The organism is Ideonella alba (assembly GCF_018069875.1).
Taxonomy (GTDB): domain Bacteria; phylum Pseudomonadota; class Gammaproteobacteria; order Burkholderiales; family Burkholderiaceae_C; genus Ideonella; species Ideonella alba.
This window is the reverse complement of sequence record NZ_JAGQDF010000015.1, coordinates 113,311-160,782: the sequence shown is the minus strand read 5'-3', so window position 1 is coordinate 160,782 and position 47,472 is coordinate 113,311. Positions and strand designations below refer to the sequence as shown.

Genomic DNA, 47,472 nt, shown 5'->3' with positions numbered 1-47,472 from the left:
GGCGCTGAACATGAGGACCCCCGCTGAGGCTTATGCAATAGCGGCTTGAGCTGAGCAGGTTCTGCTGGGTCGATACAGTGTCTGGTGACCCATGTCCCGCGAAAGCGTCCGTACGACGATCGTGAATCCGCTCGACGATGGCGGGCCCAGCCCGGCGCGGCCCGGTTTGCCCCGGCGCGCCTGCGCCTGCCTCATCCCTTCGACCTGCCGCGCCACCTGCATGCCGCTGCCATCCGTGTCGGCCTGCGACCGCGCTCGATGATCGAGTCCGGCCTCTTCGAGCAGTGGCTGCATGCCCTGGAGTCCTTCCTGCTGGGCCCGCTGGCGCGTCGCCGATGAACGCATGCGCGGGCGCCGGTGCTCCGGTGTGAGGGTCCAGATTGGTGTTCAAGGACTACTACGCCGCCCTGGGCGTGCCTGCGACCGCCACGCAGGACGAGATCAAGCGCGCCTACCGCCGGGCTGCGCGTCGATTCCATCCGGATGTGAGCCAGGAACCCGACGCCGAGGCCCGCTTCAAGGAGGTGGCCGAGGCCCATGCGGCGCTGATCGACGCGGAGCGCCGGGCGGCCTATGACGAGGTCGTGCGGCGCCATGCCAGCGGCCAGGCTGTCGATGCCGGCAACGGCCGGGACGGCGGCTTCGAGTTCAGCGGCCGGGGCGGGCCGGCCGGCAGCCCGGATCACGACGCGGCCTTCAGCGACTTCTTCGAATCGCTGTTCGGCCGGCGTGGATCCAGCCGCATGCCCCCCGACTCGGGCGCGCCGGGCCGTGACCACCATGCGCGCCTGGACATCGACCTGATGGAGGCGTTCGCAGGCGCGCGCCGCACCGTGTCGCTGCTGCGGCCGACGGTGGACGCCCAGGGTCACACCCGGCTGCAGCCGCACCTGCTGGAAGTCGACATCCCCCGCGGCGTGCGCGATGGCCAACTGCTCCGGCTGGCCGGGCAGGGTGCCGCGGGCTTGGGGGATGCACCCGCGGGCGATCTGTTCCTGGACATCCACATCCGGCCGCATGCCGAGTTCCGGCTCGACGGCCGCGACCTGTATGTCGACCTGCCGGTGGCCCCCTGGGAGGCCGCGCTCGGCGCCGAGATCACGCTGTCCACACCCGGTGGCCCGTTGCTGCTGAGCGTGCCTCCCGGATCGGGGCAGGGGCGACGGCTGCGCCTCAAGGGGCGCGGTCTGCCCGGCCCGGTGCCGGGCGACCTGTATGTCGTGCTGACGCTGGTGCTGCCCGCCGCCGCCTCAGAGGCCCAGCAGCAGGCCTACCGGGCGCTCGCGCAGGCCTGTCCCGGCTTCCATCCACGTCCACCCAGCGAGGCCTGAGTTCCATGTCCCCACGCATCCCGTCTCCGCTCCCAGGCACCGTCGTGTCTGTCGAGGAGCAGTACATCTTCTCGGCCACCGCCTTGTGCCGGGCCACCGGCGCCCGGGCCGACCAGCTGAGTGCGCTGGTGGGCGAAGGCGTGCTGCACCCGATCGGCGGGCCGGACGAAGACTGGCAGTTCGCCGATCAGGCCCTGCCACGCACCCTCACCGCCCTGCGGCTGGCACGCGACTTCGACCTGGCGCCCGCCGGCGTGGCCCTGGTGATGGACCTGCTCGACGAGATCGAGCGGCTGCGTGCCCGGCAGCGTCGTGGCTGAGTCAGGCGATCGCTGCCCGGCGAGGTCGGTGCGACGATGAATGCGGTGTTCTGGGCCGCTGGCGTCGCGGGCGGGCTGGTCGGCGCGCTGTGGGTGCTGAACCGCCTGGGCGAGCGGCGCTGGACAAGCACCGTCGTGGCACTGACCGAGCGGCTTGGCCGCCGGGTGATCGCGGGGCCCTGCCCGCGCTACGACCCCGCCGAGCTCGACGGGCTGCCGGCACCGGTCCAGCGCTACTTCCGCACCGTTCTGCAGGCCGGGCAGCCGATCATCGCGTCCGTCAGCATCGACATGACCGGCCGCTTCAAGTGGTCGATGACGGGGCAGCGCTGGGTGGCCTTCACGGCACACCAGCGGGTGCAGGTGCGCCGGCCGGGCTTTGTGTGGGATGCCCGCATGGTCATCGGGCCAGGCCTGCCGGTCCGGGTCATGGACAGCTACGTGGGCGGCGAGGGTCGCCTGAGCGTCGCGGTCATGGGCTTGCTGACCGTCGCCAGCGCGGGTGGACGCGCCGACATGGACCGAGCGGAGTTCATCCGCTGGCTGGCTGAAGCAGCCTGGTATCCGACGGCGCTGCTGCCCAGCCAGGGCGTGCGCTGGCAGGCCGTGGACGACAGCTCGGCCAACGCCACCGTGAAGGACGGCCCGCTCACGGTGACCCTGCGCTGCCACTTTGACGCGGCTGGCCTGATCAGCGTCATCCGCTTCGAGGCCCGCGGTGCCCTCGTGCGTGGACATCTGCGGCTGCTGCCCTGGGAGGCGCGCTGGACCGACTATCAGCGCTGCCACGGCATGACGCTGCCGATGTGCGGCGAGGTGGCCTGGGTGCTGCCGCAGGGGCCTCAGACCTGCTTCGAGGGCAGGGTCAGCGCGATCCGCCACGAAGACACAGCCTGATCGTGGTGGCTGACCTGCCACGGGTGTGTTGTGTCGCACAGACCTCCGGGCTGCAGGCGCCTACAAACCCATCAGCCGCCCGCCAGACCGTCGCGATGACCGTCGTGGCAGGTGCGGCGGACCGCTGACAGACGAGGCACTGCACCATGATCCCCATCGACCACACACCCGTGACCCTGCCTACCGCCTGGGCCCTGCCGGCCCTGGTGGCCGCACTGCTTGTCCCTGGCCTGAGCGCTGCCCAGGTCGCGGGTGAATCCCGGCGGGTCGATACCCTGGTCACCGAGTCCACGCTCACCGCCACCGGCTGGAGCGTCAAGCGCACGCTGATGGGCCAGTCCATCTACAACGAAGCGGGCCAGAAGGTGGGCGAGGTGGAAGACCTGATCATCTCGCCGGAGCGCAACCTGTCCTTCGTGATCATCGAGGCGGGCGGGTTCCTGGGCATGGGGCGACATGACGTGGCCATTCCGATGGCCTCGATCCAGCAACGCGCCAACCGCCTGGTGATGGTGGGGGCGACACGCGACGCGATCAATGCGATGCCGGTGTTCTCCTACGCCACCGATGACAGCCGGCGCGACGCCTTCGTGGCAGCGGCCGATCGGGACATCGCGTCGGGTCGCGTGCGCGCATCAAGCCTGCAGGCGCAGCTCAGCGTCGCGCCCCCTGAGCAGCAGGATGCCGTTTCGAAGCGGCTGCTGACGCTGCAGGGTGACCTGAGGGCGGCCGAGTCGCGCCTCGATGAACTGAAACGCGCCGACGCCGGGCAGTGGCAGGCGCTCGAAGCGGGGGTGAGTGCCGCGCTGAGCCGCTTGCGCGCCACGACGGCCGCCACGGCGGGCTGAGGGGCCGCCACAAGGTCTTCCGGCCGCGGCCACCCACCTTTCTCAAGGGGAACTGACACCATGCTCTACACCTTCGTTGCCGTCTTGCTGATTCTCTGGCTGCTGGGGCTTGTGACATCGACCACCCTGGGCGGGCTGATCCATGTGCTGCTGGTCGTGGCCCTGGTGATCTTGCTGTTCAACCTGATCTCCGGGCGCCGAAGCCCGTGAACGCCTGACGCCGATGGCCGGCCTCGGCCGTCCACCAGCGCCTGATGCGCACCTGCGCGCCATGATTGCGGTCAACCCGCAACCCGTGCCAGCGCACCGATCCGCGCCCTCAGGCCCGCCCGAGCTGGCGGATCAGTGCGTCGATCAGGTTCTCGCCGGGCGGTGCCGCTCGCCGCCTGCTGCGCAGGGTCTGCGCCAGCTCGGCCGGCCCCAGGCTGCGCAGGTCGGCGCGGATCAGGATCCCGGCCACCGCCGTCTGCACCCGCCATGACGGGGTGCTGGCATAGAGCCGGATCAACCGGGCCAGGATCTCGCGGTCGGCCAGGTGGTGCCGCCCCAGCGCCTCCAGTGCACCGACCTGGGTCTCCGAGGCCGGCATGTCGGCGACGGCGGCGGACACCCTGCGCAGCTCAGCCGTGTCGGTGATCGGCCGCTGCCGCAGGTAGGTGCGGGCCACCTCGACCTCCGCGGTCTGCGCGCTCACCAGGCCCAGCACGGTGCGCTCCCGGGCCGCCGGATCGCCCAGGCAGGCCCTGAGTGCCGCATGCGACAGGCTGTCGGCCGGCATCACCGGCGCCAGGTCCGGCCCCGGCAGCCCGTCGAGCTCTCCACCCTGGTTCAGGGTGCAGGCCAGTTCCACCTCGGCCTGGCCGACCGGACCGCGCGCCAGCACGTCGCCCAGCATGCGGGCCGTCTCGCGCAGGCGTTCGTCCTCGTTCAGCCAGCCCAGGGTCTGCGCCAGCCGCAGCAGGCGCGCGCGGACCGCCGGGTGGTCGGCATCGCGGGCAAAGGCCAGGAACCGATCGCGGGCGTGGTGGTCCTGGGCGATGCGGTCCAGTGCCAGCGCCAGCTCGGGGGCGGGCGTCGTGCTGTCCGCCAGGCCGGACAGGAGGCGCTGGATGCGGTCGAGATGAACCCGCATCTGCGACATGTCCCGCTGCAGCAACTCGTGCACGAAGTCCACCCGCTGCGCCTGGGTCAGGCGCGTATCGGTGAACTGGCAGATGTCATGGCGCACATGCGCATGTGGATCCAGGTCGGTCATGCCACGTGTTGATGTCATGGCGTAGGCGGCAAACTGGCCCAGCAGAAGAGGGCTGCTGCGGCCCGTGCCGATCTCGCCGGAGCCGCGACTGCGGAAGTAGGCGTCCAGCGCCAAGGCCGCCACCGGCCCCAGCGGCGCCACCGACGAGAAGCCATAGATCACCGGCACGTCCTTGAACACCAGCCGCATGCGGTCACGGCTGCTCTGGCCATGCTCGGCGTTGAGGGCCCGCAGGCGCTGCTCGGTGTCGCGGATGGAGTGTCCTTCGCGCACCAGCCCGCGGACGATCTCGGCGGTGGCGGTGCTCAGTGCCGACGCATTGAGCGTGTTGCAGCCGAACAGGTGCACTTCCTTCAGCAACGCGAAGAGGACGGGACAGGTGTTGCTGCAGGCCACGCGCTCCAGCTCGTCGACCGGCAGAAACTCGCTGCCCTCCAGCCGATCCGAGAAGAACTCGTTGCCGCCGTCGTAATGGCCGGAGATCACCAGCACGTCGCAGCGGGTCTGCGCCTGGCAGGCCGAGGCCAGCCAGTCCGGCCGGCCGCGCTCGACCAGTTCGACGAAACGCGACCCCGCCGCCGGCAGGTGGCGCTGGAAGGCGTTCTTTTCGTCTGGGGAGTTGACCGTGATCGTGCACACGGTCTGGCGGGGTGCCACGGGTGCGGCCCCGCTGTTCGTCGCGACCGGGGGCACGGCGCACACGGCGCCGGCCAGCAGGGCCGCGACGGGTGGCCTCATCAGCGCTTGATGCGGCTGATCTTGGTGCCCTCGATGCTGAGACTGGCCATCAGCCCCTGCTGGTCGGTGATGAAGGCGTAGGCATCGTCCTTCAGCGTGGAGGTGCTCAGGTTCTTCGCGACGCCTTCGTTGACCACCACGATCGACGGGCCGACACCGAACTCCCAGCCCTGGGTGCGTGCCAGGTAGCTGACGGCCTTGTCGCTCATCAGGAAGACGATGTAGGTGTAGGTCTCCGCGCCGGCCTGCCAGCCCCAGGAGGCCGAGACCGAGTTGTAGTACTCGCTGGCCTTGCCGCGCTGCGTCAGCACACCCTCGCCGTAGCTGCCGCCGAACACCAGCCCGGCCTTGACGATCTTGGGGAACACCAGCGTGGCCTTGGCGCGCCGCGAGATCAGCTCGGCCGTGGGATTGGCCTGGTAGATCGCCTGCAGCGCCTGCTGCGCATCGCGGTCCAGGTCGTCGGCGCCCGCGGCCAGGGCCGCGAACGGGCAGCCCGCCGTCAGCAGCACCAGGGCCGCCGCGGCGAGGTGGCGGTGTACATCGCGTCGTGACGTGGTCATGGAGCGCTCCGGTAGGTTGTGCAGGCGCTCACCTTAGGTGGCTGCGGCGGGCTGGTCTGTGCGGCGTCGAACCCACCGGGCCTTGCTGGCGCGGCTTGTCCTGCCGCGCCGCGGGGCCTCCCGGGGGCGCGGCGGCAGCGCCGCGCGGTTTGCGGCAAGCTGGCGGTCATGCCCTATCGCACCGGCCCATGACCGCAGGCGCTGCCCGATCTCCGACCACCCTGCACGACGCCCTCTGGCAGGCCCGCTTTGCCGCTGCCGTGCCGGCCATGGCCGAGCCCTGGTCGCCGGCCGCCGTGCCGACGCCGGCCGCACTGGCGCTCAACGGGCCGCTGGCGGCCGAGCTGGGCCTGGACCCCGAGGCGCTGGCCACGCCGCAGGATCTGGCGGTGCTGGCCGGCAACGCGGTGCCGGCGGCGGCCCGGCCGGTGGCGCAGGCCTATGCTGGCCACCAGTTCGGCGGTTTCTCGCCGCGGCTGGGCGATGGCCGGGCACTGCTGATCGGTGAGCTGGTCGACCGCCAGGGGCGCCTGCGCGATGTGGCCCTCAAGGGCAGCGGGCGCACGCCGTTCTCGCGCGGTGGCGATGGCAAGGCGGCGCAGGGGCCGGTGCTGCGCGAGTTCCTGGTGTCCGAGGCGATGCATGCGCTGGGCATTCCCACCACGCGCTCGCTGGCTGCGGTCGCCACCGGCGAAACCGTCTGGCGCGAGCGGCCCTTGCCCGGCGCGGTCCTCACCCGCGTGGCGGCCAGCCATCTGCGCGTGGGCAGCTTCCAGTTTGCCGCCGCCTGGGGCGAGGGCGAATCATTGCGGGCACTGGCCGAGCATGCGATCGAGCGCCACCAGCCCGACGCCGCCGGCCGCCCCGAGCGCTTTCTGGCGCTGCTGCAGGGGGTGGCGCGGCGCCAGGCGGCGCTGGTCGCCCGCTGGATGGGCGTGGGCTTCATCCACGGCGTGATGAACACCGACAACATGACCATCTCGGGCGAGACGATCGACTACGGCCCCTGTGCCTTCATGGAGGCCTACGGTCCTCGCACGGTGTTCAGCTCGATCGATGTGGCGGGCCGCTACGCCTATGCCAACCAGCCGCTGATCGCGCGCTGGAACCTGGCCCGCCTGGCCGAGTGCCTGCTGCCACTGCTGTCGGATGACGAGCAGCAGGCGCTGCACCTGGCTACCGGCGTGGTCGACGCCTTCCCGGCGCTCTACCGCGCCGAATGGCTGGCGGTGATGCGCGACAAGCTGGGCCTGCCATGGTCCGACGACGAGGTCGACGAGGCGCTGGCCCAGGCCTTCCTGGCCCTGCTGCAGCCGCGCCAGATCGACTTCACGCAGGCCTTCCGCGCGCTCAACAGCGCGGCCGATGGCGACGAGGCGGCGCTGCGCGCGCTGTTCGCGCCCGAGGCCGACGAGGCGCTGGCCGCGTGGCTGCAACGCTGGCGCGCCCGGCGCGCCGGCGCGGGCGATGCCGAGCGCGCGGCCATGCGGCGCGCCAACCCCGCCTACATCGCCCGCAACCACCAGGTGGAGGCTGCATTGGACGCCGCGCAGGAGCGCGGCGATCTGGCGCCCTTTGAGCGCCTGCTGGCGGTGGTGCGCTCGCCCTTTGACGAACGCGCCGAGGATGCCGTCTTTGCCGAGCCCGCGCCGGTGGCGGTGACCGCGGGCTACCAGACCTTCTGCGGCACCTGATCAGGTGCCCGTGGGCCGCGCCAGCTTCAGCGCGGCACTCAGCACGGCGCGGTCGCCGATGTGGTTGGCAAGGATCAGCACCAGCTTGGCGTTCATCAGCTCGACCTGCTCGTCGCTGAGTTCGCGCTGGCTGTCGATCAGTTCCTCGTAGAAGCCGTCCGGGTCGGCGATGCGGGGTTCGGTGTGGAGCGTGCTCATCGCGGGGTCCTTGGTCAGGCGGCCAGGCAGCGGCGCAGCGCGTCGGTGGCGCGCTCGGCCTCAAAAGTGCGCCAGCGGGCGGCCACATGCTGGTCGGGGCGGATCAGGTAGACCGTGCCGGGCTGGGCGTCATAGCGTTCGGCCACCAGGCCGTCGATGTCGTGCAGGTCGCGGCCCACATGCAGCACGCGGGTCAATACGCCATTGACCTCGATCGACTCGGCCGGTGCATCGCCAAAGGCCAGCAGCACGAAGCTGCCGCCCAGGTGCTTGAGCAGCCAGCTGCGCTGGCCCTTGACCTCGACGGGCGCGTCGGCGCAGTTGGTGCCGGGTCGCATCTGGCCGGCGAAGGCATCGGTGTCGGGCGTGTTCAGCGGCGACGCCAGGTAGGGCGTCGGCATGGAGAGGCGGCCGCTGTTGACCAGCGGGCGGGCGAAGGCCTCGGTCTTGGCCAGCTCCAGCACGGCGTCACGGTAGCGCAGGCTGCCGCGGCTCTTGGGCGTGATGAAGTCGGTCGAGCGGGTGGAGTTCTTCAGGTTGTCGTCGGCCGCGTAGGCACGCTCGGCGTGGTAGCTGTCGATCAGCGCCTCGGGTGCGCGGCCGGCCAGCACCAGCTTGAGCTTCCAGGTCAGGTTGTCGACGTCCTGCACGCCGGTGTTGGCGCCGCGCGCGCCAAAGGGCGAGACCTGGTGCGCGGCGTCGCCGGTGAACAGCACGCGGCCGTAGCGGAAGTTGTCAATGCGCCGGCAGGCGAACTGGTAGACCGAGACCCACTCCAGCTCGAACTGCGCGTCGGGGCCCAGCATCGCCTGGATCCGCGGGATCACGTTCTCGGGCTTCTTCTCCTCGTCGGGGTCGCTGTCCCAGCCGAGCTGGAAGTCGATGCGCCAGACGTTGTCGCTCTGCTTGTGCAGCAGCACGCTGGTGGGCTTGCCCTGGCGGCTGTAGAAGGGCGGGTCGAACCAGAACCAGCGCTCGGTCGGGAAGTCGGCCTTCATCACCACATCGGCGATCAGGAAGCGGTCCTGGAAGAACTGGCCGGTGAACTGGCCGTCGACCATCTTGCGGGTGTCGCTGTTGGCGCCGTCGGCGGCGATGACCCAGGTGGCTTCCATCGTGAAGACGCCGTCGGGCGTCTGCACCGTCAGCACGGCGTGGTCGTCCTTCTGCTGGATCGCCAGCAGCTTGTGCTTCCAGCGCAGGTCCACCAGCGGCGAGGCGTTGCAGGCCTCGACCATGTATTCCTCGAGGTAGTACTGCTGCAGGTTGATCATCGCCGGCATCTTGTGTGCCGGCTCGGGCAGCAGGTCGAAGCTGTAGGCCAGCTCGTCCTTGAAGAAGACCTTGCCCACCTTCCAGCTCACGCCCTTCTCGACCATGCGCTCGGCCACGCCCAGGCGGTCCCAGATCTCCAGCGGGCGCTTGGCGTAGCAGACCGCGCGCGAACCGATGCTGACGGTGTTGTTGTCGTCCAGCACCACCACCGGGATGCCGTAGGCTGCGCAGTCCAGCGCCTGGGTCAGGCCGATCGGGCCGGCGCCGATCACCACCACCGGGTGGCGCTTGACGGTGCCCAGGTGCTGCTCGTCCGAGCAGCGGTAGGCGAACTCGGGATAGGTGTAGGTCTTCTGCATGACGGGCTGCCGATCGGTGCTGGACATCAGTGCTTGAACTCGGACTCGTGCATCCAGGCGGCGTGCTTGGGCGCGCGCTTGGTCTGGGCCCACTCGTTGAGCATGGCCCACTTCACCTCGTCCAGGTCCTTGGCCATCTTGGGCGTGGCGGTGTCGGCAGCCAGCTCCAGCCGGTGGCCGTTGGGGTCGAAGAAGTAGATCGACTTGAAGATGGTGTGGTCGGTCAGTCCCACCACCTCGATGCCGTCGGCCTGCAGCCGGGCCTTGATCTGCTCGAGCTCGTCCACGCTGCCCACCTTGAAGGCGATGTGCTGCACCCACTCGGGCGTGTTCTGGTCGCGGCCCATGGCGGGCGAGTTGGGCAGCTCGAAGAAGGCCAGCACGTTGCCGGCGCCGGCGTCCAGGAAGACGTGCATGTACGGGTCCGGCGCCTTGGTCGAGGGTACCTGGTCCTCGGCGATGGCCAGGATGAAGTTCATGCCCAGGTACTTGCCGTACCACTCGACGGTCTGCTTGGCGTCCTTGCAGCGGTAGGCAACGTGGTGGATGCGTTCGATGGGCATGGCGGTCTCCGGCGGTGTGATGGGCGATATAGTAACCAGCGTTACTATTCGAGGTCAAGGCCGATTCGTCACTCCTGAGCCCATACAAGGGTAAGCCCTGATCGCTCGCTGCGCCACATCGTCATGCTTGTTACCATCAGACCCGTGATGAAGCTCGATGAGTTCTTCCCCTACCGCCTGGCGGTGCTGGCCGAAGCGGTCAGCCGCTCGATGGCGCAGGTCTACGCCGAGCGCTTCGACCTCAGCCGCGACGAGTGGCGCGTGCTGGCCGCGCTGGCCGAGCAGAGCCCGATGAAGACCACCGCGCTGATCGAGCACACGACGATGGACAAGATGCGCACCAGCCGCGCCGTGGCCCGCATGCTCAAGGCCGGCTGGATCGCGCGCGAGGACGACCCCGACGACGGCCGCGGCTACCTGCTCAGCCTGCTGCCCGCCGGACAGGCGCTCTACCGCAAGATCGTGCCGATGGTGCAGGCCCGCGAGGCCTATCTCTTCGAGGGGCTCAGCGACGACGAGAAGGCGCTGCTGCAGCGCGCGCTGGACCAGGTGCTGGAGCGTGCCCGCCAGCTGGCACGCCAGGGCTGATCAGTTCCCGGCCAGCGACATCGACGGCAGCGCCAGTGCCTCGGCCTGGCCGATCACCCGCCCACGCAGCGTGTTGCGTCCGGCGGCCTTGGCCGCGTAGAGCTGGCTGTCGGCCAGCGCCAGCAGGTCCTGGAAGCCGCCGTGGCGCGGATCGAAGTCGGCCGGCTTGCAGGCCACGCCCACGCTGACGGTCGACGGATGGTCGGGGTGGAGCTGCCCGATGTCCTCACGCACGCGCTCGACGATCATCCGGCCCAGCAGCATCACCGCATCGGGCTCGCTGTCGGGCAGCACGCAGGCGAATTCCTCACCGCCGTAGCGGGCCACCACGTCACTGGTGCGCCGGATGCAGCGGCGCAGCACCTCGGCCACCTGGCGCAAGCGCTGGTCGCCGGCCTGGTGGCCGAGCTGGTCGTTCAGGCGCTTGAAGTGGTCGATGTCCACCATCAGCAGGCTCAGTGGCGTGCGGTTGCGCATCGCGCGGCCCCACTCGGCGTCCAGCCGCTCGTCGAAGAAGCGTCGGTTGTGCACGCCGGTCAGGCCATCGATGAACACCATCTGGCGCAGCAGGTCGCTCTGCAGCTTGAGCGTGAGGTGGGTGCGCACCCGCGCCCGCACGATGGCCGGGTGGATGGGCTTGACGATGAAGTCCACCGCGCCGCAGGACAGGCCCTGGGTCTCGGCGTCGGCATCATCGCGGGCGGTGACGAAGATCACCGGCACGCCGCGCGTGGACGGGTGCGCCTGCAGGCGGCGGCAGACCTCGAAGCCGTCGATGCCCGGCATGCCGATGTCCAGCAGCACCAGGTCGGGCTGGCGGCGGGCACACAGCGCCAGCGCCGATTCGCCGTCGGTGGCCACCAGCACCTGGCAGTCCTTGGCAAAGACGGTGTAGAGCGCCTGCACATTGAGCGGCTCGTCGTCCACCACCAGCAGGCAAGGTCGCTGGCCGCCCAGCAGCTCGGGGGGCAGGAAGTCGGTGGTGCCGCTCATGGCGCGGTCTCCAGCAGTGCGGACTCGGCAGCAGCGCAGGGCGCCGCCAGCGCGCTGAGAATCGCCTCCAGCGCCTGCGCGGCCTGGGCGAAGTCCAGCCGGGCCATGGCCAGTGCCAGCGGCTTGGCGAGCGCAGCGGGCATGCCCGGCGCCAGCGTCTGCAGCTGCTGGTGCAGCTCGGTGGCCGCCATGTCGTGCTCGGCCAGGTGTGTCTGCAGGCGCGTCAGCAGCGCCTGCAGCGGCAGCAGGTCGGTCGGCGGCCAGCAGGACGACGCATCGGACGCGGGCCTGGCCCGATCCAGCTGGTCCGCCAGGGTGCGCAGCGCCTGGGCCGTGGGCATCAGCCGCGACAGCAGGGCGGCAGGCGCGATCGGCGCGGCGCTGTCCTGCTGGCGCTCGGCCACGGCGGCCGCCTCGGCCAGGGCGGTCGCGCCCAGCATGCCGGCCAGTCCCTTGAGCGAATGCAGCTCGCGCGCCAGGCCCGCGTGGTCGGCCGCCTGCCACAGGTGGTCCAGCCGCTCAGCCAGCTCGGGCACGTCGTCAGCGAACTGGCGGGCCATGCGGGCCCAGACCTCGGTGCGGTGCAGCACGCGCTCCAGCGCGCGGCTCAGGTCGATGTCGGCGGCGCGGGCCTGGCTCAGCATCGCTGGCGAGAGTGGGGCCGCGGGGTGGGCCGGGACGCTGTCGTCCTCATCCTCTTCCCAGCCGGTCCAGCGCTGCAGGCAGCGCACCAGGGCATCGAGGTCGAAGGGCTTGCCGACATGGTCGTCCATGCCGGCGGCCAGGGCCTCGGCACGGTCAGCCTCGGCGACGTTGGCGGACATCGCGATGATCGGACGGTGGGCGTGCGCCGGGCGCTGGCGCAGCGCGCGCGTGGCCTCCAGGCCGTCCATCACCGGCATGCGCACATCCATCAGCACCGCGTGGTAATCGGCGCGGTCGGCGAAGTCCAGGGCCTGCTGGCCATCCTCGGCGCAATCGACCAGCGCGCCCTCGTCCTCCAGCAGCTCGCAGGCCACCTGGCGGTTGTTCGCGTTGTCCTCCACCAGCAGGATGCGCATGCCCTTCAGGCGGCGCGGGCCGCCGGCGCGGTCGGGCGCCGGGCGGGCGCCCTCGGTGAGGGTGCGCCAGGCGACCTGGTCGCTGCCGGGCTCGGCCGGCGGCAGCACCAGCTCGAAGTGGAAGCGGCTGCCCTGGCCCGGCGTGCTGTCGAGCTGCAGCGTGCCGCCCATCATCTGGACCAGCTGGCTGCTGATGGCCAGGCCCAGGCCGGTGCCGCCGTAGCGGCGGGTGGTGGAGGTCTCGGCCTGACCGAAGCTGCTGAAGATGCGGGACTGGTGCTCGGGGGCGATGCCGATGCCGGTGTCGGTGACCTCGAAGGCCACGCGCAGCCCGGCGCTGTCCTCACCCACCGCGGTCATGCGCACCGCCACCTCGCCCCGTTCGGTGAACTTGATCGCGTTGCCGCCCAGGTTCATCAGCACCTGCATCAGGCGCATCGCGTCGCCCAGCAGCCAGGCGGGCAGGGTGTCGGCGCCCTCCAGGCGCAGGCGCACCGGGCGTTCGTCGTGCAGCTGTGCGTTCAGCAGCAGCGACAGGTCCTGCAGCAGTTGCTCGGGCCGGAAGGGCTGAGGATCCAGCACCATGCGGCCAGCCTCGATCTTCGAGGCGTCCAGGATGTCATTGAGCAGCGCCAGCAGGGTGCGTGCCGCGCCTTCCGACTTGTCCACGTAATCCAGCTGACGCGTGTTCAGCGCGGTGCGGCGCAGCAGGCGCAGCATGCCCAGCACGGCGTTCAGCGGTGTGCGCACCTCGTGGCTCATGTTGGCCAGGAACTCGCCCTTGACACGGCTGCCGGCCTCGGCGCGCTCACGTGCCTCGACCAGCTCGGTGATGTCGATGCGGAAGCCCACGGTGTGCCCGTCGGGCATGCGCCGCTCGATCACGCGCAGCCAGCGGCCGTCGTCGAGCTTCATGACGATCTCGTGGCCGGCCGAGCGGTGGGCGCGCATGCGCTCGGCCACCCACTCGTCCTCGCGACCGATGGCCGCCGCATACTGGCCGCGCTGGGCGCCGCCGCGGATGATCTCCTCGAAGGTCGCGCCCTCGACGATCAGGTCGGACGAGGTGCTGAACATGCGGCGGTAGGGCTCGTTGCACAGCACCAGCCGGTCCTCGGGGTCGTAGAGCACGAAGCCCTCGTCCAGGGTGTCCATCGCGGTGCGCAGCAGGGCCTCGGCGCGCAGCACCTGGGCCTCGCGCTGGCGGCGCTCGGTGATGTCGGCGTAGATCAGCACCAGTCCGCCGTCGGGCATCGGCGCACTGGTCACCTCGTAGCTGCGGCCGCCGCGGTCCAGCTCGAAGGTCTCGCGACGGCGCTCCCGGTGGCGCTGGCAGGCCTGCGCCACACGGGCTTCGATGCGCTCGGCGGTGATGCCGTCGCGCTGACCGGCGTGTCGCACCACGTCCTCCAGCGATCGTCCGGGCTGTTCCAGCCACAGCGGATCGGTCAGCACGGCATCGGCGAAGGCCTGGTTGTGGGTACGCAGCAATCGCTCGGCGTCGAACAGCGCCAGGCCCAGCGGCAGGTGTTCGATCAGGCCGCGCAAGAGCTCGTGGCTGCGCCGCAGGCCGTGCTGCAGTTCGCGCTGGCGGGTGACGTCCTGCACCGCGCCCACCCAGCGCCGGACCTGGCCGTCGTCGTCGGCCATGGCCTCGCCCACGATGCGCAGCCAGCGGGCCTCGCCCGGCGTGTGGTGCAGCGGCAGTTCCAGGTCCCAGCCTGCACCGGTGTCCAGGCCGCGGCGCGCTGCCTGCAGCAGCGCATAGCGCGCCCAGGGCGCGAGGCGGCGCAGCGCCTGGCGCAGGTTCACCGGCTCGTCCAGCGGCAGACCGGCCAGCGCGCGCAGACGATCGGACAGTTCCAGTGCCAGCGGCTGCAGCGTCAGACTCCATCCGCCGACGCCGGCCACGCGGCCCACCTGGTCCAGGAAGCGCCGGCTGTCGCGCAGCGATTGCTCCAGCCGCTTGGCGGCGGTGATGTCGGTGCGGATCGATACCAGCCGCTCCAGCCGCCCATCGGCCCCCATGAAGGGCGCGATGATGCTGTCGACCCAGTACAGGGAGCCGTCCTTGGCGCGGTTGCACACCTCGCCGCGCCAGGGGCGCCCGGCGGTCACCGTGGTCCACAGCGCGCGCCAGAAGGCGGGCGGATGGTGGCCGGCGTTGAGCAGGCGATGGCTCTGGCCCAGCAGTTCCTCGCGCGAGTAGCCGCTGATGCGGCAGAAGGCCTCGTTGACGTCGACCAGCAGGCCCTCGGGGTCGCTGACCGAGACGATCGCGTGTTCGCGGATGGTGTTGAGCAGGCCCTGGTGCTCGCGCATCGCCGCGGCCAGCTGGCGGGCGCTGTCCTTCTGGGCGCTGAGGTCCAGCGTGATCTCGACGAAGCCGTCGACCCGGCCGTCGTCCAGGGTCATCGGCATCAGTTCGGTGTGCACCCACACCAGCCGGCCATCCCGGGTGCGGTTGACCAGCTCCACCTTGCAGGCCACATGGTGGGCGTAGGCGTCCTCCAGTTGGGCCAGCGCCTCGGGTGAACTCTGGCCGCTGCCCAGCAGTTCGGCCGGCGTGCGGCCCAGCGCCTCGGCGGCGCTGTGGCCATACAGGGTCGTGAAGGCCTCATTGACCCAGCGGATGCGGCGGGCGTTGTCGGTCATCATGACCGCGTTGGTGGTGCGTTGCGCCACCATCGACAGGCGGGCGCGCTCCCGGGCGCGCTGCTGCTGTCCGGCGCGTCGCGTCGCATGCATCTGGGTCAGTGCGGCGCCGATCAGCGCCAGCGCCAGGCTGACCAGGCCGCCGCTGAGCGCCAGCTGGCGCAGGCTGCGGTCGGTTTCGGGCGGCAGCGCGGCCGACGCGCGCAGGTCCAGGCGGAAGTCGCGTCCGGCCAGGTTCACGGTGCGGTTGGCGCGCCGCTGGTCGGGATCGGTCCAGGGCGGGCTGCCCCAGCGCAGGCCGTCGCGGCCGGCCAGCAGCTCGCTGAGGGCCACCTGCTGCGGGCCGGGCTCGACCGCCTCCAGCAGTGCGCGAGGATCGATCAGCGCCAGCGCCCATCCCACGGCCTCGACGCGCCGACGTTGCGGATCGGCGCGCGCCTCGGCGCTGGCATACACCGGCAGGCTCAGCCACCAGGCGTGGCGCTGGGGGCCGGCCTGCCAGGTGGGCCCCAGCACCGGCCGGTCCGTGGCCGCGGCACGCTGCAGCGCGTCGTGCTGGGCCGCATCGGCGGCCAGGTCCTGGCCCACCAGCTGGCGTGAGGTGGCCCAGCGGATGGGGTGCGGGCGCCCGGTGTTGGCGGGGCGCGGCGCATAGGCCAGGCCCAGCACGCCGGTGCCGGGCTGGTCGAAACCGCTGAGCGCGACAAAGCGGTCGAACTCGACGTCGCTGACATCGTCGCTGCCCGCCACCAGGCCGCGCAGGGCCTGCAAGGCCGGCAAGGCCTGGTCCAGCTGATGGCGCAAGGCCTGGGGCAGGCGGTCGGCCTCGGCCTGGAACGCGGCCTCGGCCTGCTGGTTCAGCGCGTCGCTGCGCTGGTGCACCACTACCTGCGTGACCCAGCCGCCGGCAGCCAGCAAGGCGCCGGCGACGGCCAGGGCGAGTGGTGAGAGGAACTTCATGGGCGTGACGACAGGGCGCCCGGGCGGACCTCGGCGCCTGAACGATTGTTTCGACTGCCCGACACCGTTACTGAGCCAATAAACCACCCGAAACCGGGGTTTCTCGGTCGCCAGGGTCTTCCCGGGGGGCGTCGCCCAAGCGACATCGGCGCTCGCGGCGGCGCCGCCACAATCGCCGGCCATGGGACGCCTTTACCTCGTGCGCCATGGGCAGGCCTCATTCGGCGCCGACGACTACGACCAACTCAGCGCGCTGGGCGCGGTGCAGTGCCGGCTGCTGGGCGAGCACCTGGCCCGCCACGGTCTGGTCTTCGACCGGGTGCTGACCGGGCGGCTCAAGCGCCACCGCCAGAGCCTGCAGGCCCTGATGGAGGGCTACGCCCGGCCGCTGCCCGAGGCCGACGTGCTGGCCGGCCTGGACGAGTACGACAGCGACGCCGTGGTGCGCGCCATCCACCCGGGCGAGCTGCCGCGGGCCCGCACGCCCGAGCAGGCGCGCCAGCACTTCCGGCTGCTGCGCGAGGGACTGCTGGCCTGGATGGACGGCCGGTCGCAGCCGCAGGGCATGCCCAGCCATGCCGAGTTCCGGGCCGGCGTGGCCGATGCGCTGGCGCGCGCCCGCGAACACCACCAGGGGCACGTGCTGGTGGTGTCCAGCGGCGGGCCGATCTCCACCGCCGTGGGACTGGTGCTGGACGCGCCGCCGGCCAGCGTGGTGGACCTGAACATGCGCCTGCGCAACAGCGCGCTGTGCGAGATGGTGGCGTCGGCCAGTCGCCACAGCCTGTTGAGCTTCAACACCCTGCCTCATCTGGACACGCCGGCGCTGGCCAGCCACATCACCTACGCCTGAGCCACCCGGTGGGCCAGCGGCCGCGGCACCGGCGCGCGGCTGGCGATGTAGCCGCCGGTCTCCAGCGCCCAGCCTTCGGTGGCCTGGGCGGTGGGATGCAACTGCACCACGGTGCCGCCCGGGCCGCCGCCCAGGCCGCTGCGCGCCGCGCGCGCCACCAGCGCTTCGGCCTGGGCGGCGTCCAGGTGGCGGGCAAAGCGCTGCCAGCGGCGCAGCAGGGCGCCGTCGCGCCAGGCGTCTTCCAGGCGCTGGCGCAGACGCAGCGGGTCGCGCTCACGCACAGCGTCCCAGGCGCGCGGCAGCAGGCTGTGGAAGACCAGCTGGAAATCGCGCCGCACTTCGCCGGCCGGCAGCAACTCGGCCAGACGCTGGCTGGCGGCGGCGTAGCCCGGCTGCAGCAGCAGCCGCGTGACCAGCGCCTGCAAGCCCTGGATCGGGTTGAGCAGGCGCAGCCGGTTGGGCGGCAGCATCAGCAGTGGCAGGCTGGCGGCCACCTCGTGCGGCAGCGGCGTGACAAAGCTCATCAGCACCGCCATCCGGGCCCACTCGGCCGCCGTCAGGCCGTCGGCCATGCCGCCCGGGCGCTGCTCGGCCAGCACGGCCATCAGCCGGGCCTCGTCCCAGCGCAGGTCGGCCTTGGCCTGGTTGGCACGCAGGCTGATCACCGCCAGGTTGCCAGCCGCGTAGCCGGCACCGTTGTGCACGCGGTCGACCGAGGCGTCGGTGTCGGCGCCGCTGGCGTGGGTGAACGCGGTGCGGGTGACCGGGCAGACGGCCGTGTCGATCTGTGCCAGGTAGTGGGGCGTGACCTGCACACCCTCGAAACTGCGGCCGCGGCGCCAGGCCTGCACGCGCAGTTGCAGCCACTTGCGCACATGGCGGCTGGCGGGGCGGCTGGCGCGCGGCGCGCGCTGCCCGGTGCTGGCGAGGCCGGCCTCCCAGCCCTGGCGCAGCGGGCAGCCACCCCCCAGGTGTTCAGCCGGCGGCACCAGGCCGTGGCGGGCGAAGTCCCAGCCCAGCTCGAAGCCGGTGCGCTCCGGGCTGTCCGGCTCGGGCAGGGGCAGGGCGCCGCCGCGGGGCAGCTCGGGCTCGTCGTCGAAGGCGAGGGCAAGGGCAACCTGGGCCATGGGAAACTCCGTGTGTCGGGTGGGGCACCCGGCGCCACGCCCGGTGCATGGAACGCAGTCTGGGTTGCGACAGGCTCAGGACGTGAGCCAGTGGATCCTGGGCCCCCGCGGATTTCTCCGGTGTGGCGGTTATGCTCCAGGCTCACGCCATGAGCTTCACACCTGCTACGGAGGCCCTCTGGACCGCACCGAACGCTTCTACCGGATCGAGCTGCTGATCAAGTCGCGCGGCGGCGTCAGCTTCGACGACCTGCTGACCGAGCTGGAGGTCTCGCCCGCCACGCTCAAGCGCGACCTGCAGTACCTGCGCGAACGCATGGACGCGCCCATCGTCTACGACCGCTTCGACAACCGCTACCGCTTCGAGGCCGGCGGCAGCGCGGCCGCCCCAGCGCCGGCGCACCAGCTGCCCGGCGTGTGGTTCAGCGAGGCCGAGATCCACGCGCTGCTGACCATGCACCAGCTGATCGAGGGCCTGGACGCCGGTGGCGTGCTGGGCCGCCACCTGCAGCCCTTGCTGGACAAGCTGCACGGCATGCTGGGCGCAAGCGAGGGCGAGGCGCGCGAGCTGATGCGCCGGGTGCGCATCGCCAGCCCGGCGCGCCGGCCGGTGCCCAGCCGCTGGTTCGAGCGGGTGGGCAGCGCGCTGCTCAAGCGCCAGCGCATCGACATGCGCTACTTCACCCGCGGCAAGGGCAGCGAGTCGCAGCGGGTGGTGTCGCCGCAACGCCTGATCCACTACCGCAACACCTGGTACCTGGACGCCTGGTGCCACCGCAGCGAGGGCCTGCGCCGCTTCGCGCTGGACGCGGTGCGCGAACTGCATGTGCTCGAGGACCAGCGCGCCCGCGACGTGGCGATGAAGACGGTGGAGGCCGAGCTGGATGGCGGCTACGGCATCTTCAGCGGCAAGGCCACGCAGACCGCCACGCTGCGCTTTGACGCCGAGGCCGCGCAGTGGGTGGCGCACGAGGAGTGGCACCCCGAGCAGCAGCTCAAACCGCTGCCCGATGGCGGCCTGGAGATGCGCCTGCCCTATGCCGACGCCACCGAGCTGGCGATGGACATCCTGCGCCACGGCCCGCATGTGCGGGTACTGGCGCCGGCCGCGCTGGCACGCCAGGTGGCTGATCAACTGCGCGGCGCCGCGCAGCAGTACGCATGAGCCCGCCGAGCCGCCTCCAGGGCGAATTCCGGAGTGCGCAGCACGAAGGTGCTCCAGTGAGCGCGCTGGCGCAGATGCTGCTGCGGGTGGACGCGCTGCTGGTGCAGGGCGGGCGCCGGCTGCTGGGCCTGGCGGCCCCACCGGGCGCCGGCAAATCCACGCTGGCGGCGTCGGTGGCCGCCGCACGCCCGGGGCAGGTGCAGGTGCTGCCGATGGACGGCTTCCACCTGGCGCAAGCCGAGCTGCAGCGCCTGGGCCGCGCTGACCGCAAGGGCGCACCGGACACCTTCGATGTGGGCGGCTTCGTCGCCCTGCTGCAGCGCCTGCGCACCCAGCGACCGGGTGATGCCACCGTGTGGGCGCCGGCCTTCCGACGCGAGATCGAGGAGCCGGTGGCCGGCGCGATCGCGGTGGAGGCCGCCACGCCGCTGCTGCTGGTCGAGGGCAACTACCTGCTGCACGACGCCGATGGCTGGTCCGCGGTGGCGCCGCTGCTGGATGAGTGTGGCTACCTCCATGTCGACGACGCGCTGCGTGTGCCACGGCTGATCGCCCGCCACGTGGCCCATGGCCGCTCGCCCGAGGCGGCAGGTGAGTGGGTGGGGCGCAGCGACGAGGCCAATGCCGCACTGGTCCAGGCGTCGCGCCCGCGCGCCCACTGGGTGCTGGAGGGCGACTGATGGGCGACGACCTGCTGCGCGTGCGCGCCGAGTTCGCGCGCCTGCAGAGCCAACTGGCCCGCCGTGGTCTCACGCTGCGGCCACCACCCCCGGAGCCGACCAGCTGCTGCGGGCGGGGCTGCAACGGCTGTGTGTGGGAAGGCTTCTATGCCGCGGCGGGGTACTGGGTCGAGCAGGCCCAGGCCTGCCTGGGTGAGGCCGCTTCGCCCTAAGATCCTGTGACAAATCCGGGGAGTCTCAACATGCGTCGTTTCGCGCAATCCGCGCCCGCACTGATCCTTGTCGCCGCCCTGATGTCGGGCTGTGCCAGCCATTACCTGGCGGCCGCCGAGTCCGAACAGCAGGCCGCCGATGACCTGCGTCGCGCTGGCGCCGGCGCCACCACTGCCGCCAGCGACGCCCAGTCCCGCGCCAACCGCAGCCGCCAGGCGGCGCGGTGCCAGGATGCCCTGGCATGTACGCTCGACGTGATCGGCCAGGTCGTGTTGAGCGTGTTCCTCGGGGATGTGGACGGGCGTTGAGCGGCCATCGGCCCGGGCACGGCGCAAGGGTCCAATGCACGACGTGAAGGCATGAAGGTCACGGTCATCAGCGACACCCATGGCGACCACGCCGCTCTGGGCGCCTTGTCGGGCGACGTCCTGATCCACTGCGGTGATGTCTGCCTGGGAAGCCACCGTGCGCCGCAGGTGCTGGATGACCTGGACGCCTGGTTCGGGCGCCAGGCCTTCCGGCACATCCTGTTCACCGGCGGCAACCATGATGATCTGGTCGAGCAACGGCGCCTGCGAGGGCAACGCGTCTTCCGGCACGCCACCTGCCTCGAGGACGAGGGCGTGGAGATCGACGGCTTCAGGTTCTACGGCGCGCCCTGGGTGCCCGAACTGACCGAGTGGGCCCACTACCTGACCGATGACGAACTGGACCGCGCGTGGCGCAGGATCCCGGCGGACGTGGACGTGCTGATCACCCATACACCGCCGCGGGGCGTGCTCGACACCAACTCGCGCGGCAAGGCCTGTGGCTGCCCGTCGCTGGCCAGGCGGGTGGCGGAGGTTCGACCCCAGGTGCATTGCTTCGGCCATGTCCACGCCAGCGCGGGCACGCAATTGCTGGATGGGACGCTGTACATCAACGCGTCGGTGGTCAACAGCCGCTACCGGGTGGTGCGTTCCCCTGTCAGCATCGAGCTCCAGCGCCCTCGACCGCGCACCTGATCCCGGCCAGCCGAGGCGGCGCCTCAGGCTCAGCCGGCCGCCTCGACCACCATCTGCACCCGCTGCTGGCCCTGGAACTCGTCCAGGCTGAGGCGGTAGGCCAGGCGCACCGTGTCGCCCACCGGTTCGGCGTGGCCAAACCAGATCGCGTCGCGCAGCTGGCCGCCGTGGCGCACCCGCAGCTTCAGGTGCTTCTCGCCCACCAGGCGCTGGTTGACCACCTGCACCTGGTCGCAGAACAGCGGCGCCTCGAAGCCCTGGCCCCAGACCGCGGCGTCCAGGCGCTGCACCGTCTCGGCGTTGAAGTACTCCAGCGGCAGCGGGCCGTCGGTGGTGATGGTGCGGGTCAGCGCGTCGGGCGGCAGCCACTCGGCGGCGATGGCGCGCAGCGCGGCGTCGAAGCGGGCCACCGCGGCTTCATCCGCCAGCGTGCAGCCGGCGGCCATGGCGTGGCCGCCGAAGCGCAGCAGCAGGCCGGCCTCGCGTTTGCTGACCAGGTCCAGCGCGTCACGCAGGTGAAAGCCCGGGATCGAGCGCCCCGAGCCCTTGAGTGCGCCGTCCTGACCACGCGCGAAGACAAAGGTGGGGCGGTGCAGCCGGTCCTTCAGGCGACCGGCGACGATGCCCACCACGCCCTCGTGGAAGCCGGGGTCGAACAGCACCATCGCCGCGGGCGGCGTGCCCTGCGGCATGCGGTCCTCCAACAGCAGCTCGGCCTGTTCGCGCATACCGGACTCCACCTCGCGCCGCTCGCGGTTGATCGCGTCGAGCTGGCGCGCCAGCTCGTCGGCGCGGCCGGGGTCGTCGGTCAGCAGGCACTCGATGCCCAGGGTCATGTCGGACAGGCGTCCGGCGGCGTTGATGCGCGGGCCCAGCGCAAAACCGAAGTCGAAGGCGCTGGCACGCTCGGGGCGGCGGGCCGCGGCGCTGAACAACGCGGCCACGCCGGGCTGCATCTGGCCGCGGCGGATGCGTTTGAGGCCCTGGGCCACCAGGCGGCGGTTGTTGTCGTCCAGGCGCACCACGTCGGCCACCGTGCCCAGGGCCACCAGGTCGAGCAGGCTGTCCAGGCGCGGCTGGTTCGCGGCGTCAAAGGCGCCGCGCGCGCGCCGCTCGGCGCGCAGCGCCAGCAGCACGTAGAACATCACGCCCACACCCGCCAGCGCCTTGCTGGCAAACGCACAGCCCGGCTGGTTGGGGTTGACCACGGCCTCGGCGGGCGGCACCACCGGCTGGCCGTCGACCACCGCGGGCAGGTGGTGGTCGGTCACCAGCACCCTCAGGCCGCGCGCCTGCGCATGGGCCACGCCGGCCAGGCTGGCGATGCCGTTGTCCACGGTCAGCAGCCAGTCCGGCCGGTGCTGCTCGATCGCTAGGTCGACGATGGCCGGGGTCAGGCCGTAGCCGTGCACCGCGCGGTCGGGCACCACGTAGCGCAGTTGCGCGGGCTGGGCGCCCAGCAGCGCCAGGCCGCGCAGCGCCACGGCGCAGGCGGTGGCGCCGTCGCAGTCGTAGTCGGCCACCACGCACAGGCGCTGGCCCTGCTCGATTGCGTCGGCCAGCAGGCGGGCGGCGTCGGTGGTGCCCTTCATCGTGGCGGGTGGCAGCAGCTGGGTCAGGGTGTCGTCCAGCGCGGCGGCGTCGCGGATGCCACGGCCGGCGAACAGGCGCGCCAGCAGCGGATGCTGGCCCTGCTGCTCCAGGGCCCAGGCGGCGCGCGGGTCGACCTCGCGGGTGACGATGCGGGGGCCGTGCATCACAGCGCCCCCAGCAGCTCGGCCAGGTCCAGCGGACCGGCCGGCCACAGGCGCCACCAGGGGCGCGGCGGCGCGGCGCTGCCATCGAGCTGCAGCGCGCAGCGCTCGCCGCACAGCCACAGCTGCAGGGGCTCGCCGGCACGCACACGGCGCTCCGCCTCGGCCAGCGGGCCGGCGTCCAGCGTCCGCCAGGCGTCGGCCCAGGCGGTCCAGTCCTCGGCCAGCGCGGGGCCGCGCAGGCGATCGTCGACCTGCAGGTTCGCTGCGGCCGGGGGCGTTGGTGCGGCGCCGGTGCCGCTCAACCAGAAGGAGTTGACCGGCCGCTGGCGGCGCGCCTCGCGGGCCTCGTTCAGCGGGTGGCGGTGCAGCAACATCTGCACCTCGGCCTGCAGGCGGCGCAGCGGACGGTCCAGCGGATGCGTGTTCAGCCACAGGTCGACGTTGCGTCCCACCACGCGGTCCAGCGACGCGCTGGGCAGCTGGGCCAGGCTGGGGTGGGTCACGTACCAGCGGCTGGGGGCGCCCCAGTGCAGGCGCCAGCCGTCGTCCTCGAACAGGGGACGCACGGCGTCGAACAGCGTGCGCGAGTCGGCCTCGTCCAGGCCCAGCTCGGCCGGGTCGGTCAGCGAGACCTGCTCGGTGCCCACATGCCAGTGCGTGGGGCTGAGCAGCGCCCAGCCGCTGCCGGTGTCGGCAGGCAGGCCATCGGCCCGCGCGCCGTGGGCGGCCAGCGGCAGCAGGCCATCGGCCACCGCGGGCCAACCCAGGGCCTGGGCGATGGCGCGTTCGTGGGGCGTGTTCAGGCTCAGCTCGTCGCCATCATGGCGCGTGCGGCGGCAGCGCGACAGCAGGGACTGCAGGTGGGGGAGGGTGAGGGCACCGGCCGCCTGATGGGCGGCGGGAGACAGCGAGGAGGCGAAGGGAAGCACGAGGTGCATCGCCGGATTATCCGGTCACGGTAGCATGCGCGGATGTTCTCGCCCGGGTCTGCCCCGTTCGAGTGGCAGGTCGGCTGGCGCTACACCCGCGCCGGACGGGCCGGCCGCCGCAACGGCTTCATCTCCTTCATCTCCTTCGTCTCGGTCGTCGGCATCGCGCTGGGCGTGGCGGCGCTGATCATCGTGCTGTCGGTGATGAACGGCTTCCAGAAGGAGGTGCGCGACCGCATGCTGGCCGCGATCGCCCACATCGAGGTGCACTCGGCCGATGGCGCCGCGCTGCCCGACTGGCCCGCGCTGGCCGCGCAGGCCACGGCCGAGCCGGGCGTGCGGGCCGCGGCGCCCTTCGTGGCGGTGCAGTCGCTGCTGGCGCGTGGCGAGCTGATGCGCGGCGCCGTGGTGCGCGGCGTGCTGCCCGAGCAGGAAGCGCGGATCACCGAGCTGGCCGCCGGCCTGGCGCGCGATGGCACGCTGGCCCAACTGCAGCCGGGCGCCTGGCGCATCATGCTGGGCGGCGAGCTGGCGCGTGCGCTGGGCGTGCGGGTGGGGGACCCGGTCACGCTGATCGCGCCGGGCGGGCAGGTCACGCCGGCGGGCGTCACGCCGCGGCTGAAGCAGTTCACCGTGGCGGGCATCTTCAGCGTCGGCCACTACGAGTACGACAGCGCGCTGGCCCTGATCCACCTGGACGACGCCGCGCGCCTGTACCGCACCGACGGCGCCACCGGCCTGCAGCTGCGCCTGGACGACGTGCAGCAGGCGCGGCGCATCGGCGCGGCGCTGGCCGAACGCCTGGGCCCCGGCGTGCTGGTGCGCGACTGGACCCGCACCAACGCCGCCTGGTACGACGCGGTGCAGATCGAGAAGCGCATGATGGGCATCATCCTGACGCTGATCGTCGCGGTGGCTGCCTTCAACCTGGTGTCCACGCTGGTGATGACGGTGACCGACAAGCGCGCCGACATCGCCATCCTGCGCACGCTGGGCGCCAGCCCGCGCTCGGTGATGGGCATCTTCGTGGTGCAGGGCGCCACGGCCGGCGTGATCGGCACGCTCAGCGGCGTGCTGCTGGGCCTGCTGGTGGCCTTCAACGTGGGGTCGATCGTCGGCGCCATCGAGCGGCTGCTGGGCGTGGCCTTCCTGCCGGGCAGCATCTACGTGATCACGCGCATGCCCAGCCAGCCGCTGGCGTCCGACATCGTGCCGATCGCGCTGATCTCGCTGGCGCTGGCCTTCCTGGCCACGCTCTACCCCAGCTGGCGCGCCAGCCGCATCAACCCCGCCGAGGCGCTGCGCTATGAGTGAGTGGGTGCTGGAAGCCCGCGGCCTGGGCAAGCGTTTCACCGAAGGCCCGCTGGACGTGAGCGTGCTGCGCGCCGTGGACCTGAGCCTGCGCGCGGGCGAGACCGTGGCCATCGTTGGCGCCTCGGGCTCGGGCAAGAGCACGCTGCTGCACCTGCTGGGCGGGCTGGACGCGCCCAGCAGCGGCCAGGTGCGGCTGATGGGCCAGGACCTGGGCGCGATGGGCGCCGCGGCGCAGGGCGCGTGGCGCAACCGCCACCTGGGCTTCGTCTACCAGTTCCACCACCTGCTGCCGGAATTCACCGCGCTGGAGAACGTGGCGATGCCGCTGCGCATCCGCCGCGAGCCGGCCGAGCAGGCCCTGGCCCGCGCCCGCGAGGCGCTGGCCGAGGTGGGCCTTTCCGAGCGCGTGGCGCACCGGCCATCGGAGCTGTCGGGCGGCGAGCGCCAGCGCGTGGCGCTGGCCCGCGCGCTGGTCAGCCAGCCGGCCTGCGTGCTGGCCGACGAGCCCACCGGCAACCTCGACCGCGACACCGCCGAGCGCGTCTTCACGCTGATGCTCGACCGCGCCCGCGAGCGCGGCATCGCCTTCGTGCTGGTCACCCACGACCCGGCGCTGGCCGCGCGCTGCCAGCGTCAGCTGCGCCTGCAGGACGGCGTGCTGGCCTGAGGGCGCTGACGTCGATGTGGATCGACACCCACTGCCACCTCGACGCGCCGGAGTTCGACGCCGATCGCGAGGCGGTGGTGGCGCGGGCCCTGGCCGCGGGTGTGTCGATGCAGGTGCTGCCCGCGGTGGAGGTGGCGAACTTCGAGGCCGTGCGCCGCCTGGCGCACCAGCATGGCCTGGTCTACGCGCTGGGGATCCATCCGCTCTATGTGGACCGCGCCGCGGACGAGGACCTGGACCGCCTGCAACAGGCCCTGCTCACCCACCGCGACGACCCGCGGCTGGTGGCGGTGGGCGAGATCGGCCTGGACCACTTCGTGCCCGGGCTGGACCGCGACCGGCAGCAGCGCTTCTACACGGCGCAGCTGAAGCTGGCGCGCGAGGCCGGCCTGCCGGTGATCCTGCATGTGCGGCGCAGCGCCGATGGCCTGCTGGCGGGCCTGCGGCGCATCGCAGTGAGCGGCGGCATCGCGCATGCGTTCAACGGCAGCCACCAGCAGGCCGCGGTGTTCGCCAGCCTGGGCTTCGCGCTGGGCTTTGGCGGGGCGATGAGCTTCGAGCGCGCGCTCAACATCCGTGCCATCGCCGCGGCCGTCGACGCGCACGTGCCGGTGCTGGAGACCGACGCGCCGGACATTCCCCCGCAGTGGCTCTACCGCACGGCGGCCCAGCGCGCGGCCGGCCTGACCAGCCGGAACGAGCCGGCCGAGCTGCCGCGCATCGCTGCCGAGCTGGCCGCGTTGCGCGGCTGGACGCTGGCCGAGACTGCCGAGCGGTGTGCCGCCAATGCCCGCCGGGTGATACCCCGGCTGGCGCCAGGGTGACAGGTTCGGGATGGGCAGGCACCGACCTCGCGGGGACACTGCCGGCCATCCATCCGTCTTGAAGGGCACGATCATGCTGTTTCGCTCGCTCCTCGCCGCTGCTGCGGCCTGCCTGATGGCCACCACGGCCGCCACGGCCGCCGCTGCCGGCCCTGGCGACCTGCGTTATGAGCTGCGCACGCACGCGGTGGATGCCAGTGTCGCGGCAGCCGCCCGGGGCGGCCAGGTGATCAGTGCCGACGGGGCGCCCTGGGTGCGCCTGCTGTTCAAGCGGCTGGATCTGCAACCCGGCGTGACGCTGCGCATCACCTCGCTGCAGGACGGCGCGCAGCAGAACCTCACGGCCCGCAGCGCGCGTGACTGGCGGCAGACCTCGGCCTACTTCAATGGCGCCGCGGTGCGGGTGGAGCTGATCGGCACCCGGCCGGGCCAGCGCAACCGTGTCGAGATCGCGCAGATCATGGTCGGACAGGCGCAGCCTGAAAGCCAGTGTGGTCCCACCGACGACCGCGTGGCGTCGAATGCCGCCAACCGGGCGCGGCTGCTGAACGTGGGCTGCACCGCCAACATGATGGCCAATGGCTGCTTCATCACCGCGGGGCATTGCCTCAGCACCGCGTCGCTGGTGAACGTGGTCGAGTTCAACGTGCCGCCGTCCAACAGCAACGGCTCGCTGAACCATCCGCCGCCGTCCAGCCAGTACGTGCCCACCGCCAACCGCCAGTTCACCAATGGCGGCATCGGCAACGACTGGGGCGTGTTCACCGTCAGCCCCAACAGCGAGACCGGCCTGACCCCGCTGCAGGCCCAGGGTCCCGGCCTGCCGCTGGCCACCACCGTACCCAGCGTCGGTCAGTCCGTCGAGATCACCGGCTACGGCGTGGACACCGGGGCCGCCAACCAGACCCAGCAGGTGCACAGCGGCGCGATCACCTCGGTCAGCACCACGCTCAACCGGCTGCAGTACAAGGTGGACACCACCGGCGGCAACAGTGGCTCGGCGGTGCTGCAAGGGGGTGAGGTCGTCGCCATCCACACCCACGCCGGTTGCAACACCGACGGCACCGGTGCCAACCAGGGCACGCTGTTCACCCACCCGGGCTTCCAGGCTGGCTACGCCGCGGTCTGTGGCGGCACCACGCCGCCCACCTGTGGCGATGTCGTCAAGCTCAAGGCCAGCTGCACCGCCGGCAAGCTGGTGGCCACGCTGCTGCTGGCCGATGACACGCACGCGGGCCAGACCGTGACGATGACGGTCGATGGCGCGGCCTTTGACGTGCCGATCTCGGCCAACAAGGCCAAGCTGGTGCGCAAGGGCCAGGCCAGCGGCAACCATGTGGTGACCCTGACCGAGCCGGCCAGCTGCGGCATCAGCAAGACCGTCGCCTGCCCCTGAGGCCCGGCCACCGCCCCGGGCGCCTGGGGCGCTGAGGGCGGCGGGCTTCACGCACCAGACATCGGGGTCGCCGCGCCTGCGGCGAGAATCGGCGGGTGCTGGTCGGTCTGCCCCCTGTCGTGTCCCCCGCCACCCGCTTGCTGCTGCTGGGCAGCTTTCCGGGGCAGGCGTCGCTGCGTGCGGGCCAGTACTACGCGCATCCGCGCAACCAGTTCTGGCCGCTGCTCAGTGCGCTGCTGGGCGAAGACCTGACGGCGCTGGACTACCCGCTGCGGCTGGAGCGCCTGCGCCAGCGCGGCCTCGGCCTGTGGGATGTCTATGCGGCCTGCGAGCGCGAAGGCAGCCTGGACAGCGCCATTCGCCAGCCCCGACCCAACGACCTGGCCGCGCTGGTGGCCGGTCTGCCCGCCTTGCGCGGCATCGCCCACAATGGCAGCGAGTCCGCCCGCAGCATGCGCGTGACCGGGGCGCTGGGCGTGCCGGTGTGGCGGCTGCCGTCCACCAGCCCGGCCCATGCCAGCTGGTCCTTTGAACGCAAGCGCGACGCCTGGGCCGACGCCCTGACCGCCTGCCAGGTGATCCCATGAGCCGCAAGACAAGCTCCCAGCCGATGGTCGGCGCCACGATGTCCGAAAGCGACGGTGTGCGCTACCTGCACCTCGACTCGATCTGGATCCAGGGGGCCATGCGCATCGCCCGGCCCAACCAGCCCGAGCTGGAGTACATCCAGCGCATGCTGGCCTGGCTGCTCTGGCGGCCCAGCGAGGAGGCCACCGAGGGCCACGCCGTGCAACTGGGCCTGGGGGCCGCGGCGCTGACCAAGTTCAGCCACAAGGTGCTGCGCATGCGCACCACCGCGGTGGAGCTGAACCCCACGGTCATCCACGCCTGCCGGATGTGGTTCCGGCTGGGGGACGACGACCGCCTGCTGCAGGTGGTGCAGGACGATGCAGCCCGCTGGGTGCACGACCCGGCCCATCGCCACTGCGCCCAGGTGCTCAATGTCGACCTCTATGACCACGAGGCCGCGGCGCCGGTGCTGGATGACGAGGCCTTCTACAACGCCTGCCGCGATGTGCTGGACGAGGGCGGGCTGATGACCGTCAACCTGTTCGGTCGCGACAGCAGCTTTGCCCGCAGCGCCGGCCTGGTGGCCCGGGCCTTTGGTCTGGACCAGGTCTGGAGCCTGCGGCCCACCCGCGAGGGCAACACCGTGCTGGTCGCCGCCCGCGGCGTGCAGGTGCCCGACCGCGAGACGCTGACCCGCCGCGCCGAGCAGATCGAGGAACGCTTCGGCCTGCCGGCGCGCAAATGGCTGCGCATGGTGCGCCCGCTGGATCCCGCCCAACTGCTAAGCTGAAACCCATGAGCACCGCTCCCCGCGTCCCCCGCGCTGCGACCTTCCACGGCCGCCTGGACCTGCGCCACCTGCTGCGCTGGCTGCGCGACGACGGCCTGCTGCCCGACGACGAGGCCGAACGCCTGGCGCGGCGCTTCGGCTCCACCGACTCCAGCCTGCACCCGCTGACCCGCCTGGCCGGCGCCGGCCTGGCCGACCGGCGCGACGGGCGTGCGCTCGATGGCGAGGCGCTGGCCCATTGGCTGGCGCGGCGCGCCGGCCTGCCCTTCCTGAAGATCGATCCGCTGCGGGTGGACGCCGGCCGGGTGGCCGAGGTGATGTCCCAGGCCTATGCCGAGAGCCGGCGAGCGCTGCCGGTGGCCGTGGGCCCGGCCGAGGTGACCGTGGCCACCTGCGAGCCCTTCGACCGCAGCTGGGTGAGCGAGATCGAGGCCCACACCCGCCGCCGCCTGAAGCTGGTGGTGAGCACGCCCGAAGACCTGTCGCGCTACACCACCGAGTTCTACCGCGTGGCGCAGAACGTGCACGTGGCGCGCAAGAGCGGCGAGGGCGTCGGCGCCACGCACAGCTTCGAGCAACTGGTCGACCTGAAGGCCCGGGACAACCTGGACGCCAATGACCAGGGGGTGATCCAGCTGGTCGACTGGCTGTGGCAGTACGCCTTCGAGCAGCGTGCCAGCGACATCCACCTCGAGCCGCGGCGCGACCTGGGCGTGGTGCGCTTTCGCATTGACGGCGTGCTGCACCCGGTGCACCAGGTGCCGGCCGCGGTGATGGCGGCGATGACCGCGCGCATCAAGCTGCTGGGCCGCATGGACGTGATCGAGCGCCGCCGCCCGCAGGACGGCCGCATCAAGACGCGCCGCCCCGACGGCGCCGGCGGCGGCGAGGTGGAGATGCGCCTGTCCACGCTGCCCACCGCCTTCGGCGAGAAGGTGGTGATGCGCATCTTCGACCCCGGCACGGTGGACAAGCCGTTTGATGCACTGGGCTTCAGCGCCGATGAGGCGCGGCGCTGGAACGCGCTGATCGCGCGGCCGCACGGCATCGTGCTGGTCACCGGCCCCACCGGCTCGGGCAAGACCACCACGCTCTATTCCACGCTGAAGAAGCTGGCCACCGAGGAGGTCAACGTCTGCACGGTGGAAGACCCGATCGAGATGATCGAGCCCAGCTTCAACCAGACCCAGGTGCAGCCGGTGGTCGAGCTGGGCTTTGCCGAGGGCCTGCGCGCGCTGATGCGCCAGGACCCGGACATCATCATGGTGGGCGAGATCCGCGACCTGGAAACCGCCGAGATGGCGATCCAGGCGGCGCTGACCGGCCACCTGGTGTTCAGCACGCTGCACACCAACGACGCGCCCTCAGCCATCACCCGGCTGGTGGACCTGGGCGTGCCGCCCTACCTGATCTCGGCCACCGTGATCGGCGTGCTGGCGCAGCGCCTGACACGCTCGCTGTGCCTGCAGTGCCGGCAGCCCGATCCGGTGGTCAGCGCCGAGCTGGCCCAGGAATACGCTGCGCCCTGGCGCCCGCTGACCGAGCCCCAGGCCTGGAAGCCGGTGGGCTGCCCGGCCTGCCGCCAGACCGGCTACCGCGGCCGCACCGCGCTGTATGAGCTGATGGAGCTGTCCGAATCACTGCGCAGCACCATGCACCCGCAACTGGACGAGCCGGCGCTGCGCCGTGCCGCGGTGCAGGCGGGCCTGCGGCCGCTGCGCATGGTGGGACTGGACCAGGTCGGCCGCGGCCGCACCACGCTGGAAGAGGTGCTGCGCAGCACGCCGCGCTGGGAATGCTGAGGCCATAGGCGGGTTTTCCCCAGGGGGTGGGCTACGTGTTGCCCGCAGGCGGTCGCGCGGCGGGCGTTCCTAGAATGCCGCGAACCCAATTGAGAGGAGAGTGTCCCCATGCATATCAAGAGCCAGAAGGATTTCTGGTCGGGGCTGATGTTCGTGGCTGTCGGCGTCGGTTTCGCCTGGGGCGCCACCGAATACAGCTTCGGCAGCTCGGCCCGACCCGGCCCCGGCTACTTCCCCTTCGGTCTGGGGGTGCTGCTGGCCATCCTGGGCGGCATGGTGCTGTTCAAGGCCCTGACGATCGAAACCAGCGACGGCGAGCCGGTGGGCGCCTTCGCCTGGCGGCCGCTGTTCATCATCCTGGGGGCCGTGGCCCTGTTCGGCCTGATGCTGCCGCGGGCCGGCATGCTGATCTCGCTGCCGGTGCTGGTCGTGCTGTCCAGCCTGGCCTCGGACGAGTTCAGCTGGAAGGGCTCGATCATCAACGCCGTGGTGCTGACCGCCCTGTCCTGGGTGGTGTTCATCAAGGGCCTGTCGCTGACCATCCCGCTGCTGCCGGGCGCCTGAGGACATCGCTGCCATGGATCTGTTGAACAACCTGGGCATTGGCTTCGCCACGGCCTTCACCCTCACCAACCTGCTGTACGCCTTCGGCGGCGCCGTGCTGGGCACCCTGATCGGCGTGCTGCCGGGCCTGGGCCCGGTGGCCACGATCGCGATGCTGCTGCCCAGCATCTATGCGCTGGACGCCACGCCGGCGCTGATCATGCTGGCCGGCATCTACTACGGCGCGCAGTACGGTGGCTCGACCACCGCCATCCTGATCAACGTGCCGGGTGAATCCAGCTCGGTGGTCACCGCGATCGATGGCTACCAGATGGCCCGCAAGGGCCGCGCCGGTGCCGCGCTGGCGGCGGCTGGTCTGGGCTCGTTCTTTGCGGGCTGCGTGGGCACGATCATCATCGCCGCCTTTGCGCCGCCGCTGACCGAGCTGGCCTTCCAGTTCGGCCCGGCCGAGTACTTCAGCCTGATGACCCTGGGCCTGATCGGCGCGGTGGTGCTGGCCTCGGGCTCGCTGGTCAAGGCGATCGCGATGATCCTGCTGGGCCTGCTGCTGGGCCAGATCAACACCGACGTCATCTCGGGCACGCCGCGCTACAGCTTCGACATCCCCGAGCTGACCGACGGCATCGGCTTCGTCACCATCGCCATGGGCGTGTTCGGCTTTGGCGAGATCATCGCCAACCTGGGCCGGCCGTCCGAGCACCGCGAGGTCTTCACCAAGAACGTCTCCGGCCTGTGGCCGACCAAGCAGGACTTCGCCGACGCCTTCCCGGCGGTGCTGCGCGGCACCGCACTGGGCTCGATCCTGGGTGTGCTGCCGGGCGGCGGTGCGCTGCTGGCCTCGTTCGCGGCCTACACCGTCGAGAAGAAGACCCGGGGCCGCAAGGACGAGGTGCCCTTCGGTCAGGGCAACATCCGCGGTGTGGCTGGCCCTGAATCGGCCAACAACGCCGGTGCGCAGACCAGCTTCATCCCGATGCTGACGCTGGGCATCCCGCCCAACGCGGTGATGGCGCTGATGGTGGGCGCGATGACCATCAAGGGCATCCAGCCTGGTCCGCAGGTGATGAGCAGCAACCCCGAGCTGTTCTGGGGCCTGATCGCCTCGATGTGGATCGGCAACCTGATGCTGGTGATCCTGAACCTGCCGCTGATCGGCATCTGGATCAAGCTGCTGACCGTGCCCTACAAGCACCTGTTCCCGGCCATCCTGGTGTTCTGCTCGATCGGCCTGTTCACGCTGAACAACAACACCTTCGACGTCTACATGGCGGTGCTGTTCGGCTTTGCCGGCTACCTGTTCTTCAAGCTGGGCTGCGAGCCGGCGCCGCTGCTGCTCGGCTTCATCCTGGGCCCGATGATGGAGGAGAACCTGCGCCGCGCGCTGCTGCTCTCGCGAGGCGACTGGGCCACCTTCCTGACCCGTCCCTTGTCGGCCGGCCTGCTGATCGCCGCGGCCCTGCTGATCGTGGTGGTGATGCTGCCCTCGATCAAGAGCAAGCGCGAGGAAGCGTTCCAAGAGGACTGAGCCCGGACCGAGGACGTCCCTGCGGACGTCCGAGTGCCTGGCGAAGCCGGGACGGCTTGCAAGCCGTCCCGGAGCCGGCGGACCAGGGCGGCAAGCTCGAGTGCCTGGCGAAGCCGGGACGGCTTGCAAGCCGTCCCGGTGCCGGTCGATCAGGGCGCTGAGCTCCCATGACACTCGCCCCGCCTCGTGCGGGGCTTTTCGTTTCCAGGCGACACTGTTCCGCTGCCGATGAGTGACTCCAGCGCTTCCGCCCTGGCCCCCTTGCAGGGCCGCGTCTTCCGCATGCTGTGGCTGGCCTGGCTGGCTGCCAACATCACCATGTGGACGAACGACGCGGCGGCGGCCTGGCTGATGACCACGCTGACCGACAGCACCACGATGGTGGCGCTGGTGGCGGCGGCCTCCACCTTGCCGGTGTTCCTGCTGGGCCTGCCCAGCGGCGCCTTGGCCGACCTGCTGGACAGGCGCCTGTATTTCGCCAGCACCCAGCTGTGGGTGGCGGTGGTGGCCTGCGTGCTGGCGGCGGTGTCGCTGTCGGGGGCGATGACCGCGCCCCTGCTGCTGGCGCTGACCTTTGCCAATGGCATTGGCCTGGCGCTGCGCTGGCCGGTGTTCGCGGCCATCGTGCCCGACATCGTGCCCAAGGTGCACCTGTCGCAGGCGCTGGCGCTCAACGGTGTGGCGATGAACCTCTCGCGCATCGTCGGTCCGGTGCTGGCGGGGGTGGTGCTGGCCAGCGCGGGGCCGGGCTGGGTGTTCGTGCTCAACGCGCTGCTGTCGCTGGTGGCCTTCGTGATCATCCTGCGCTGGCGCTCGCAGCAGCGGCGCACCAGTGCGCTGCCGGGCGAGCGATTCGTCGGTGCGATGCGGGTGGGGCTGCAGCATGTGCGGCAGTCGCCACCGATGCGGCGGGTGCTGGCGCGCATCTTCCTGTTCTTCCTGCAGACCGCGGCGCTGACCGCGCTGCTGCCGCTGATCGCCCGCGGCCTGGCCGGCCCGCAGCAGGGCGCCCACCTGTTCACACTGCTGCTGGCCTGCCAGGGCGCGGGCGCGGTGACCGCGGTGATGTTCTTCCCGCGCTGGCGTGAGCGCTTCCCGCCCACACTGTTCGTCACCGTGGGGCCGCTGGTGCATGCGGGCCTGACGCTGCTGATCGCGTTTGCGCCGCACCCGGCGGTGGCGGCGCTGGCCATGGTGCTGGCGGGCATGGCCTGGATCTCGGCGGCCAACACGCTGACGGTGTCGGCGCAGATGGTGCTGCCCGGCTGGGTGCGGGCGCGCGGCATGTCGATCTACCAGATGTGCCTGATGGGTGGCACGGCGGCCGGCGCGGCGCTGTGGGGCCAGGTGGCCGGGCACAGCAGCGTGCGCAGCGCGCTGGTGGCCTCGGTGGTGGCCGGCGTGGCCGTGCAGTTGCTGCTGCGCCGCTGGCCGCTGATCAGCGACAGCGCGCCCGACCCCAGCCCGGCCCAGCCCGCCGGCGGCCTGCCCGAACCGGCGTCGCCGGTCGACCCCGAGGCCGGGCCGGTCATGGTGACCGTGGAATACCAGATCGACCCCGCGCGCGAGGCCGCGTTCAAGGCCGTGATGCAGCAGACCCGCCAGGCCCGGCTGCGCCAGGGTGCGCTGTCCTGGGGCCTGTTCCAGGATGCCGCGGCACCCGGTCGCTACATCGAGTACTTCGTCGACGAAAGCTGGGTGGAGCACCTGCGTCGCCACGAACGCTTCACTGCCGGTGACATCGGCCTGCGCGAGCAGCGCCTGGCTTTCCATCTGGGCGACGAGCCGCCCCGCGTGCGCCGCTACATCGACGCCCAGGTCGAGCCCTGACCCTATGATGCCGCGCATGCATGGCACGCTTCGACCCCTCGCGCTGGTGGCAGTCGCCGCCGCCCTGGCCGCCTGCGGGGGCGGCGACGACGGCCTGGCCGTCGGCTTCGCGGCCGAGGCCTCGCAGTGGCAGCTGGGCTCGGCCGACTACAGCGACGACACCGCGCCCTCCGAGCTGTCGCAGACGGTGGTGGCCCTGCCCGCGCCGCTGGCCGGCCAGGGCCTGCGCCTGGCCGGCCACAACCACAGCGATGACCTGTTCGTCTTCACCGCCCGCCGCATCGACGGCCTGCAGCCCGGGGCGCGCTACCGCGTGCGCTGGGCGCTGCGCATGGTGGCCACGGTGCCCGGTGGCTGCATCGGCGTGGGCGGCGCGCCCGGCGAGGGCGTCACCGTCAAGGCCGGTGCGGCCGGCCGTGCGCCGGCGCGTGTGCGGGAGGGCGCCGAGTGGCGCTTCAACCTGGACAAGGGCGATCAGACCCAGGGTGGCAGTGAGTCCATGGTGCTGGGCAATCTCAGCAGCAGCGGCCGCGACTGCGTGGCCGTGCCGCCCGAACTCAAGCCCCTGTCCGGCGTGCAGCCCACCCCGCTGGTGGCCGCGGCCGATGGATCGGCCTGGGCCTGGGTGGGTTTCGACTCGGGCTACGAGGCCGCGTCCGAGCTGATCCTGGTCGATGGCCGACTGACCCTGGAGCCGCTGTGAACCATTCCTTCAACTACCACTGCCACTACCCCAGCGCGCGCCTGCCGGTGTTCGCGCGCAACATGGTGGCCACCTCGCACCCGCTGGCCGCGCAGGCCGGTTTGCGCATGCTGGCCGAGGGCGGCAGTGCCGCGGATGCCGTGGTCGCCGCAGCCGCGGTCATGACCCTGGTCGAACCCTGCAGCAACGGCCTGGGCTCGGACGCCTTCGGCATCGTCTGGGACGGCCAGCGTCTGCAGGGCCTGAACGCCTCGGGGCGCGCACCGGCCGCCTGGACGCCGGCCTATTTCCGGCAGCGCCACGGCGAGGCGGTGGCTCCCCCGGCGCGCGGCTGGGACGCAGTGACCGTGCCCGGCATGGTGGCCGGCTGGATGGCGCTGCACCAGCGCCTGGGCCGGCTGCCCTTGGAGCGCCTGTTGGCGCCGGCGATCGAGATCGCCGAGCGCGGCTATGCGGTGCCGGTGGTGGTGCAGCAGAAATGGGCGGCGGCGGCGCAGGTCGAGTCGCTGGTGCGCCAGCCGGGCTTTGCCGAGCTGTTCCTGCCCCGTGGGCGCGCGCCGGACGTGGGCGAGCGCTTTGCGATGCCCGGCGCTGCGCGAACGCTGCGCGCGATCGCCCGCAGCGGTGGCGAGGCCTTCTACCGCGGTGAGGTGGCTGCCGCGCTGGCCGCCGCCTCGGCGGCGCAGGGCGGCTCGATGCGCACCGCCGACCTGGCCGGCATGGCGGCGCAGTGGGTCGAGCCGATCGCTGTCGACGCGCTGGGCCACCGCCTGCACGAGATCCCGCCGAACGGGCAGGGCATCACCGCGCTGATCGCGCTGGGCATCCTGCGCCGCTTCGACCTGGCCGCGATGGACCCCGATGGCCCCGAGGCCGCGCACCTGCAGATCGAGGCGATCAAGCTGGCCTTTGCCGATGTCTACCGCTTCGTCGCCGAGCCCTCGGCCATGACGGTGGGCGTGCAGGACCTGCTGGACGAGGACTACCTGGCCGCACGCGCGCGCCTGATCGACCCACGCCGCGCGCAGGTCTTCCAGGCCGGCACGCCCGGGGACGTGCACCGCCGCGGCGGCACGATCTACCTGTGCGCCGCCGACGAGCAGGGGATGATGGTCAGCTGGATCCAGAGCAACTACATGGGCTTTGGCTCCGGCGTGTGTCTGCCGGACTGGGGCATCAGCCTGCAGAACCGCGGCCACGGCTTCAGCCTGGTCGATGGCCATCCCAACCAGGTGGCACCGGGCCACCGGCCCTTCCACACCATCATCCCCGGCTTCCTCACCGATGCCGATGGTGCGCCGCGCATGGCCTTCGGTGTGATGGGCGCCAACATGCAGCCGCAGGGCCATGTGCAGACCTTGGTGCGCATGCTGGCGCACCGCCAGCAGCCGCAGGCCGCCTGCGATGCGCCGCGCTGGCGCTTCAACCAGGGCCTGTCGATCAACACCGAGGCGCACTGGCCAGCCGCCACCGTGGCCGGCCTGGCCGAGCGCGGCCACCAGGTCGAGCCGATCAGCGACAGCTACCAGGACTTCGGCGCCGGCCAGTTCATCTGGCGCCTGGGCGATCCGGCGGTCGAGGGTTATGTGGCCGCCAGCGACCCGCGGCGCGACGGCGCGGCGGTGGGCTGCTGAATGACCGGCGGCGCGCGCGTCTCGGCCTTTGCCTCGGCCCGCGGCGATCAGCTGTGGCCGGGCATCGTGCTGGCCGCGGCCGGCGCCGTGGCCTTCTCGGGCAAGGCCATCCTGGCCAAGCTGATGTACCGCCACGGCGTGGACGCGGTGACGGTGGTGGCCTGGCGCATGGCGCTGGCGCTGCCGATGTTCCTGTCCCTGGCGGTGTGGGCCAGCCGCGGCCAGGCCGCGCTGACGCGGCGCGACTGGCTGGCGGTCTGGGGCCTGGGCTTCTCGGGCTACTACGCGGCCAGCATGCTGGACTTCGCCGGCCTGCAGTACATCAGCGCCAGCCTGGAGCGGCTGATCCTGTACCTGGGTCCGACCATCGTGATGGTGATCTCGGTGCTGTGGTTCAAGCGGCATGTCAGCACCCGGCAGTGGCTGGCGGCGGCGATCAGCTACTCGGGCGCGCTGGTGGTCTTCGGCCATGAGCTGACGCTGCAGGGCGGCGCGGTGGCGCTGGGCGCGGCGCTGGTGTTCGGCAGCGCGGTCAGCTATTCGGTCTACCTGGTGGCCAGCGGCGAGGTGGTGGGCCGGCTGGGGTCGATGCGCCTGACCGGCCTGGCCAGCAGCGCGGCCTGCGTGCTGTGCCTGTTGCATTTCGCGCTCTTCAGGCCCTGGGATGCGGCCGTGGTGCCGGCGCCCGTGGTGGCGCTGTCGGCCCTCAACGCGCTGGCCTGCACCTTTGCACCCGTGCTGATGGTGATGATGGCGATCGAGCGCATCGGCTCGGCCATGACCGCCCAGGTGGGCATGATCGGGCCGCTGTCGACGATCGCGATGGGTGTGTGGCTGCTGGGCGAGCCTTTCACGCCCTGGCTGCTGGCCGGCACGGTGCTGGTGATGAGCGGCGTGTGGCTGCTCGCCCGTTGGCGATAGGAGGACGAGCGATGGACATGGGGATCGCGGGCCGCTGGGCCCTGGTGTGTGCGGCCAGCAAGGGCCTGGGCAAGGGCTGCGCACAGGCGCTGGCGGCCGAGGGCGTGCACCTGGTGATCACGGCGCGAGGCGCCGAGGCCCTGGAGGCCACTGCGGCCGAGCTGCGCTCGGCATCCCCGGGCATCACGGTGCGCACCGTGGCCGGCGACATCACCACGCCGGAGGGCCGCGCCGCCGCGCTGGCCGCCTGCCCGCAGGTCGACATCCTGGTCAACAACGCCGGCGGACCACCGCCGGGTGACTTCCGTGACTGGGACCGCGCGGCCTGGATCGCGGCGCTGGACGCCAACATGCTGACCCCGATCGAGCTGATCAAGGCGGTGGTCGACGGCATGGCCGAGCGCGGCTTCGGGCGCATCGTCAACATCACCTCGGGCGCGGTGAAGGCGCCGATCGACATCCTGGGCCTGTCCAACGGCGCGCGCAGCGGCCTGACCGGTTTCATCGCCGGCCTGTCGCGCCAGCCGCGCCTGGCCAGCCGCAACGTCACCATCAACAACCTGCTGCCCGGCGCGTTCGACACCGACCGCCTGCGCAAGACGATGGAAGGTGCCGCGGCCAAGAGCGGCCAGCCGCTGGAGGCGGTGATGGATCAGCGCCGCCAGGTCGCGCCCGCGCGGCGCTTCGGCACGCCCGCCGAGTTCGGTGCGCTGTGCGCCTACGTCTGCAGCGCGCAGGCCGGCTTCCTCACCGGCCAGAACCTGCTGATCGACGGCGGCGCCTACCCGGGCAGCTTCTAGTCGAGGGGGGGCAGCCGGTGACGGGCGCGGGCGCGGCTGCAGGCCTCGTCGCCACGGCCCAGCGGCGCCAGCAGGCCGAATTCGCGGCAGGGCGACGGCCGCCACTCGTAGATGCCGCAGTGGGCCTGCACGCCCACCGTGCCCACCAGGGCCGCGCAGCGCGGCTGGGCGTGGTCGGTGCCGCGCATGCGGCAGGTGCCGTCGGTGACCTCGACCGTCAGGCCGTCGGGCACGCGGCCGAAGCGGCTGTCCAGCTCCTCCACCGAGAAGTCCACCCGGAAGGCGGCGCAGCAGGCGCCGCAGCGGACGCAGGGGTTGTCGGCCTCGGCCACGTCAGAAGGGGACGTAGTCGTCGTCGGCCGGCGTCTCGGCGCGCACCACGGTGACGGTGCAGTCCGACTCGGCCACCACCTGCGAGGACACGCTGCCCAGGTAGCGGCGCAGCGCCGACTGGCCGCGCGCACCCATCACGATGTGGTCGACGTGGTTGCGCTTGGCGAAGTCGATGATGGCCGCCGCCGGGTCCGGCGCTTCCAGCACATGGAAGGTCAGCCGGCCGTCGTCCAGGTTCAGCGACTTGCTGATCGGCCGTGCCCAGTGCTTGAGGTTGACCAGCTGCTTGACGTGCACGCTGCGGCCTTCGGCGTCGACCAGCTCGTCCATGCCGATGCGCGCGGTCTTCATCACGCTGACGCAGGCCAGGCGCGCGCCGGGCTCGGTCAGCACGATGCGGCGCACGGTCTCGCGCAGCTGCTCGAGCAGCTGGCTCGAGGCCGAGTCGATGTCCACCGCGGCCATGATGATCGGGCTCTTCTTGACCAGCTCGGACGCGCTGACCGCGCGGTTGTCGGGCTCGCTGCCCAGCGCGAAGAACCAGCGCTTCATGCGCTTGAAGGCGCTGGACTGCTGCAGGCGCTCGGCGCGCCGCGTCAGCGCGATCTGCGTGGGGTTCTGCAGGTCGAGTGACAGCTGCGCGGCGCTCTGGTAGCGGTGCTCGGGCTTGACCTCCAGGCACTTCAGGATCAGCTCCTGCAGCCAGGGCGGACAGTCGCTGCGCAGCGCGCGCGGCGGCACCGGGTCTACGTACAGCCGCTTGCGCAGGCCGCTGACCGAGGTGGGGGCGCCGAAGGGGCGCTCGCCGGTGGTGAAGTGGTAGAGCATCACGCCCAGCGCGAAGATGTCGCTGCGCGGGTCGTTGCGGACGAACTGCACCTGCTCGGGCGACATGTAGGGCCCGGTGCCCATGGGCAGCGTGAACTCCTCGTCCAGCAGGTCGGGCAGGTGGTCGTGGCGCGACAGGCCGAAGTCGACCAGCACCGCGGTGCCGTCGGGGCGGAACAGGATGTTGCTGGGCTTGATGTCCAGGTGCACCACGTTCTGCCGGTGCAGCTCGTGCAGCGCCTGTGCCACGCGCGAGCCGATCTCGACCACCTCGTCCAGCGCCAGCGGCGCCTGGTCCAGGCGCGGGCGCAGGGTCTCGCCCGGGATGTGCTCCATGACGATGTGGGGCTGGCGCGTGAAGTCGCCCTTGGCGACGAACTTCGGCACGTGCGGCCCCGAGAGCATCGGCATGATCATGCGCTCGACCTCGAAGCCGACGATCGTGGCCGGGTCTTCGCCGCCCTTGATGCGCGGCACCTTCATGATCAGCGGAAGCGGCGGGTTGTCGGCCAGCGGCCGGCCCTGGTCGTCGACGCGCTGCACGCGCCACAGCGTGGCCATGCCGCCCTGGTGCAGACGCTCTTCGAGGCGGAAGCCGTCGATGACCTCGCCCACCTGCAGTACACGTTGCCCGGCATCCGGCGCCGGCCCCTTGCCGCCGGCGAAGCTGCTGCTACTGTCCATGGGCCAGGCGGTCGGCAAGGCGCTCCGGCAGGCCGGCGGCGCGGATCTTGGCGGCCGCCAGTTCGTGGTCGTAGGGCACGCGCTGGAAGCTCAGGGTCTGCTCGCGCAGGTCGAACATCGCGTAGCAGGCGGCCGGGTTGCCGTCACGCGGCTGACCGGCCGAGCCGGGCACGATCAGCCACTGGCGGTGCGGCGGCACCGGAATCGGCACGCCGGGCGTGGGCACGAAGTCGCCCGCCTTGCCGGTGCCCGACAGGTGGAACAGCTTGGGCTCGTGCATGTGGCCGCAGAAGGTGTAGTGGCAGGTCGTGGCATGCAGGCTGCGCACCGCCTCGATCCGGCCCTGGATGTACTCCCACTCGGCCGGCGCAAAGGCGTTGGCGTGCACGAAGAGCATGTCACCCTCGGTGTGCGACATCGGCCGCTCGGCCAGGAAGGCCAGTTGGGCGGGCGTGAGCTGCGCGCGGGTCCACTCCACCACCTGGCGGGCGTCCGGCCGCATGTTGGGCGAGATTTCCTGCACGCAGCCGGCATCGTGGTTGCCGTTGACGGCGATCGCGCCAGCGGCCACGTACTCGCGCACGGTGTCGACCACCCAGCCGGGATCGGCGCCGTAGCCGACATAGTCGCCCAGGAATGCGTAGCGCTGCGCGCCGGCGGCCTTGGCATGGTCCAGCACCGCCTGCACCGCCTCGCGGTTGGCATGCAGGTCAGTGATCAGGGCGAGTTTCATCGTTGTGAACCCTTGTTGTCTCCTGCGGGGAGCTTGCGCCGGGCGCCTGACAGGACGCTGATCGCTCGCTTGCCCCAGATCAAGGGCAGGCCAATGCGTCAGCCGATCCGGCCGAGCAGAAGGTACGCCATGAGTGCCTTCTGCACGTGCATTCGATTTTGGCTACGGCTCACGTCCGCTGCGCGGACATGACCCTGCGCCGAAACAGGCTGCCGGCCCTGGCGGGCCGCCGGCCCGGCCTTCAGCCGATCCGGCCGAGCAGAAGGTACTCCATGAGCATTCGATTTTGGCTACGGCTCACGTCCGCTGCGCGGACATGACCCTGCGCCGAAACAGGCTGCCGGCCCTGGCGGGCCGCCGGCCCGGCCTTCAGCCGATCCGGCCGAGCAGAAGGTACTCCATGAGTGCCTTCTGCACGTGCATCCTGTTTTCTGCCTCATCCCAGACCACCGACTGCGGCCCGTCGATCACCTCGGCGGTGACCTCCTCGCCGCGGTGGGCCGGCAGGCAGTGCATGAACAGGGCGTCGGGCTGGGCCACGACCATCATGTCGGCGTCGACGCACCAGTCGGCGAAGGCCTTGATGCGGGCTTCGTTCTCGGCCTCGTAGCCCATGCTGGTCCAGACGTCGGTGGTCACCAGGTGGGCGCCGCGGCAGGCTTCCAGCGGGTCCTTGAAGACCTTGTAGCAGTCGCGCTGGCTGATGCCGGCCACGGCCGGGTCCACCTCGTAGCCGCCGGGCGTGCTGACGTGCACCGTGAAGCCCAGGATCTCGGCGGCCTGCAGCCAGGTGTTGGCCATGTTGTTGCCATCACCCACCCAGGTCACGACCTTGCCCTTGAGGCTGTCCAGGTCGTAGCCCCGGGCGCCCACCGGAGCGCGGTGCTCCAGGTAGGTGAACAGGTCGGCCAGGATCTGGCAGGGGTGGAACTCGTTGGTCAGGCCGTTGATCACCGGCACCCGCGAGTGCGCGGCGAAGCGCTCGATCTTGGTCTGCTCGTAGGTGCGGATCATCACGATGTCGACCATGCGGCTGATCACGCGCGCGCTGTCCTCGATCGGCTCGGCGCGGCCCAGCTGGCTGTCGCCGGTGGTCAGGTGCACCACCGAGCCGCCCATCTGGTACATGCCGGCCTCGAAGCTGACACGCGTGCGGGTGCTGGCCTTCTCGAAGATCATCGCCAGCGTGCGGTCGGCCAGCGGCTGGTATTTCTCGTAGTTCTTGAAGCGGCTCTTGATGATGCGGGCGCGCTCGAACAGGTAGGCGTATTCCTCGGCCCGGAAATCCTTGAACTGCAGGTAGTGCTTCATCAGCGTGTCTCCCGGCTTCATGCCGCGGCCTCGGACAGGAAGGTCTTGATCACCGGCACCAGCAGGCTGACGATCTCGTCGGCCTCGTCCTGGGTCAGGATCAGCGGCGGCACCAGACGCACCACGGTGTCGGCGGTGACCGACAGCAGCAGCCCGGCCTGCATCGCGCGGGTCAGGATGGCGCCGCAGGGGCGGGCCAGCTCGATGCCCAGCATCAGGCCCTCGCCGCGCACTTCCTTGACGCCGTCCACGCCCGCCAACTCGCGCTGCAGCGCGGCCTTCAGGTGGGCGCCCACCGCGGCGGCATTGGCCATCACGCCGTCTTCTTCCATGATCTTCAGCGTGGCGATGCCGGCGCGCATCGACAGCGGGTTGCCGCCGAAGGTGGTGCCATGATTGCCCGGGCCGAAGACATTCAGCGCCTTGGGTCCGACGACCACGGCGCCGATCGGCACGCCCGAGCCCAGGCCCTTGGCCAGCGGCATCACGTCGGGGACGATGCCGGCCCACTGGTGGGCGAACCACTTGCCGGTGCGGCCGATGCCGCACTGCACCTCGTCGAGCATCAGCAGCCAGCCGTTGGCATCGCACAGCGCGCGCACCTCGCGCAGGTAGTCCCAGCGCGCCGGGTTGATGCCGCCTTCACCCTGGATGGTCTCCAGGAAGACCGCGGTGATGTTGCGGTTGGCGCTGTGGGCGCGCAGCGCCTCGATGTCGTTGAAGGGCACGCGGATGAAGCCCTCGACCAGCGGCCCGAAGCCTTCCTGCACCTTGGGGTTGCCGGTGGCGCTGAGGGTGGCGATCGAGCGGCCATGGAAGGCCTTCTCGAAGACGATCACCCCAGGGCGCTCGATGCCACGGTCATGGCCGGCCTTGCGGGCGATCTTCAGCGCGGCCTCGTTGGCCTCCAGGCCGGTCGAGCAGAAGAAGGCCGCCGACAGGCCCGACAGTTCCGCCAGCTTGGCGCCCAGCGCCTCCTGCAGCGGGTTCTCGTAGTAGTTGCTGCAGTGGATGAGCTTGCCCATCTGGTCGGTCAGCTCGGCCAGCAGCTTGGGGTGGGCATGGCCCAGGGTGTTGACGGCGATGCCGCCCAGGCCGTCCAGGTAGCGTCGGCCTTCGGTGTCCCAGACGCGGCAGCCTCGGCCGTGCGACAGCGCGATCGGCAGCCGGCCATAGGTGTTCATCACGTGGGGCATCGAGGCGGTCATCCCTTGGACTCCAGTCGAAATCGGTGAAGGAAACAGGTTCGGGAAAAGAAAAGGGCCGGCAGCGCCTCATTTCACGCACCGGCCCACTGCAATTCTAAAGCCCGCACCCGAACAGGGCGACAAACCCGAAAGACCGCACTGGAGTCGCCATGCATGCTGCGTTGCAACACGATCGGGGCACAATACGTGCTTCTCTTCCGCATCCTGAAAACAAACGGCATCTCGCGACAGCGCCATGCCAGCTTGTTCCCGTACGCTCGTCGCTGCCGCCGATTCCTGAGCCCATGTCCGTCACCAAGCCCCGCGAGTTCTTCATCCAAGGCATCACGCTGGAAGGACGGACCTTCCGTCCCAGTGACTGGGCCGAGCGCCTGGCCGGTGCGATGTCGTGCTTCCGCCCGGGGGGCGGCGCGGGCGGCATTGGCGCCTTCATCGGCTACTCGCCGTACTGCGTGCCGCGGGTGATCAACGGCGTGAAGTGCGTGATCGTCAACGAGGCGCTGCGCGACCTCGAACCCATGGCCTGGGACTTCGTGATGAACTTTGCCAAGGACAACCACCTGCAGGTGTCCGAGGCATGCCTGCTGCCCGACCCGCCGTCGGCCTGAGGCCTGCGCCGCGGATGCCACAGTCCGTGGCGTGGCTTGGGTGGGCTGGTGGCGACTGCCAGGAAACTCAGCCTGGCGCTGCCCAAGAACATCAGCCCCGCCCTGCGGCCCCCACCCCACAGGCCATGGGGTACAGGGCGCCAAAGAACAAGGGCCCCGCACGTCGGGGCCCGCCATGAAAAAGGCCCCGCAGTGCGGGGCCTTTGTCTTCCACCTGGAGAGGGTTGTCAGGCGGCGAGCGCCTTGATCTTGGCGGACAGGCGGCTCTTGTGACGAGCGGCCTTGTTCTTGTGGAAGATGCCCTTGTCGGCGATCGAGTCGATCACGCTCTGGGCGGTCTTGAACAGGTCGGTGGCCTGGCCCTTGTCGCCAGCGGCGACGGCCTTGAGCACGTTCTTGATCGAGGTGCGGAACTTCGAACGCAGCGAGGTGTTGGCGGCGTTCAGGTTGACGTCCTGGCGAGCGCGCTTGCGGCCCGACGCGAGACGAACGGTCTTCTTCTTGGCTTTGGAGGAAGTGGCCATTGCTTGAAATTGGGTCCAGGTGGATAAAGACTATCGAGTATAGCATTTTCCTGGTCCAGCTGGCAAGGTGGCCGCCGGTGGGTCCCTATAATCGGTCGGCTGTGCCCTGGCATGGCTGCCGCGTGAGCGGGCGGCCCACCGCATGAACCTGCTCAAGGCGGCCACCACCGTCTCCCTCTGGACCCTGTTGTCGCGCATCACCGGCCTGGTGCGCGAGCAGCTCGTGGCGCACGCCTTCGGCGCCAGCGCGATGACCGATGCGTTCAACATCGCGTTCCGCATTCCCAACCTGCTGCGGCGGCTGTTTGCCGAAGGGGCCTTCTCGGCCGCCTTCGTGCCCATCCTGGCCGCCAGCCGCGAAACCGACGGCGACGAGGCCACGCGCCGCCTGATCGACGCCGTCGCCACCATGCTGGCGTGGGCGCTGCTGCTGACCTGCGCCGTGGGCGTGGCGGGGGCGCCGGTGATCGTCTGGCTGTTCGGCGCCGGCCTGGAAGAGCTGGACCTGGCGGTGCTGATGACCCGCTGGATGTTCCCCTACATCGGCTTCATGTCGATGGTGGCGCTGGCGGCCGGCATCCTCAACACCTGGAAACGCTTCGTGGTGCCGGCGGCCACGCCGGTGCTGCTGAACCTGTCGGTGATCGCCTGCGCCTGGGGCCTGACGCCGCTGCTGCAGGCCCAGGGCATCCGCCCGATCCACGCACTGTCGGTGGGCGTGGTGCTGGGCGGCGTGCTGCAGTTGGCGGTGCAGGTGCCGGCGCTGGCGCGCATCGGCTGCCTGCCGCACATCGGCCTGACACCGGCGGGCCTGAAGCGTGCGTGGCAACACCCGGGCGTGCACCGCGTGCTGTCCCAGATGGCGCCGGCGCTGCTGGGCGTGTCGGTGGCGCAGATCTCGCTGCTGATCAACAGCCAGATCGCCTCGCACCTGGGGGCGGGGGCGGTGTCCTGGCTCACCTACGCCGACCGGCTGATGGAGTTCCCGACCGCGCTGCTGGGCGTGGCGCTGGGCGTGGTGCTCACACCGGGTCTGTCGGCGCTGAAGGCCCGCGGCGACGCCCAGGGCTACTCGGGCCACCTGGACTGGGGCCTGCGTCTGGCGCTGATGCTGGCCTGGCCCTGCGCGCTGGCGATGCTGGTGTTCGGCCTGCCGCTGATGGCGGTGCTGTTCCACCACGGTGCCTTCGACGAGCGGGCGCTGCGCATGAGCACGCTGGCGGTGCAGGGCTACGGCGTGGGCCTGATCGGCCTGATCGGCGTGAAGGTGCTGGCGCCGGGCTTCTACGCCCAGCAGGACATCCGCACGCCGGTGCGCATTGCCATCGTCGTGCTGGTGCTCACCCAGGTGATGAACGCCGCCTTCGTGCCCTGGCTGGGGCACGCCGGCCTGGCGCTGGCCACCAGCCTGGGGGCGATGGGCAATGCGGCCTGGCTGCTGCGCGGGCTGCGCGCGCGCGGCATCTACATGCCGGAGCCCGGCTGGGGGGGATTCATCCTGCGGGTGATGGCCGCCTCGGCGGTGCTGGCCGGCTGGCTGGGCTGGGTGGCCTGGCGCCTGGACTGGGTGGCGCTGCAGGCGCATTGGCTGCAGCGCGCCGGCCTGCTGTTCGGTGCGCTGGCGGTGGCGGCGCTGCTGTACTTCGGCATGCTGCGCGTGCTGGGCCTGAACCTGCGGCAGTTCGCCCGCCGAGGCTGAGCGTCATGACCCAGACGCCGCGCTTCGCGCCGGCCAGTCCGCTGGACTATTTCTCGGCACTGGTGGCGGAAGGGGCCGATGTCGCGCTGCTGGAGGCCGCGATCCTGCTGGCCCAGGACGACCACCCGGCGCTGGACGTGCAGGGCGTGCTCGACGAGATCGACCAGCTCGCCCAGCG

The 47,472-nt window shown here is 71.2% G+C and carries 47 protein-coding genes (1 of these 47 only partly in view); 31 read left to right on the top strand and 16 right to left on the bottom strand.

Features of this window, described 5'->3' with window-relative positions; all coding sequences use genetic code 11:
• Positions 1 to 84: 84 nt before the first annotated feature.
• From KAK07_RS21995 to KAK07_RS21970, 6 genes are all read left to right on the top strand, one after another.
• Positions 85 to 339: a hypothetical protein gene (locus KAK07_RS21995; protein WP_210863230.1), complete on the top strand. Its 255-nt coding sequence runs from the start codon at positions 85 to 87 to the stop codon at positions 337 to 339.
• A gap of 44 nt (positions 340 to 383) precedes the next feature.
• On the top strand, positions 384 to 1,331 hold the full coding sequence (locus KAK07_RS21990) for a DnaJ C-terminal domain-containing protein (protein WP_310740761.1): 948 nt from the start codon (positions 384 to 386) through the stop codon (positions 1,329 to 1,331).
• A 44-nt stretch (positions 1,332 to 1,375) separates the two neighbouring features.
• Positions 1,376 to 1,651, top strand: coding sequence for a chaperone modulator CbpM (locus tag KAK07_RS21985; RefSeq protein ID WP_310740760.1), 276 nt, complete (start codon positions 1,376 to 1,378; stop codon positions 1,649 to 1,651).
• Positions 1,652 to 1,687: 36 nt separating this feature from the next.
• Positions 1,688 to 2,548 (top strand): DUF6920 family protein, encoded by an 861-nt coding sequence (locus KAK07_RS21980; protein WP_210863225.1) that lies wholly within the window; start codon positions 1,688 to 1,690, stop codon positions 2,546 to 2,548.
• A gap of 170 nt (positions 2,549 to 2,718) precedes the next feature.
• On the top strand, positions 2,719 to 3,396 hold the full coding sequence (locus tag KAK07_RS21975; protein WP_310740759.1) for a PRC-barrel domain-containing protein: 678 nt from the start codon (positions 2,719 to 2,721) through the stop codon (positions 3,394 to 3,396).
• A 60-nt stretch (positions 3,397 to 3,456) separates the two neighbouring features.
• Positions 3,457 to 3,606, top strand: a complete 150-nt coding sequence (locus KAK07_RS21970; RefSeq protein WP_210863221.1) for a lmo0937 family membrane protein — start codon at positions 3,457 to 3,459, stop codon at positions 3,604 to 3,606.
• A 109-nt stretch (positions 3,607 to 3,715) separates the two neighbouring features.
• On the opposite strand, the gene KAK07_RS21965 is transcribed toward KAK07_RS21970, so the two are convergent.
• Complete coding sequence (locus tag KAK07_RS21965; RefSeq protein WP_210863219.1) at positions 3,716 to 5,389, bottom strand: hypothetical protein; 1,674 nt, start codon at positions 5,387 to 5,389, stop codon at positions 3,716 to 3,718.
• Entirely contained in the window at positions 5,389 to 5,952 is a 564-nt protein-coding gene (locus tag KAK07_RS21960) for a lipid-binding SYLF domain-containing protein (RefSeq protein ID WP_210863217.1), read from the bottom strand. The genes KAK07_RS21965 and KAK07_RS21960 overlap by 1 nt, the downstream gene beginning before the upstream one ends.
• A 188-nt stretch (positions 5,953 to 6,140) precedes the next feature.
• Between KAK07_RS21960 and KAK07_RS21955 the strand changes: the two genes are divergently transcribed.
• Positions 6,141 to 7,646, top strand: a complete 1,506-nt coding sequence (locus KAK07_RS21955) for a protein adenylyltransferase SelO (RefSeq protein ID WP_210863215.1) — start codon at positions 6,141 to 6,143, stop codon at positions 7,644 to 7,646.
• Here the strand turns inward: KAK07_RS21955 and KAK07_RS21950 are convergent, their stop codons facing one another.
• Genes KAK07_RS21950 through KAK07_RS21940 form a run of 3 tightly spaced genes read right to left on the bottom strand, consistent with a single transcriptional unit; the run spans position 7,647 to position 10,041 of the window.
• A complete protein-coding gene (locus KAK07_RS21950; protein WP_210852201.1) occupies positions 7,647 to 7,844 on the bottom strand; it encodes a DUF2783 domain-containing protein in 198 nt (65 codons plus the stop codon).
• Between the two features lie 14 nt (positions 7,845 to 7,858).
• Positions 7,859 to 9,478 (bottom strand): FAD-dependent oxidoreductase, encoded by a 1,620-nt coding sequence (locus KAK07_RS21945; RefSeq protein WP_210863243.1) that lies wholly within the window; start codon positions 9,476 to 9,478, stop codon positions 7,859 to 7,861.
• Between the two features lie 26 nt (positions 9,479 to 9,504).
• Complete coding sequence (locus KAK07_RS21940; protein ID WP_210852202.1) at positions 9,505 to 10,041, bottom strand: VOC family protein; 537 nt, start codon at positions 10,039 to 10,041, stop codon at positions 9,505 to 9,507.
• Between the two features lie 147 nt (positions 10,042 to 10,188).
• Between KAK07_RS21940 and KAK07_RS21935 the strand changes: the two genes are divergently transcribed.
• Complete coding sequence (locus tag KAK07_RS21935) at positions 10,189 to 10,629, top strand: MarR family winged helix-turn-helix transcriptional regulator (RefSeq protein WP_210852203.1); 441 nt, start codon at positions 10,189 to 10,191, stop codon at positions 10,627 to 10,629.
• Here the strand turns inward: KAK07_RS21935 and KAK07_RS21930 are convergent, their stop codons facing one another.
• The gene (locus KAK07_RS21930) at positions 10,630 to 11,622 is read right to left on the bottom strand and encodes a diguanylate cyclase (RefSeq protein WP_210863213.1); all 993 of its coding nucleotides are present in this window, start codon (positions 11,620 to 11,622) and stop codon (positions 10,630 to 10,632) included.
• The gene (locus KAK07_RS21925) at positions 11,619 to 16,298 is read right to left on the bottom strand and encodes a PAS-domain containing protein (RefSeq protein WP_210863211.1); all 4,680 of its coding nucleotides are present in this window, start codon (positions 16,296 to 16,298) and stop codon (positions 11,619 to 11,621) included. The genes KAK07_RS21930 and KAK07_RS21925 overlap by 4 nt, the downstream gene beginning before the upstream one ends.
• Positions 16,299 to 16,479: 181 nt before the next feature.
• Here KAK07_RS21925 and KAK07_RS21920 point away from each other — a divergent pair, with 181 nt between their 5' ends.
• Positions 16,480 to 17,151: a histidine phosphatase family protein gene (locus tag KAK07_RS21920; protein ID WP_210852206.1), complete on the top strand. Its 672-nt coding sequence runs from the start codon at positions 16,480 to 16,482 to the stop codon at positions 17,149 to 17,151.
• Here KAK07_RS21920 and KAK07_RS21915 read toward each other — a convergent pair.
• Positions 17,142 to 18,278, bottom strand: coding sequence for a hypothetical protein (locus KAK07_RS21915; protein ID WP_210852207.1), 1,137 nt, complete (start codon positions 18,276 to 18,278; stop codon positions 17,142 to 17,144). The genes KAK07_RS21920 and KAK07_RS21915 overlap by 10 nt on opposite strands.
• An 82-nt stretch (positions 18,279 to 18,360) precedes the next feature.
• On the opposite strand from KAK07_RS21915, the gene KAK07_RS21910 reads away from it, so the two are divergent.
• The 5 genes from KAK07_RS21910 (at position 18,361) to KAK07_RS21890 (ending at position 21,340) form a co-directional block, all read left to right on the top strand.
• A complete protein-coding gene (locus KAK07_RS21910; protein WP_310738486.1) occupies positions 18,361 to 19,443 on the top strand; it encodes a helix-turn-helix transcriptional regulator in 1,083 nt (360 codons plus the stop codon).
• A 74-nt stretch (positions 19,444 to 19,517) separates the two neighbouring features.
• Positions 19,518 to 20,123 (top strand): nucleoside/nucleotide kinase family protein, encoded by a 606-nt coding sequence (locus tag KAK07_RS21905; RefSeq protein ID WP_210852281.1) that lies wholly within the window; start codon positions 19,518 to 19,520, stop codon positions 20,121 to 20,123.
• On the top strand, positions 20,123 to 20,335 hold the full coding sequence (locus tag KAK07_RS21900; protein ID WP_210852208.1) for an oxidoreductase-like domain-containing protein: 213 nt from the start codon (positions 20,123 to 20,125) through the stop codon (positions 20,333 to 20,335). Before KAK07_RS21905 ends, KAK07_RS21900 begins: the two co-directional genes overlap by 1 nt.
• 30 nt (positions 20,336 to 20,365) lie before the next feature.
• Positions 20,366 to 20,644 carry a hypothetical protein gene (locus tag KAK07_RS21895; RefSeq protein ID WP_210852209.1) on the top strand — a complete coding sequence of 93 codons (279 nt, stop codon included), beginning with the start codon at positions 20,366 to 20,368 and terminating at the stop codon, positions 20,642 to 20,644.
• A 51-nt stretch (positions 20,645 to 20,695) separates the two neighbouring features.
• Positions 20,696 to 21,340 carry a metallophosphoesterase family protein gene (locus KAK07_RS21890; RefSeq protein WP_210852210.1) on the top strand — a complete coding sequence of 215 codons (645 nt, stop codon included), beginning with the start codon at positions 20,696 to 20,698 and terminating at the stop codon, positions 21,338 to 21,340.
• 29 nt (positions 21,341 to 21,369) lie between these two features.
• On the opposite strand, the gene recJ is transcribed toward KAK07_RS21890, so the two are convergent.
• Both recJ and KAK07_RS21880 read right to left on the bottom strand, forming a co-directional pair.
• Entirely contained in the window at positions 21,370 to 23,097 is a 1,728-nt protein-coding gene (recJ, locus tag KAK07_RS21885; protein ID WP_210852211.1) for a single-stranded-DNA-specific exonuclease RecJ, read from the bottom strand.
• On the bottom strand, positions 23,097 to 24,035 hold the full coding sequence (locus KAK07_RS21880; RefSeq protein WP_210852212.1) for a hypothetical protein: 939 nt from the start codon (positions 24,033 to 24,035) through the stop codon (positions 23,097 to 23,099). The genes recJ and KAK07_RS21880 overlap by 1 nt, the downstream gene beginning before the upstream one ends.
• Positions 24,036 to 24,068: 33 nt before the next feature.
• Here KAK07_RS21880 and KAK07_RS21875 point away from each other — a divergent pair, with 33 nt between their 5' ends.
• The 14 genes from KAK07_RS21875 to KAK07_RS21810 all read left to right on the top strand — a co-directional run bounded on the left by KAK07_RS21875 (position 24,069) and on the right by KAK07_RS21810 (position 39,366).
• Positions 24,069 to 25,340, top strand: coding sequence for a lipoprotein-releasing ABC transporter permease subunit (locus KAK07_RS21875; protein WP_210852213.1), 1,272 nt, complete (start codon positions 24,069 to 24,071; stop codon positions 25,338 to 25,340).
• Positions 25,333 to 26,007, top strand: a complete 675-nt coding sequence (gene lolD / locus KAK07_RS21870; RefSeq protein ID WP_210852214.1) for a lipoprotein-releasing ABC transporter ATP-binding protein LolD — start codon at positions 25,333 to 25,335, stop codon at positions 26,005 to 26,007. The genes KAK07_RS21875 and lolD overlap by 8 nt, the downstream gene beginning before the upstream one ends.
• 14 nt (positions 26,008 to 26,021) lie before the next feature.
• Complete coding sequence (locus tag KAK07_RS21865) at positions 26,022 to 26,831, top strand: TatD family hydrolase (RefSeq protein ID WP_210852215.1); 810 nt, start codon at positions 26,022 to 26,024, stop codon at positions 26,829 to 26,831.
• Positions 26,832 to 26,904: 73 nt separating this feature from the next.
• On the top strand, positions 26,905 to 28,227 hold the full coding sequence (locus KAK07_RS21860; protein WP_210852216.1) for a trypsin-like serine peptidase: 1,323 nt from the start codon (positions 26,905 to 26,907) through the stop codon (positions 28,225 to 28,227).
• Between the two features lie 95 nt (positions 28,228 to 28,322).
• Positions 28,323 to 28,814 carry a DNA-deoxyinosine glycosylase gene (locus KAK07_RS21855; protein ID WP_210852217.1) on the top strand — a complete coding sequence of 164 codons (492 nt, stop codon included), beginning with the start codon at positions 28,323 to 28,325 and terminating at the stop codon, positions 28,812 to 28,814.
• Positions 28,811 to 29,587 (top strand): class I SAM-dependent methyltransferase, encoded by a 777-nt coding sequence (locus KAK07_RS21850; RefSeq protein WP_210852218.1) that lies wholly within the window; start codon positions 28,811 to 28,813, stop codon positions 29,585 to 29,587. The genes KAK07_RS21855 and KAK07_RS21850 overlap by 4 nt, the downstream gene beginning before the upstream one ends.
• A 5-nt stretch (positions 29,588 to 29,592) precedes the next feature.
• Positions 29,593 to 31,389: a GspE/PulE family protein gene (locus KAK07_RS21845; RefSeq protein ID WP_210852219.1), complete on the top strand. Its 1,797-nt coding sequence runs from the start codon at positions 29,593 to 29,595 to the stop codon at positions 31,387 to 31,389.
• A gap of 108 nt (positions 31,390 to 31,497) precedes the next feature.
• Positions 31,498 to 31,953, top strand: a complete 456-nt coding sequence (locus KAK07_RS21840; protein WP_210852220.1) for a tripartite tricarboxylate transporter TctB family protein — start codon at positions 31,498 to 31,500, stop codon at positions 31,951 to 31,953.
• A gap of 13 nt (positions 31,954 to 31,966) precedes the next feature.
• Positions 31,967 to 33,478, top strand: coding sequence for a tripartite tricarboxylate transporter permease (locus KAK07_RS21835; protein ID WP_210852221.1), 1,512 nt, complete (start codon positions 31,967 to 31,969; stop codon positions 33,476 to 33,478).
• A 228-nt stretch (positions 33,479 to 33,706) separates the two neighbouring features.
• Positions 33,707 to 35,308, top strand: coding sequence for an MFS transporter (locus tag KAK07_RS21830; protein ID WP_210852222.1), 1,602 nt, complete (start codon positions 33,707 to 33,709; stop codon positions 35,306 to 35,308).
• A 16-nt stretch (positions 35,309 to 35,324) separates the two neighbouring features.
• Positions 35,325 to 36,011 (top strand): hypothetical protein, encoded by a 687-nt coding sequence (locus KAK07_RS21825; RefSeq protein WP_210863209.1) that lies wholly within the window; start codon positions 35,325 to 35,327, stop codon positions 36,009 to 36,011.
• A gap of 62 nt (positions 36,012 to 36,073) precedes the next feature.
• Positions 36,074 to 37,645 carry a gamma-glutamyltransferase family protein gene (locus tag KAK07_RS21820; protein WP_210863241.1) on the top strand — a complete coding sequence of 524 codons (1,572 nt, stop codon included), beginning with the start codon at positions 36,074 to 36,076 and terminating at the stop codon, positions 37,643 to 37,645.
• Positions 37,646 to 38,566, top strand: a complete 921-nt coding sequence (locus tag KAK07_RS21815) for a DMT family transporter (protein WP_210852224.1) — start codon at positions 37,646 to 37,648, stop codon at positions 38,564 to 38,566.
• A gap of 11 nt (positions 38,567 to 38,577) precedes the next feature.
• Positions 38,578 to 39,366, top strand: a complete 789-nt coding sequence (locus KAK07_RS21810; RefSeq protein ID WP_210863207.1) for an SDR family oxidoreductase — start codon at positions 38,578 to 38,580, stop codon at positions 39,364 to 39,366.
• Here the strand turns inward: KAK07_RS21810 and KAK07_RS21805 are convergent.
• The 5 genes from KAK07_RS21805 to KAK07_RS21785 form a co-directional block, all read right to left on the bottom strand.
• Positions 39,363 to 39,698 carry a YkgJ family cysteine cluster protein gene (locus KAK07_RS21805; protein WP_210863205.1) on the bottom strand — a complete coding sequence of 112 codons (336 nt, stop codon included), beginning with the start codon at positions 39,696 to 39,698 and terminating at the stop codon, positions 39,363 to 39,365. The genes KAK07_RS21810 and KAK07_RS21805 overlap by 4 nt on opposite strands.
• 1 nt (position 39,699) lies before the next feature.
• Entirely contained in the window at positions 39,700 to 41,211 is a 1,512-nt protein-coding gene (locus tag KAK07_RS21800) for a serine/threonine protein kinase (protein WP_210852227.1), read from the bottom strand.
• A complete protein-coding gene (locus tag KAK07_RS21795; RefSeq protein WP_210852228.1) occupies positions 41,201 to 41,944 on the bottom strand; it encodes a metallophosphoesterase family protein in 744 nt (247 codons plus the stop codon). Before KAK07_RS21795 ends, KAK07_RS21800 begins: the two co-directional genes overlap by 11 nt.
• Before the next feature lie 369 nt (positions 41,945 to 42,313).
• Positions 42,314 to 43,276, bottom strand: a complete 963-nt coding sequence (gene argF, locus KAK07_RS21790) for an ornithine carbamoyltransferase (RefSeq protein WP_210863203.1) — start codon at positions 43,274 to 43,276, stop codon at positions 42,314 to 42,316.
• Positions 43,273 to 44,463 (bottom strand): aspartate aminotransferase family protein, encoded by a 1,191-nt coding sequence (locus KAK07_RS21785; protein ID WP_210863201.1) that lies wholly within the window; start codon positions 44,461 to 44,463, stop codon positions 43,273 to 43,275. Before KAK07_RS21785 ends, argF begins: the two co-directional genes overlap by 4 nt.
• A 284-nt stretch (positions 44,464 to 44,747) precedes the next feature.
• On the opposite strand from KAK07_RS21785, the gene KAK07_RS21780 reads away from it, so the two are divergent.
• A complete protein-coding gene (locus tag KAK07_RS21780) occupies positions 44,748 to 45,071 on the top strand; it encodes a DUF3579 domain-containing protein (RefSeq protein ID WP_210856505.1) in 324 nt (107 codons plus the stop codon).
• Between the two features lie 227 nt (positions 45,072 to 45,298).
• Here the strand turns inward: KAK07_RS21780 and rpsT are convergent, their stop codons facing one another.
• On the bottom strand, positions 45,299 to 45,595 hold the full coding sequence (rpsT, locus tag KAK07_RS21775) for a 30S ribosomal protein S20 (RefSeq protein WP_210803417.1): 297 nt from the start codon (positions 45,593 to 45,595) through the stop codon (positions 45,299 to 45,301).
• Positions 45,596 to 45,737: 142 nt separating this feature from the next.
• On the opposite strand from rpsT, the gene murJ reads away from it, so the two are divergent.
• A complete protein-coding gene (murJ, locus tag KAK07_RS21770) occupies positions 45,738 to 47,294 on the top strand; it encodes a murein biosynthesis integral membrane protein MurJ (protein ID WP_210863199.1) in 1,557 nt (518 codons plus the stop codon).
• A gap of 5 nt (positions 47,295 to 47,299) precedes the next feature.
• Positions 47,300 to 47,472 carry the 5' portion of a SirB1 family protein gene (locus KAK07_RS21765; RefSeq protein WP_210863197.1) on the top strand. Its footprint extends 688 nt past the window's final position, so only the first 173 of its 861 coding nucleotides appear in the window; its start codon is at positions 47,300 to 47,302; the stop codon falls past the right edge of the window.

What these genes read in the sequence shown, in the direction of transcription:
- KAK07_RS21970 (WP_210863221.1), top strand. Translation starts at nt 3,457, where the DNA reads ATGCTCTACACCTTCGTTGCCGTCTTGCTGATTCTCTGGCTGCTGGGG.
- KAK07_RS21955 (WP_210863215.1), top strand. Translation starts at nt 6,141, where the DNA reads ATGACCGCAGGCGCTGCCCGATCTCCGACCACCCTGCACGACGCCCTC.
- KAK07_RS21810 (WP_210863207.1), top strand. Translation starts at nt 38,578, where the DNA reads ATGGACATGGGGATCGCGGGCCGCTGGGCCCTGGTGTGTGCGGCCAGC.
- KAK07_RS21850 (WP_210852218.1), top strand. Translation starts at nt 28,811, where the DNA reads ATGAGCCGCAAGACAAGCTCCCAGCCGATGGTCGGCGCCACGATGTCC.
- KAK07_RS21845 (WP_210852219.1), top strand. Translation starts at nt 29,593, where the DNA reads ATGAGCACCGCTCCCCGCGTCCCCCGCGCTGCGACCTTCCACGGCCGC.
- KAK07_RS21875 (WP_210852213.1), top strand. Translation starts at nt 24,069, where the DNA reads ATGTTCTCGCCCGGGTCTGCCCCGTTCGAGTGGCAGGTCGGCTGGCGC.
- KAK07_RS21915 (WP_210852207.1), bottom strand. Translation starts at nt 18,278, where the DNA reads ATGGCCCAGGTTGCCCTTGCCCTCGCCTTCGACGACGAGCCCGAGCTG.
- KAK07_RS21795 (WP_210852228.1), bottom strand. Translation starts at nt 41,944, where the DNA reads ATGAAACTCGCCCTGATCACTGACCTGCATGCCAACCGCGAGGCGGTG.
- KAK07_RS21965 (WP_210863219.1), bottom strand. Translation starts at nt 5,389, where the DNA reads ATGAGGCCACCCGTCGCGGCCCTGCTGGCCGGCGCCGTGTGCGCCGTG.
- rpsT (WP_210803417.1), bottom strand. Translation starts at nt 45,595, where the DNA reads ATGGCCACTTCCTCCAAAGCCAAGAAGAAGACCGTTCGTCTCGCGTCG.
- KAK07_RS21815 (WP_210852224.1), top strand. Translation starts at nt 37,646, where the DNA reads ATGACCGGCGGCGCGCGCGTCTCGGCCTTTGCCTCGGCCCGCGGCGAT.
- KAK07_RS21840 (WP_210852220.1), top strand. Translation starts at nt 31,498, where the DNA reads ATGCATATCAAGAGCCAGAAGGATTTCTGGTCGGGGCTGATGTTCGTG.
- KAK07_RS21825 (WP_210863209.1), top strand. Translation starts at nt 35,325, where the DNA reads ATGCATGGCACGCTTCGACCCCTCGCGCTGGTGGCAGTCGCCGCCGCC.
- KAK07_RS21905 (WP_210852281.1), top strand. Translation starts at nt 19,518, where the DNA reads ATGCTGCTGCGGGTGGACGCGCTGCTGGTGCAGGGCGGGCGCCGGCTG.
- lolD (WP_210852214.1), top strand. Translation starts at nt 25,333, where the DNA reads ATGAGTGAGTGGGTGCTGGAAGCCCGCGGCCTGGGCAAGCGTTTCACC.
- argF (WP_210863203.1), bottom strand. Translation starts at nt 43,276, where the DNA reads ATGAAGCCGGGAGACACGCTGATGAAGCACTACCTGCAGTTCAAGGAT.
- KAK07_RS21950 (WP_210852201.1), bottom strand. Translation starts at nt 7,844, where the DNA reads ATGAGCACGCTCCACACCGAACCCCGCATCGCCGACCCGGACGGCTTC.
- KAK07_RS21895 (WP_210852209.1), top strand. Translation starts at nt 20,366, where the DNA reads ATGCGTCGTTTCGCGCAATCCGCGCCCGCACTGATCCTTGTCGCCGCC.
- KAK07_RS21835 (WP_210852221.1), top strand. Translation starts at nt 31,967, where the DNA reads ATGGATCTGTTGAACAACCTGGGCATTGGCTTCGCCACGGCCTTCACC.
- KAK07_RS21940 (WP_210852202.1), bottom strand. Translation starts at nt 10,041, where the DNA reads ATGCCCATCGAACGCATCCACCACGTTGCCTACCGCTGCAAGGACGCC.
- KAK07_RS21980 (WP_210863225.1), top strand. Translation starts at nt 1,688, where the DNA reads ATGAATGCGGTGTTCTGGGCCGCTGGCGTCGCGGGCGGGCTGGTCGGC.
- KAK07_RS21880 (WP_210852212.1), bottom strand. Translation starts at nt 24,035, where the DNA reads ATGCACCTCGTGCTTCCCTTCGCCTCCTCGCTGTCTCCCGCCGCCCAT.
- murJ (WP_210863199.1), top strand. Translation starts at nt 45,738, where the DNA reads ATGAACCTGCTCAAGGCGGCCACCACCGTCTCCCTCTGGACCCTGTTG.
- KAK07_RS21925 (WP_210863211.1), bottom strand. Translation starts at nt 16,298, where the DNA reads ATGAAGTTCCTCTCACCACTCGCCCTGGCCGTCGCCGGCGCCTTGCTG.
- KAK07_RS21900 (WP_210852208.1), top strand. Translation starts at nt 20,123, where the DNA reads ATGGGCGACGACCTGCTGCGCGTGCGCGCCGAGTTCGCGCGCCTGCAG.
- KAK07_RS21945 (WP_210863243.1), bottom strand. Translation starts at nt 9,478, where the DNA reads ATGCAGAAGACCTACACCTATCCCGAGTTCGCCTACCGCTGCTCGGAC.
- KAK07_RS21785 (WP_210863201.1), bottom strand. Translation starts at nt 44,463, where the DNA reads ATGACCGCCTCGATGCCCCACGTGATGAACACCTATGGCCGGCTGCCG.
- KAK07_RS21920 (WP_210852206.1), top strand. Translation starts at nt 16,480, where the DNA reads ATGGGACGCCTTTACCTCGTGCGCCATGGGCAGGCCTCATTCGGCGCC.
- KAK07_RS21865 (WP_210852215.1), top strand. Translation starts at nt 26,022, where the DNA reads ATGTGGATCGACACCCACTGCCACCTCGACGCGCCGGAGTTCGACGCC.
- KAK07_RS21890 (WP_210852210.1), top strand. Translation starts at nt 20,696, where the DNA reads ATGAAGGTCACGGTCATCAGCGACACCCATGGCGACCACGCCGCTCTG.
- KAK07_RS21960 (WP_210863217.1), bottom strand. Translation starts at nt 5,952, where the DNA reads ATGACCACGTCACGACGCGATGTACACCGCCACCTCGCCGCGGCGGCC.
- KAK07_RS21930 (WP_210863213.1), bottom strand. Translation starts at nt 11,622, where the DNA reads ATGAGCGGCACCACCGACTTCCTGCCCCCCGAGCTGCTGGGCGGCCAG.
- KAK07_RS21780 (WP_210856505.1), top strand. Translation starts at nt 44,748, where the DNA reads ATGTCCGTCACCAAGCCCCGCGAGTTCTTCATCCAAGGCATCACGCTG.
- KAK07_RS21820 (WP_210863241.1), top strand. Translation starts at nt 36,074, where the DNA reads ATGGTGGCCACCTCGCACCCGCTGGCCGCGCAGGCCGGTTTGCGCATG.
- KAK07_RS21935 (WP_210852203.1), top strand. Translation starts at nt 10,189, where the DNA reads ATGAAGCTCGATGAGTTCTTCCCCTACCGCCTGGCGGTGCTGGCCGAA.
- recJ (WP_210852211.1), bottom strand. Translation starts at nt 23,097, where the DNA reads ATGCACGGCCCCCGCATCGTCACCCGCGAGGTCGACCCGCGCGCCGCC.
- KAK07_RS21860 (WP_210852216.1), top strand. Translation starts at nt 26,905, where the DNA reads ATGCTGTTTCGCTCGCTCCTCGCCGCTGCTGCGGCCTGCCTGATGGCC.
- KAK07_RS21830 (WP_210852222.1), top strand. Translation starts at nt 33,707, where the DNA reads ATGAGTGACTCCAGCGCTTCCGCCCTGGCCCCCTTGCAGGGCCGCGTC.
- KAK07_RS21800 (WP_210852227.1), bottom strand. Translation starts at nt 41,211, where the DNA reads ATGGACAGTAGCAGCAGCTTCGCCGGCGGCAAGGGGCCGGCGCCGGAT.